Source organism: Polynucleobacter antarcticus (assembly GCF_013307245.1).
Taxonomy (GTDB): domain Bacteria; phylum Pseudomonadota; class Gammaproteobacteria; order Burkholderiales; family Burkholderiaceae; genus Polynucleobacter; species Polynucleobacter antarcticus.
In genome coordinates, this window is the sequence record NZ_CP028941.1 from 1,499,462 (window position 1) to 1,557,132 (window position 57,671).

The following is a 57,671-nucleotide window of genomic DNA, read 5'->3' on the forward strand; positions in this document are numbered from 1 at the left end:
CCAGCATTTTTTTATCTGCTTCTAATATGAGAATAAATAGGAATATATTATCCGTTTAACGCTCTAGACCATGGCATGAGCTTTTGAGAAGTCACCCGAATCAATCGATCTAAACATAATCCAATTAAGCCAATAGATAGCATACCGACCAAAATATAATCCGTACGTAATACGGTTCGAGCGTCATTGATCAAAAATCCAAGACCTGAATTAGCGCCTACGAGTTCAGCAGCCACTAAAGCCATCCAACCTACCCCTAAACCGATCCGAACACCAGTGACAATCTGGGGTAGTGCAGCACGTAGTACCACCCGAGTAATCACACCCCATGATTGAGCACCTAAGCAGCGCGCAGCACGTATTAAGTTAGGCTCCACATTTTTAACGGCATCAATCGTGTTTAAAAGAATAGGGAAAAATATTCCTAAGAAAATAATAAATTGATTTTGAACGTTACCTACACCAAACCACAGAATACTCAAGGGAATCCAAGCGATTGGAGGAATAGGACGAAGAATTTCCACAATCGGATCAACTTGCTCATTGATCCACTTAAAGCAGCCCATCACAATCCCCAGAGGAATTGCAACGGACGCATAGCAAAAAGCAATAAACTCCCTAGATAAGCTGTCAAATACATGCTTCCAGATTTCTCCGGATTGCAGTAATTCAAAACCTCCTTTTGCCACACCCGAAGGTGGCGGCAAAAGAGTGGCTTCAGTTTTATCCAAGATAAACCGACTGGCGTACTCCCAGCTGGCCAGCAATATAATCAGTAAGACAAGGCGACGAGATTGCTTGAGAAAATTGATAATTGGCATAGGACTTATTTCTTATATACCTTACCAGCAAATGACCAATCTCTAGTGAGATCACCCTTCTCTGGGAAAGCTTGTGGCTTAGAGGTATTTAAGGAATTCATGTAGGTCGGATAAGGCGTCTTATCCATTGGTGTTGACCAATTTTCTGGCAAAAAGGAAGGGCGAGTAATCGTAGCCCAACCTAACTTTTCAAATGTCTTATCCATAAACCGAGTGTCTACAGCACGAGCAAAATCAATGCCTGTTAACTTATTTTGAATACGCTTATTTTCATATAACCAAGTGTAAATTGGCTCATTTGCACGGCCCCAGAAAACAGGTATTGGATAAATAAAATTGGGCTTATAAAGCAAGTTGTAGTCTGAAATCTGCTGACGCAAAATTTCTTTAGAATAATTCTTTAGGTTCGGATCTTCTTGCATCACAGCAACCGCTTCATCAGGATTTTTTCTGATCCAAAGAGTGGCCTCGGCTATTGCATCAGTAAACGCTTGAACTACATCAGGGGCGTTATCAATCACCTCTTGACGAGCATAGAAGGTGCCTGCATAAATATTGTAAGGAAAACTATCGCTGATGATTCTGGCATTTTTACGCTCTTTTGTCATAATGGTTGGAGTAGGATCCCATGGCACTACAGCGTCAATACCTTTGGGCATCGCCATTTGCTCGCCTGGGGGCATATTCTTTAGAATAATATCTTTGCCAATCTCAATCCCATTTGCCTTGGCAGCCGCCTGAACATAAAACTCTGCGGACGATCCGGTAACGATACCAATAGTAGCTGGCGGATTTGAGCCCTTGAAATCCTTAAAGGACTTAATCTTTGAATCAATAGGAACTAACATTGCATGCAATAAATTTACATTTACTACCGCAATAGTTTTTACGGGTATGTTTTTATCTACCAATGATGTAAAAGGAAAATTACCACCATTACCAAACTGAAAGCGTCCAGAGATGATGACCTCATTAATCGCAGGGCCTGATGGAAACGCTTGTAGCTTAGATTCGATACCACGTTTGGACAGAAAACCCTTCTTATCCATTACTAAGTTCACTGTATTTTGACCGGACCAAGGTGGTTGAAACGCAATTTGTAAAGGCCACCAACCTTTCTCCTTTAGCCATGCCACAGATTTTGCTGAAATCTTTTCATCAGCGCCCTCGGGCCAGCCATAGTCATTAAATTTGGCAGTATTTTGAGCCATCGATAACATCGGTGCCCCAGATAACATAGCAACTGCCAGTACTGAAAACAAACGACGCGATGCGTTAAATTCTTTCATTACAGTCTCCTAAATAATTGAAATAAGTACACAACACTACACAGCGAAACGTCTAAAACTTAACTCGTAAAGCTTAACTCGTGAAACTTAACTCTATACCACCTAACTTCGTTCTAATATTTTTATACTCTTTTTTCATTAGTAAATACTTTACCAACTCTGTAAATGGCTGCAATTCAGACCCTTGTTTAATTGCTTGTGCGGCACCATCCTTTAATCCCATAGCCAAGTTTTCAGGGTAAAAGGCATGCAAACTCAACTGCTCTTTACTTACAGAGCGACCCCATTTTTTTCTCAGGCCAGGCAATGCCGGCTCAATGAGATCTCCGGGCCTCCGAGAGGCGTCGTAATCAACATTCGCCCTACCCATCACCAGCGCGCTTGGTGTACCCGCCAACCTACCATAGTGTCCCTTGAGATAAAGTCTTACTTCATCTGGAATGGTTTTATAGCGTTCACCCTGGACTACATTAAGAACAGCTTGTGTCACGATATATTGGGCAAAGGGACTAACTAAAATTGGGTAGCCTAAGTCTTCACGTACCCTTGCGGTCTCTTCCAAAATCTCTGCTTCTCGGTGCGCAATGCCCATAGTTGCAAGCTGTGCTCGTAAATTGGAGATCATTCCCCCTGGAATTTGATGCTCGTACAGAGCGGGGTCATAGCTTGCTATTTCCCCACGTGAGAAGTTATCGCGCGAGCAAATCCAATCGAAATATTCGTCAATCTTTTGCAAGGCCGTAGCGTTCATTTGAGGAGCTCTACCAAGACGTTTTGCGCTAGCATAAACGTCGAGAACTGAAGGCAAAGAGGCCCCGTTAGCCAAACAATCCGTAGCGACATAGCCGTAAGCAAACCCAGCTTTAATCGCTTCCTCGTAGACGAGCGGTGCTAAGCCAGATTGGCAATGGGAATGTAATTTAATTGGAATGCCTTGAGCTGCAGTAACGATTGCAGGAAAAAGTGTAGCGGCACGCTCTGGCGTCAACAAACCAGTGGGGTCTTTAACCGAAATAAAATCCACCTTCATCTTAACAAGCTCGAGGGTTCTAGCAATAAAGTACGCATCATCATGCACGGGGCTTAATGCGTAGGTGAGCATTGCATTGACCAACATGCCGTATTTTTTTCCAGTCTTTACGGATGATTCAACATTGCGATTGTCATTTAGTGCGTCATATACGGTAAGTACTTTAACGCCTGAGTTTGCTAATAATTCAATATTGAGATCAACGACATCATCAGCAAACAATTCAAATGTATAGATGCTCTGGCCCCGAGTTAAGGCATCAGTGGGAGTTTGCAGTTGATTGCTCAGGAACTCCATCCGCCTCCAAGGATCCTCCCTCAGAAAGCGGACCATCACATCAAATACAGCTCCCCCTAAAATATTAATATAGGCAAACCCAGCTTGATCAATATCTGCTAAAGCTGGATACATCTGGGGGGTTGTCATGCGAGTAGACCAGAGGCACTGATGCGCGTCACGCAATGTGACGTCGATAAGCTCAAAAGGTTTTTTGATAGCCATCAGGAAACGTCAACCACCATTAATGCCTGCCCAGCACTAATACTGGCGCCATCTTCTACCAATATTTTTGTGATTCGACCATTACATTCTGCGGGGATCGTATTGAGTAATTTCATCACCTCAACAATGCAAACATCGGTTTTTGAAGTAACCACATCACCAAGCTCAACAAATGGTGGCGAACCAGGACTTGGCCTTCGAAAGAAAGTACCAATCATTGGGCTGGTAATTAAGCGCTCTGATGCAGAAATACTGAGTGCAGGCGCTAAAGCAGGATTTACTGGTGCTGCCGTTATGGTGGTTGTGGCAACTTGTGGCGCGACATAAGGAGCTGGTACAGCAGTAGGAGTAGGTGCTCCCACTGATATCTCGATTTCAAATTCATCCGTCTTGTAGCCAAAAGTAGTGAAGGTGCCGGCGTCCTTAATTAAAGAAACAATCTCTTTCACTTGCTTCATAGTGAACTCGGGTGGCATTTGCACTGTATTTTTTGCTTTTTGAACCAATGCCTTTCCAGTCACCCTTTTCTTCAAAGCGGGAGTAGCCTTTTTACTTGTCACAGTTGGCTTCTTTTTTACCTTCGCAGGGGTATTTTTTTTTAATTTGCACAGTCTCGTGTTTTTAGTTAATATTTATTTAATGGAATATAAGGTATCATCTGATGAAATGCTTTAAGGGTAAACACTTAAAAAAACATAAAATAGTAAAAATTTCTACTTAATGTCACAAAAGCTCTCCCGCATAACCCCTCCATTCGAAATATTCGAAGACTCAGCCAAATCGAGCATGGCTGAAAAGGTTCTCCTCATCCTAGAGACCATCGCACAATCTGAATTTCCCCTAACGCTAGAATCTATTTCTACTAGCAATGGATTGGCAAAACCCACTGCCTTTAGGCTTTTAAATACCCTAGTTGCGCAAGGTTTTATAGAGCGTGATCCTAACGGAAGACGTTTTCAGCCCAGTGCTAAGCTTAGGCTGATTGGAATTAATATTCTCTCCGTAGACTCCATTCGATCTCAGCGTGTGGCGGTGATGAGGCGTCTGGTTGAACAAATTGGCGAAACATGCAACTTTAATATCCTGGATGGCAATAAAGTAATGTATCTCGATCGAATTGAGACCAGTGCACCCATCCGTTTACATATCGATGTTGGTACACGCGTTCCCCTGCACTGCACTGCAAGCGGCAAGTTATTTCTCTCTGCAATGACGGAGCTGCAAGTGAGAAACTCCCTTGGGGCTGAGCCATTTGAACGTCATACTAACAACACCTTGACAAGCTATGAAATGCTTTTGCCTGAGTTAGAGAAAATTCGCGTGAATGGCTATGCTCTTGATGAATCTGCTTTTCTTGAGGGCTTTATTGGCATAGCGGTACCAGTCAATAATTCAAAACATAAAACTTTTGCCACCATTACTGCGCACGGTCCAGCACCACGCATGCAAGAAAGCTCTATTGAGTTTTATTTAGAGCCTTTAAAGCAAGCCGCCATTGATATTCAAAGCACTCTCTCTGAATCTAGTATTTAATTTACCGATAGGATCTTCTATGACAAGTCCCGTAATCATTACCGTAGCAATGACTGGCTCTATACCGCGCACAAAAGATTGCCCAGGACTTCCAGTAACGACCTCCCAGCAGATCGAAGAAACACATAAAGCATTTGAAGCAGGTGCCACATTAGCCCACATTCACGTCCGCAATCCAGATGAAACTCCTAGCTCAGATCCCGAGTTATTCGGTATCGTACAAGCAGGTATTCAGAAACACTGCCCTGGCATGATTGTGCAATTTTCAACCGGTGGGCGTGGGCGTGATCAAGCGGCACGAGGCGGAATGCTCTCTCATCGACCAGATATGGCTTCGCTTGCCACTGGTTCTGTGAATTTTCCTAATGGCATCTATGAGAATCCACCTGACTTTGTTGATGGCCTAGCCAGTGAGATGTTGAAATATGACATCAAGCCAGAAATTGAAATATTTGATTTAGCCATGCTGTATAACGCGGCAAACTTAATTGAAAAAGGCCTCTTGAAAGCCCCTGCACATGTCCAATTTGTCATGGGGATACCAAATGCAATGCCTGCAAGACGCAGTATTTTAGAGTTCTTACTTTCAGAACTAAAAGCAGTGATGCCTGATGCAACATGGACAGCTGCTGGTGTAGCGCGCTACCAATTACCTGTAAATGAATGGACACTCGAACTTGGCGGCCATGTGAGGACTGGACTTGAAGACAATGTGCGCTTTGATAAAACCAGGTTAGCAAAAGACAATGCTGAGTTAGTGGCACGATTGGCTGGTATGGCTCCTGCCTATGGTCGTTCTGTAGCAACAGTGGCACAAGCACGCGAAATTCTCGGACTGAAAAAGCATTAAGTGAATATGGAACATCAATCTTTTGATTACATTGTTGTAGGTGCCGGTTCATCTGGCTGCGTATTAGCCAATAGATTATCGAAAGATCCTCAAAACTCAGTATGCCTAGTTGAGGCTGGACCTAAGGATCGCTCGCCCTGGATTCATTTACCAATTGGCTATGCAAAAACCATGTGGGATCCAAAGCTCAATTGGAAATTTCAAACTGAGCCAGATCCTGGAATGAATCAGCGCCAAATTTATTGGCCCAGAGGTAAAACTCTGGGAGGCTCAAGCTCTATTAACGGCTTAATTTTTATTAGAGGCCAAAAAGAAGACTACAACACCTGGCGAGATCTTGGAAATCCCGGTTGGGGTTGGGACGATGTTCTGCCTTACTTCAAAAAGGCTGAGGGCAATGACCGACTAGGCGAGCCACTCCATTCTCAAACGGGCCCCCTCAAAGCCTCATCTATTCCAAAGAAGCATCCCTTAGTAGAGGTGTTTAAAAAAACTGCTAATTTACTAGGCGTTCCAAGTACAGATGACTTTAATAATCTCACTCAGGAAGGAGTGGGCTACTACCAACTCACAACTCATAAAGGTTTTCGCTGTAGTACTGCTGTAGCTTATCTCAAGCCAGCTAAGTCACGTGAAAACTTACATATTTTGACGAATAGTCAAGTCTGTAAAGTACTCTTTGAGAATAAAAAAGCTGTCGGGATTGAGATTATTCAACAGGGCGTTAAGAAAGTTATTCGCGCAAATAAAGAAGTTATTCTAAGTGCCGGCGCAATTCAAAGCCCTCAAATCCTTCAGCTCTCTGGTATCGGTCCCGCTAAACTTTTAAAAGAATTTAATATCCCCGTTATTCATGATCTTCCTGGGGTTGGAGAAAATCTTCAAGATCATCTGCAACATCGGTTGATCTATGAGTTAAATCAACCGATCTCAACCAATGATCAACTCTCATCTTGGTTTGGTCAATTAAAAATGGGCTTAGAGTGGCTGCTATTTCGGGGCGGACCGCTCTCCATCGGCATTAATCAAGGTGGCCTGTTTACCCGTGTCATGAAAGACTCTAAAACACCGGACATCCAATTTCATTTAGCGACACTATCAGCGGAGATGGCGGGTGGACAAGTTCACCCCTTCTCTGGCTTTACGATGTCAGTATGCCAATTAAGACCAGAGTCTCGAGGGCACGTACGTATTCAATCTAGTGATCCTTTGGTCCCTCCAAAAATGTTTGCTAACTACCTCAATACCCAATATGACCGAGAGACCAGCATTGCTGCTGTGAAGTTTGCCCGCAAGTTAGCTCAGACTGAACCACTTCGCTCCCTGATTGTGAGAGAAGTAAAACCCAATCAAGTGGAGTCTGATGAAGAAATTTTAGAATTTTGTCGCAATTATGGCGCCACAATCTTTCATCCAACAGGAACCTGCCAAATGGGTCCTGACAATAATCCATTAGCAGTGTTAGATGCATCGCTTCGAGTGCGTGGAGTTAAAGGTTTAAGGGTGGTTGATTGTTCCGCTATGCCAACCCTGCCCTCTGGTAATACTAACTGGCCTGCAGTCATGCTGGCCGAAAGAGCCGCTGATTTAATTTTAGGTCAAATCCAATCTTGAAAAATTGGCGATTGCCCTTTTTTCGATGGCTTCCTGAATATCGGACTCCAGGCACTATTCGTGCAGATGTCTTAGCAGGATTAACAGGCGCAATAGTCGTTATGCCACAAGGCATTGCATTTGCATTACTTGCTGGTATGCCACCCCAATATGGTCTTTATGCGGCAATGGTCCCATGTTTGATTGCGGCATTATTTGGTTCCAGCCGACTCATGGTGACTGGCCCCGCAAATGCGATCTCCCTAACGACGATGGCATTAATAGGCCCACTGGCGCAAGCTGAATCGAGTCAGTACGTCACCTATGTCTTAACTTTGAGTTTTTTGGTAGGAGCGCTACAGCTGATCTTGGGACTGAGCAAAGCGGGTAAATGGGTAGAAAAAGTACCTCATTCTGTCATTGTTGGTTTTACTGTTGGCGCAGCCATTCTCATTATCAATAGTCAGCTTGGCACCCTACTTGGAGTAGCGATTCCGAGAGGACAAAATGTGTTCGAAACAATGTTTGCTGTTGGCATTGGCCTGCAAAATCATCAATGGCAAATAAGTGCTCCAGCTTTGGTATTGTTCACCCTACTCGCTATTTGGATGTGGGGACCACTCAATCGATTCATACCCGCCATGCTCGCTGCAGTCGTTCTAGGTAGTATTGCGGCCGCCCTCATTGAGATCTACCTTCCGACTCTTGGGGCATTTAAGAGGGTACAGGATATACCTGGGGCATTTCCACCATTTTCTATTCCAGACTTAAGTCCGGAGACGCTGCAGAAACTCTTCAGTGCCGCACTGATCATGACGCTACTCGCCTCTACTGAAGCAATGGCAATAGCCCGTGCGATCTCTTTAAAAACCAAAGACCAATTTAATGCCAACCAAGAATTTATTGGCCAAGGATTAGCCAATGTATTTGGTTCTTTTTTCTCAGCCTATCCTGCCAGCGGCTCATTTAATCGCACAGGTGTCAACTTAGCCTCTGGGGCAAAGACACCGCTCTCTGCAATTTGCGCTGTGTTGTTTTTATTAATTTTATTGATATTTCTTGCGCCACTAGCCAAACACATACCCTATGTGGTGATTGCCACTTTGTTACTAGTAGTTGCTTGGAAGCTCATTGATTTAAAACAGATTCGTCACGAATTTAGTTTGGGGTATCGTGCATGGGTTCCAATGCTAGTAACGGGCATCCTTACTATTACGATCCCCTTAGAATGGGCGATTCTTACTGGAATATTTAGCTCAATTTTGATTGAGCGGACTACTAAGAAAAAGAGTTAGGCTTGATAAAGGTCTAGTAGCTTTAAGCGCTGTACTTTTCCAGAAGGTCCGCGTGGAAGGTCATCCATGAATAATATGATTTTAGGGCTTCTCAACTTACCTAGCTCTTGTAAGCAAAATGCACGCATAGCTTCTTCCGAGCAAACGGCGCCTTCCTTGAGAACAATACAGGCCATAATCTCTTGGCCATAATTACTATCTGGAATACCAACCGCTGCAGCATCTAATACTGCTGGATGCTTTAAGATCGCCTCATCGATTTCTCGAGGGGCTATATTCTCACCACCTTTAATAATTAACTCCTTCAGTCGACCCGTAATGAAGTAAAAGCCATCATCATCACGCATACCAAGATCGCCTGTTTTGAGCCACCCATCAGCATCAAAGGCTTTCGAAGTTTCAGCTTCAGCTTTGTAATACGCATTTAATACATTGCCACCGCGCAAACAAATCTCACCATTCGTATTATTACCAAGTAATCTACCATCGGGATCAATCACTTTAGCCTCTACTCCACAAGGAAGACCTGGGCTGCCATAGCGTCTAGTTTCATCATGGGGGTTGCAAAATACCATGGAGGCGGACTCGGTCATTCCCATACCTTCGATCAGAGTAATACCAAAAAGGGCTTCAAATTCACGATGGTGCTCGGGTGGCAATGGGGATGAAGCAGAACGACCAAAACGAATGAACCTCAAATCGTGCTGTGAAGGTATCCGACCTCCACTCTTCGCTGCATTAATCAAGTAGGCAATGATGGTAGGAACCATATTGATCCAGGTGCATTGATATTCAATTGCTAGGTCCCACCAAGCTGAGACTGAAAATGCGTGCGGCGCTACCACAGAGCCTCCAGAAACAAATGGAGTAATAGTAGAGATTGACTGTCCATTGATGTGATAAATAGGCAGTGAACTTAATACAGTATCTGCTTGAGTCAATGAGTGCCATGCTGCCATTGAACGTGCTGCATGTAATAAATTAGCATGGCTGAGTATCACCCCCTTTGGGGTTCCAGTAGTACCAGAGGTATACATCAACAATGCAGCTTGGGTAGTCTTTACTACAGGAAGCACACCTTCCTGGCAGCTCATAAATGGCCCCTCTACCGCATCAGGATCGAGCTCTATCAACAGAAATTTTCTTTTAGATTTTTCTAAGGCAGCAAATAGGCTTTTCTTTTTATCAGGCGAATAGAACAACACCTCAATATCGCTGTGATCTAAAACCCATGCTAATTGATCAGTTGGCGCTAATAAATTGAGTGGAGTAATTACGCGACCACAAGCCATAGTGGCGATAAAAACAGTGCTAGTTTGTCGGCCATTTTGCATATATAGGCCAACATGCCCAGTAGGACTAATCTTTTTTTGTTCCAGCCATGAGGAAAAATGACGCGCTTCTTTTGCTAACTGTCCGTAACTAAGAATTGCCTTTGTTTCAGGCGCAAATAAAAATGTTTTGCTACCTTGCACTTTTTCCCAGTGCAACAACACCTCACCTAAATGCATGCAGGAAGCACTCATTAATATAGCCTAAAAATCAAGCTTGGGGAAAACGAGTGAAATAGGTTTTCAGTAAATCCTCAACCTTAGGCACCTTTTCAGCAATCGGTCTAACCACTCTAGTGATATTGAGATAATGACGATAGTTCATATTGTCAGAGAAATTATTTTTACCCCACGTACCGCAGCCCATTGAAAGGGAAAATGGTAAGCCATTTTCAAAGCTTCCCCCAGTGGCAATAGCATGCGCTTGATTGACAATAATTCGAGCTACTGGTAGTTGCTGCGCTAAGGTGGCCGCACGAGTCTCCATCACCTCACCGGATTGAGCGGTATGGAGCCCAACGGAATGTCCTGCGCCTTGATAGGCATATACATTACAAATCAAATCCTGAGCCGCTTCAAAATTAGCTACCTTCCAAACTGTTAAAACCGGGCTGAGTTTTTCGCCAGAAAATGGTGCTGATGGGCCAAAGCCCGTTTCTTCAACCATAAAAAATTTGGCAGACTTTGCCTTGGGATTTTGCAACTGTGCGCGCTCAGCAATCATCGCCGCACTTTGGGCAGTTAATGTTGAAGTAAGTTTACCGTTACTAAACATCACATCATGAAGTCGCTTTTTATCTGCGGCATCTAACATCAGTCCGCCGGCAGACTCAAGAGCGCTAATAGCTTGCTCATATATCTGTGCGCAAATCACTACCCCATTTTCACTTGAGCAACTCGTTGCATTATCAAAAGTTTTGGATTGTAAGATCTTACTAGCTGCACTCGATAAATCTGCGTATTCATCAATGATGACCAACACATTACCAGCACCCACACCAAAGGCTGGGGTACCGCAAGTATAGGCTGCACGAATATTCGCTTGAGATCCAGTAGCAACCACTAAATCCGCTAAACGCATTAATTCATTCGTGGCATCTTTAGTGATGGGCGATGGCAATACCTGAACCAAATCACGGGGAGCATTCACTAGATCCAACTGCGCATGCACAAACTCTATTAAACGTGCGCAAGTAGACTGGCCCTTCGGAGAAGGTGCAACGACAACTGCATTGCGACACTTCAATGCATTCAGAATTTTATTAATCGGCGTAGCCCCTGGGTTGGTAGATGGCGTAATGGCAGCAACCACACCAACAGGACGACCGTATTCAGTCAATCCTGTTTTTAAATCCTCAGAAATCACCCCAACAGTTTTAGCATGACTTAAATCTCGGACCAACCCCAAAGTTTTCCGAAAATTTTTCTTAAATTTATCAGCCACATCACCCAACCCAGTGTCATGCACCGCAAGCTCAGCCAATTCCTGATTTCGCTGAGGCTCTAATATTGCCCATGCCACTGCCTCAATCACTAAATCAACTTGTGCTTGGTTGTATTGCTCATAAACTTTTTGAGCAATACGTCCACGTTCGATAATGCTTTCTACTACAGTCATCTTTACTATCCTAATAAATTAAAGCGCATAAACAGGGTGTACCGGATTCAAAAGATTACATTTGGATACCAGAATCTTTAGCAACTGCCTTCCACTTCACGATCTCCTTGCTAACAGCAGCTCCTAACTGCTCTGGCGAACTACCAACAGCAACAGCCCCTTGACCAAGTAATTTTTCTTTCACTGCAGGTTGCTCAAGAGTTTTGATAGTCGCCTTATATAGAGTATCTATGATGACTTTTGGAGTTTTAGCGGGTACGAACATTGCATACCAAGAATCTACTTCGAAGTCTTTGAACCCTAGCTCCGCCATTGTTGGGACATCAGGGAAAAGAGGTGAGCGCTTAACAGTGGATACCGCTAAAGCACGCAACTTTCCTGTTTTGACAAAGTTCGCTGCAGCTGGAATGGAGACCCACAATAAAGGAACCTGCCCACCCATAGTGTCTGTCACTGCTGGGCCGCCGCCTTTATACGGTATGTGAATCATTTGCACACCGCCGCCACTCGCCATCATTGCACCAGCAAAGTGTCCAGGGGAGCCGTTGCCTACTGATGCAAAAGCAATTTCTCCCGGCTTAGACTTAGCCAGGGCAATCACATCTTTTACAGATTGCGCAGGAAAATTAGGATTGGCAACCAAAATCTGCGGTAGAGATGCCACCAAAGATACAGGCAAGAAATCTTTCTCAGTATCAAATGCCAATTTGGGATAAATGGCAGGATTAATTGTGTGCGAAGAAAGTGTAAAAAGTACGGTGTAACCATCTGACGGTGATTGCGCAGCAATTGCAGTGCCAACTGACCCTCCAGCTCCACCGCGGTTATCAATAATAATTTGCTGGCCAAGAGCCTGACTTAAGGGCTCCTGCACAATACGAGCAATCACATCTGTCCCCCCACCAGGTGGATAAGGAACAATAAATTTAATAGGTTTTGTCGGCCAAGCCTGAGCGTTGACCGCCTGAGTAAAACTGAATGAAGACGCCAAAAGAACAATAGCGACTAATAGATTGCTTCTACGCATAATTAAATCTCCTATTTAAGTTTTGTAATAGATTTATATTAGTCCTTATTGATGATCCTCTTCAGGATAATTCATCTTACTAAACGGAACAAGTTGTTTCATATAGGTAAAAATACTTTCGTTTTTACTAGAATTAAGGGTTTTGTTCAATTAGAATGAACAAAACACCGCAATTCATGAGATATTAGAACTATGATTGAATTAGACCTTACTGACCAGCTTGATACCGCTAAAAGAGACAATTCCGGCGAAAACTCTTCAATGCTAAAGGGTGTCGTGATTTTGGAGGCACTGGTGGGCCTGAAGCAACCTGCTACATTGGCTCAACTGATGCAAATTACCGGCATGCCGAAAGCATCCCTGCATAGAACCTTAGCTATTTTTGAAGAGGCTGGCTTGGTAGCGAGAGAGCCGGGGGGGAGAACCTATGCTCCGGGAGAGCGTTTATCTAGCCTAGCTATGTCGACGCTAACTCACGATACAGTCTCTGCAATACGACATACTATTTTGCGCAAACTGGTTTCAGACCTTGGAGAAACCTGCAATCTTGCTGTACTCAGAAGAGGCGAACTCTTTTATCTAGACCGTGTTGAAGCCAATTGGGCCTTACGTCTTCACCTACCACCGGGTACTGTATTGCCACCTCACTGCAGCGCTAGTGGAAAACTGCTGTTGGCCTTTAAGTCATTAGAGGATCGCACTAGAATTCTAGAAAATTTACCTCTCGAACAATTTACTCACAGAACCATCACCGATCTCCATCTACTGGAATCAGAATTAGAGAGAATTGTTTCTACGGGGTATGCAGTTGATAACGAAGAGTATGTCTTGGGCGTTTCTTGTGTAGCGGTGCCAGTGAGAGATCTTTCGGGTGAGGTAGTTGCTGCTATTGCAGTTCATGCAGCAACTGCTAGATTACCTTTAAATCAAGCGATGGAGCACATCCCTAAGCTTAAAGCGGCAGCTGAGCGCATTTCTCAAACTTTGGCCTAATCCTTTAACTCACGATAACCCTCAAGGATAAAGTTCAACGTGGAATACCCGCTTTTAGAGAAGATGATCAATGATGCCAAAAGCGAACTGCCTCTTGGAGTTGTATATCCACTGAGTATCCCAGCGCTTGAGACAGTCTTTGAGCTTATTAAAAGACAACTATGTATTCCCATCTTAATTGGGCCAAAAGATCTCATTCACAAGCTCGCCGAAAGTAAAGATCTATCTTTAATTGGCATTGAAATTGTTGACACCCCCAATGACCCTATAGAGGCAACCAAAAAAGCAGTGCAAATGGTGAAAGAGGGCAAGCTGTTGGCCTTGATGAAGGGCTCCCTACATACTGAAGATCTCATGGGATCTATTGTGAGTCGGGATGGATTGCGCACTGCCAATAGAATCAGTCATCTATTTTTATTTGAACTGGCGCGGTACCATAAACTTATCGGTGTGAGTGACGCAGTGGTCAATATTGCCCCGAATGCCGCACTCAAACGAGAAATACTTTCTAATAGTTTGAATGCTCTCAATAAGCTTGGAATTCAAAATGCTAAGGTAGCTATTATTGCGGCGACAGAGGTGATTAATCCTGCTATGCAATCGACTACTGATGCAAAGGAAATTGTTGATGCCCATCAGATCAACCCTATTTTTCCTGACACAATTATTGAAGGGCCTTTTGGCTTTGACAACGCCATATCTCTAGAGTCAGCCAAAATAAAAGGTATCGATTCACAAGTGGCTGGAGATCCGGATTTGCTCTTAGTGCCAGATTTACAAGTGGGGAATATTCTTTATAAGTCCTTCATTTATATGGCCAGTGCTGAATGTGCTGGAGCTATTTTGGGCGCTCAAGTACCTATTATTCTTACCTCTAGATCTGATTCCGTCTTCTCTAGAGTAGCCTCTACTGCGATGGCTATTTTGCTCGCTAAACCTTCTAATCATTGAGTCAATTTATGTTCAAAATCTTTTCGAACGATCCAGTTCACGATCCCATTAATAAGCAGGCACCTGCAACTGAAATCAAAAAAACTACTTGTTATATGTGTGCATGCCGTTGTGGTATTCGTGCTCATCTACGAGATGGTGAATTGGTTTATATAGATGGCAATCCTGATCACCCCCTCAATAAAGGTGTGATTTGCGCTAAGGGCTCAGCTGGAATCATGAAGCAAAAATCGCCTGCTCGTATCACTCAACCACTTTTAAGAAAGGCTGGGAGTGATAGAGGTGCCGGAGAATTTGAACCCATCAGCTGGGATAAGGCATTCGAAATTTTAGCGGAACGTCTAGCAAAGATTCGTGCCACAGATCCTAAAAAGTTTGCGCTATTTACAGGTCGCGATCAAATGCAAGCGCTAACTGGTTTGTTTGCTAGACAATTTGGGACTCCTAACTATGCAGCTCATGGCGGATTTTGCTCCGTCAATATGGCGGCAGGCATGATTTACACCATCGGCGGCAGCTTCTGGGAATTTGGTGGGCCTGATCTCGATCAAGCTAAATTATTCGTCATGATTGGTACTGCTGAAGATCACCACAGTAATCCAATGAAGATTGCCTTATCAAAATTCAAAAGAGATGGTGGGCGCTTTATATCGATCAATCCGATTAGGACTGGTTACTCTGCGATTGCAGATGAGTGGATTCCGATTAAGCCGGGTACTGACGGCGCTCTCTTCATGGCATTAATGCATGAACTTATCCGCCTTGAAAAATATGATGCGCCCTTCTTAAAGCGTTACAGCAACTCATCCCAACTGGTTTGTATGGATTCAGGTCCAGAAGAAGGTTTGTTTTTGTATGATCCAGATTCAGATCCGATTAATACGGATTTGCCACACAATAAATACATTTGGGACGAACAGTCGCAAAGTGCTAAAGCATGTTTTGCCTCAGGGACTAAGCCCGCATTATTGGGTGAATACATCATGGGCCCCGGTCCACATCAAGGTAAAAAGGTGGTTCCTGCATTTGAGTTGCTCAGAAGACAAGTTCTTGAAACAACGCCTGAATGGGCTGCTGCTATTACGAGTATTTCAGCGGAAAGAATTCGTAAGCTTGCACTAGAGATGGCTGATACCGCCTTTGGCCAAGAGTTTTCTTTGCCTATTTCATGGACGGACTCATGGGGCGAGAAGCACGACTCTGTGATCGGCCGGCCAGTAGCATTTCATGCGATGCGTGGATTATCAGCACACTCTAATGGCTTTCAAACGACCCGCGGATTGGCAGTCTTAATGTCTTTGCTCGGTACCATTGATCGTCCTGGAGGCTTTCGCCACAAGGCGCCTTATCCAAGACAAGTACCGCCCAACGCCAAGCCACCCTCTTGCGAAAATGATATTAAGCCCAATACGCCTTTGGCAAAGCCACCATTAGGTTGGCCTACCCAACCAGAGGATCTCGCTTTAGATTCTCAAGGCACACCATTGCGAATTGATAAAGCTTACTCTTGGGAGCATCCATTAGCAGCCCATGGATTAATGCATAACGTCATCACCAATGCGGTCAAGGGAGACCCCTACTCTATCGATACACTCATGATTTTCATGGCAAATATGTCATGGAACTCCACCATGAATACTATGGAAGTACGAGATCATCTCAACTCCAAAAATGAAGATGGTGAATTTAAGATCCCATTTCTAGTCGTCTGTGATGCATTCCAATCTGAAATGGTGGACTTTGCAGACCTAGTTCTACCTGACACTACGTATCTTGAGCGCCATGATGTCATGAGTATGTTGGATCGGCCAATCTCAGAATTTGATGGCCCTGTCGACTCTGTGCGTATTCCCGTATTAGAGCCTCTAGGAGAATGTAAGCCATTCCAAGAAGTATTGATTGAGCTAGCCTCACGTTTAAAGTTTCCAGCATTTACAACGCCAGATGGAGACAGGAAGTTTAAAGACTATCCAGACTTCATTACTCGCTTTCAGACCGCCCCGGATTCAGGGGTAGGATTTCTAGGTGGATGGCGAGGCGAGAATGGGGATAAACCTCTAAAAGGTGAGCCCAATGCTAACCAGTGGAAAAAATATGAGGAAAATAATTGTGTTCATCAATACCACATGCCAAAAGAGCATCAGTACATGCGCAACTGGAATAAAGGATATCTCGACTTCTCAAAAGAAAATGCTCTGAGACAAAAGAATGATCCCATCATGATTGCGATCTATTCAGATATTCTGCAAAAATTTAGACTGGCATCAACCGGTAAGCGCCCCGGCGCGCAACCACCAGAGCATCTTAAAGCACGTATCTTTAAATATTTCGATCCATTGCCATTTTGGTATCCGCCTCTTGAAGATGAAGTAACAGATTTAAATAAATTTACCCTGAATGCAATCACGCAACGTCCCATGGCGATGTACCACTCTTGGGATTCTCAAAATGCATGGCTAAGACAAATCCACAGCCATAATTACTTGTACGTCAATACGCAAACTGCGCTTAATGCTGGTATTGCCGATGGCGCATGGATGTGGATTGAATCCCAATGGGGTAAGGTGAGATGTATGGCGAGACACTCCGAGGCAGTTGATCCAGGAACAGTGTGGACTTGGAATGCTATTGGTAAAGCTGAATCTGCATGGAGTCTTAGCAGTGATGCTGATGAATCCAAAAAAGGCTTCCTATTGAACCACCTCATCTCAGAGGAGCTATCTTTGGGCGGATTTAAAGTCAGTAATTCTGATCCCATTACAGGTCAAGCAGGCTGGTATGACGTGAGAGTCCGGTTGGCTCCTGCAGATGAAAATGAACCCTTGGAAACCTGGCCTCAAGTTAAGGCCTTTGAAGTTCCTGGAATGTCACTCAAAAAATCAGGGGAAACAAAGTGAGCTCTACTAAACAACTTGCCCTCGTTATTGATCTGAATGTTTGTGTTGGCTGTCATGCTTGCGTGACTTCCTGTAAAGAGTGGAACACTTCAGGATCCGCCGGACCACTGACCGATCTCAATGCCTATGGCGCAAGCCCTAGCGGCACCTTCTTTAATCGCGTTCAGACCTTTGAAGCCGGCACCTTTCCCAATACTCAAACCGTCCACTTTCCTAAATCATGCTTGCACTGTGAGGAGCCCCCTTGCGTGCCCGTCTGCCCTACTGGAGCAAGCTACAAACGCAAAGAAGATGGCATTGTCTTGGTTGACTACGATAAGTGTATTGGCTGCAGCTACTGCTCATGGGCCTGCCCTTATGGCGCTCGAGAGCTTGATCAAGAACGTCAAGTAATGACAAAATGCACTCTGTGTGTTGATCGAATCTATAGCGAAACTCTGCCTGAATCCGAAAGAAAGCCTGCCTGTGTCATGGCTTGCCCAACGAGTGCTCGTATTTTTGGCGATATCCATGATCCAGAATCGGATGCTAGTAAAGCTATTGCCGAGCGCTCAGGATACGCCTTGATGCCAGAATGGGAAACGCAACCTGCCAATCACTATTTACCCCGATCCATTATGGAAACGATTGAAGCGGCAAGGAGCGATAGTTAATGCGCCCACAATTCTCGATCATTTTTTTCACAACCCTCGCTGGCTTAGCTCAAGGCTTACTATTTTTTGCAGCCCTACTTAACTTATTCACCCCAGTTCTACCTACAGCATTTTTAACCCATCTTGCCTTACCGATGAGCCTAGGACTCCTTGCGTTGGGCTTAGTGGCATCGTTTTTTCACTTAGGTCACCCTGAACGTGCATGGCGTGCCGCCACGATGTGGAGAACCTCTTGGCTGTCTAGAGAGGTGATTGCGCTACCCGCACTAATAGCCATCACATGCTTAATTTATTTCTATGCCTTTATAAGTGAAGTACCTCAATGGCTTTGGCTCGCACTACTCATCATGACAATCATTCTTTGGGTATGTACTGCCAAAATTTATCAATGCATCCGTTTTATTCAAGAGTGGTCGCACCCTTCAACCCTCACTAACTTTACCCTTTTGGGCATGACTTCCGGCTTGATTCTTCTAGAACTGCTCCTACTTATTTGGAATAAACCGATTGAGGGCTTAGAGGATAGTGGTTTATCGATCGCTATATTTTGTCTCTTATTTGTATCTCTTAATCTGAAGCTATGGATCTGGCGTCGTAACAAAGGTCTGAAACCAATCTCTAATTTAGCCACAGCGACTGGGATTAAAGGTAACCCTATTCGACAAACCTCGATGGGATTGATGGGTGGCAGTTTTAATACTCGAGAATTTTTTCATCATCAAACAGATCGTGTTATCAGCAACATTCGTAAGATCATTCTTTTGTGTGCTTACGTACTACCTATGATCCTCATTGCAATTAGTATAAATACGATCAATATCGGTGTAATCGCTTTAGTACTATTTATTCATATAGCGGGCTTACTTGCTGAAAGATGGATGTTCTTTGCGGAGGCAAATCATCCCCAAAACTTGTACTACCAAAGGGTTTCTTAAGTAAAACTATTTAGCAATGGATGTGTTCGCGGAAAAACTGATTCATGGCAGAGTCCATGTATCTCCAAAGAGGCTGGTAGAGCCAGGCCCTAATACCAATCAAAAAGAGCAGATCTTATTAGCGGCAAATGCCGCCCCTGATCATGGCAGGATGGTTCCGTGGCGCTTTATTGAGATACAAGAAAGTAGTCGATCCGCTTTAGGTGAAGTCTTTTCCCAATGTTTATTTGATCGCGATACAAACGCTACCAGAGCTCAACTTCAAGAAGCAAGAGAAAAAGCTTTTCGTGGGCCATTATTGCTCTTGGCTATTGCCAATTACCAAGACCTCAATAGTGACATCAGCAAACAGGAGAAATTAATCTCTCTTGGTTGTGCTATCCAGAATATCCTTCTAAGTGCCTATGCTCTTGGATTTGGCTCTGGGTTGTCAAGCGGTAGAGCACTGCAAAGCGACAGAATTCGGATGCTTTTTCAACTCTCTAGCGAAGAAGAGCCCATCTGCTTTATTACGATTGGAACGGTGCTGAAAAATAAACTGGATCGTATTAGGCCAAGTCTTTCTGAGTATCACTCTATCTTCTAATCGATATTTTTACATCAGTAAAAAGCCCAGCTAGAAGCTGGGCTTTTTCATGCAACAAGATTAATTTATACGTAATCTTTATATTTATCCAAGAAGCGTACTGGCTTAGACAAGGCATCTCGACGGAATGGATCACCGAGTTCACGAGTACACATAATCTCGATTACACAAGTCTTGCCTTCTTTCATCTGCATCTCCACAGCCTTCTTTAGCGCGGGACCTACTTGATCTAGTTGATCTACCACTATACCCTCAGCGCCCATCGATTGAGCAATTGCTGCAAAGCTTGGGCTTTCTAACTCGCCAGCAACAAACCGACGGCCATAAAAATCAACCTGGTTCTTTTTCTCAGCACCCCATTGACGATTATGAAACACCACTGCAGTTACTGGAATGTCATGACGCACAGCAGTCAAAATTTCCACCATACTCATAGCCCATGCACCATCACCAGCATAAGCAATTGCTGGACGCTCTGGTGCTGCAGCCTTGGCACCAATCACTGTTGGCAATGCATAGCCACAGTTTCCAAAACTCATGGGGGCTAAAAAGCTTCTAGGCCTCTCAAAACGGAGGTAACTATTAGCAACAGAGTTAATGTTGCCAATGTCAGTGGATACCATGACATCCGCAGGCATTGCTTTTTCAAGCTCACGCAACACTTGGCGTGGATGTAAATAATTACCACCGGTAGGTGTCTTCTCTTTCTTTTGCTCTTCAATCATATCCAAGCTAAAAGAGTCTTTTTCGTGAGTCCACTCATCAAGCTCTTTTTCCCATGATGCTTTTTCTGCAGCAATGGTTTTAGCGCGCTCAGCTTTAGAGGCATCACATACCAAGGTTTTGCCTTGCAGACGCTTTGTAAGGGCAATCGCAGCTGCTTTGGCATCTCCACAAATACCTACTGAGATTTTCTTCACCAAGCCCAGCATTTTATTGTCTGCATCAATTTGAATAATCTTGGCATTTTTAGGCCAGTAGTCCATACCATGTTGAGGTAATGTTCCAAACGGTCCAAGACGAGAGCCCAAGGCGACTACGACATCAGCCTGAGCAATTAACTTCATGGCCGCTTTAGAGCCTTGATAGCCCAGTGGGCCGCACCATAAAGGATGGCTGGCTGGGAAAGAGTCATTATGTAAGTAGCTATTAACTACTGGCGCGCCCAAACGTTCTGCGAGAGCCTTGCACTCCTCAACCGCATCCCCCATCACCACTCCACCACCAGAAATAATCACTGGGAACTTTGCGTTAGCTAACAGTTCAGCTGCCTCATCCAAACTCTTTTCGCCACCATGACCGCGATCCAATCGATTTGGCTGTGGAATTTCTACTTCGATTTCACCATAAAAATAATCACGGGGAATATTTAATTGGGTTGGCCCCATCTCCGACATGGCCCGGTCAAAGCAACGCCCTGTAAATTCGGCCATTCGCTTTGGATTGTTCACGTGCCCCTGGTACTTCGTAAACTCCTCAAACATCGGTAATTGATTAGCTTCTTGAAAGCCTCCCAAACCCATACCCATGGTGCCTGTTTCTGGGGTAATCATCACCACTGGAGTGTGTGCCCAGTAAGCCGCCGCAATAGCTGTGACACAGTTACTAATACCAGGACCATTCTGGGCAATCACCACACCATGACGACCACTAACACGTGCATAGCCATCAGCCATGTGTGCACCACCTTGCTCATGCACTACTGGAATCAAACGAATTCCTGCGGGGGCAAATATGTCCATAGCATCCATAAAAGCCGAGCCCATAATGCCAAAAATATCAGTGACCTGATTTGCAGCCATGGTTTCCACAAAGGCTTCGGAAGGGGTCATTTTTTGTGGGCCAGTAGGTAAATTAGCGCCGGACTTAGACATAAAGCTCTCCTAGATATTCAATTAAACGGAACGTTTTGTTCTACAATAGTCATAATAATGGCTTAATTTTCATAAAGTCAAGCATATAAACCCCAATATGGAATATATTTCACAAGACAGTAAGACTTCTAAAGGGATGTAAAAATGGCTGAAAGCCCCTCATCAAGTGATTTATCCTGTTTTCAACCTGATCAAATGGTTACCCTGCATTCCGCTTTCCCAGAATGCAAGGGATTTGCCGATTTTTCGATTCCATCTTTTAGTAATGCATCAGACCTAGTTCCAGAATCAGACCCTGCCTATCAACTGAATCCTGAGGCTAGTTTATCTATCTTGGCTGGATTTGCCTATAACCGCAGAGTGATGTTGCAAGGGATGCATGGCACTGGAAAATCTACCCATATTGAACAAGTAGCGGCACGTCTCAATTGGCCTTGCTTAAGGATTAACCTCGATGGGCAAATTACCCGCATGGACCTCATCGGTAAAGACATGATTGCCATTGAAGATGGCAAACAAATCACCCGCTTTCAGGAAGGTTTAATTCCCTGGAGTCTGCAGCGCCCAATCGCACTGATCCTAGATGAATATGATGCTGGTCAGCCAGATGTCATGTTTGTAATTCAGCGCATGCTGGAACGTGAGGGACGACTTACTCTCCTCGATCAAAATAGAGTAATCAAACCCCATTCTGCCTTCCGAATATTTGCTACTAGCAATACCGTCGGTCTAGGTAATTGGAATGGTCTATACCAAGGTACCCAATTACTGAATCATGGACAAATGGATCGGTGGGATATCGTTGCTGCACTCGACTACCTAGAGCCAATTGAAGAACAAAAGATTTTGCTGGCAAAAGTTCCCGAGCTCTCTTCTGAACAATCAGGCCAAATGATTGCACTTGCCAATCTCACTAGAAAAGGATTTGAAGCAGGCGATCTATCCACACTCATGTCTACCAGAACCCTCATTACTTGGGGTGAAAATTGGCGCATTTTCAAAGATCTTCAGCTTGCATTTACCTTAGCATTTTTAAATAAATGTGAAACTGAAGAAAAAGCGTTGGTTGCAGAATACTTTCAACGCTGCTTCTCCAGTGAACTCTATTTAAAACAGTCGTCAACTTCATAAGCATTAGACGGGCCCTGTGCAAAGCCAAACTCACAACGATGTCGAGCAACAACAGCAATATGGCGCCATCATTAGATCCCTATCGGGGAATGTGACCGCCCAAATCAGGGACTGGCAGTTGTTTTACCGAGCCGAACCATATGGGAGCATAGCGCCTCACCTGCATTTAGATAGTTTAAAAACAGACTGGACTGAGCCAAGAGGAGTGCTTGATGGTATTGCTATGCGCTTACGATACTCTGACGTCAAGTTACATCAATCACTAAGCCCCGAGGGCATGGTGGAATCACTTGTATTTGAAGTATTAGAGCAAATCCGAGTGGAAAGTATTTGCCCGGATAGCTATAAGGGTAGTAAGCAAAATATGCAGACCCAATTTGTAGCTTGGATGCAGCAATTTATTGCAACTGGGGGAGTAGAAGGCAGTATTGGGCTCTTGTTAATCACCGTATTTTCAACAGTATGGATGAAGCTAAACAGCCATGAAATCCCACAACTCTTACAAGATATTGTGGAGGCTACTCGCGCCGGCATTGCAGATGGCATGGGAGGCTTGCTAGTTGAGCTTAAAAGACATCGAAATAAGCAATTAGCTTACGCAAAAATATCCAACGAGATAGTTAAGCTTGTTGCCCAGCTGATCGATGAAGAATATCGACATAATCCCAGTATTCGAACAAAACGAAAGCAGCACAGTAGCGCTTTTCTAAAAATTGAATGGGTGCCGCCGCAGAAAAGCAACCCTGCAATAAGTACGACATCTCCCGGTCAATCCCTCGTTGAAAAAAATCATTTCCTTAAGCAATCTCTCGGTAAATATCACGTCTTCAGCTCAGCTTACGATACCGAGATTGAAGCAAAGAAAAAGATCAGACCCGCACAGTTAGCTATTTATCAGGAAGAGTTGAACTGCGCAATAGCTGCCCAAACTATTCCCTGGGCAAAACTCACACGCCTATACCAACAAATTTTTTTTAGATCCGTTCCTAAAAAATGGCAAATCACTGAGTCTGAAGGATTGCTTGATCGACGTTATTTAATCCGTTCTGTCACGTCTCCATTACAACCCGCTCTTAATAAGCAACTTTCTAAAGATATTGAGATATGTGCAAAAGTTGCCATTCTCATCGATTGCTCCGGCTCCATGAAAGAGCAGCGCACCCAAATTGCTTGCAGCGTAGATGCCCTAGTAAGGATCCTAGAGCAGGCAGGCATTCAAACTGAAGTGCTTGGCTACAGTACTAATAGTTGGCAAGGTGGCAGACCCTTTAAAGAGTGGCGGAAAGGCGGGCAGGAAGCAAATCCTGGGCGCCTAAATGAACGAGCCCATTGGATCTTTAAAGATTTTAAGACCAACTGGCGAAGATCAAGGGCTGGTATTGCAGCGCTCTTAAGGCCTGAAATTTATGCTGAAAGTGTTGATGGGGAGGCACTGTTATGGGCAGCAGAACGTTTACAAAAGAGCGATGCCAATAAAAGCTCAAATAAAAAGCTTATTCTTTTTTCAGATGGCTGCCCCATGGATCGCGCTACGATTGAGGCTAATGGTGAAGAATTTCTGAAAAATCATTTACTACAAGCAGTGACCTGGTGTCAGCATCAGCCTCATCTAGAATTATGGGGGTGTGGCATCGGCGAAGAGCTACGAGCACATTTTAAAAATAGATTGAGTTGGGATTTAAGTAAAGACAATACAACCGAACGACTTATTCACTGGGCCAAAGAGTTTAAATCGAAAATTGTCTAGGTAAGTAGTTCATTAAAGTATTCATGATTTGTTGTATTTAGCGTAGAAATTCTCCACTCGAGTGGTTCATCTTGAATATTGATCGCCACTCTACGAATCTGCAGCACTGGAGACTCTGGCTTCAGCTTTAGCCATAAAGCATGCTGCTTGCCTGCTAAAGTAGCACGTACTCTTTCATGCGTTTTAACAACGGACTGCCCATAGCGCATTTGATATAGCTGGTAAATACTACCTTCCCGTTTTTCAAATGTACTCTGAGTAAGACCTTTAAATCTCTTCTTATCTAGCGTGATGTGATCAATCATTACGCACTCATCCACCAAGAATAAGCGGTTGACAACTCGCCAAACAGGAGCGCCTTCTTTCAAACCCAGCTTATGAGCCTCTTCATGACTAGCTAATGCGCCATCAAAAGACACTGTTTCAACACGTGGATAGATTTTTTTATCTACATCCCATCGAACCACATGAAAAAAATAATACAGTAAGCGTTTTGCATCATGTTCAGCAATATAGGTGCCTTTTCCCTGTCGCCTAACAACAATACCTTCGGAGACCAGCTCATCAAAAGCTTTACGCAAGGTACCAATAGATACATCCATCTCCTTGGCAAGATCTTTTTCTGATGGGAGAGGTTCTCCCATCAGAAATCGACCTCTGACTAAATCTTCGGTGATCTTACTTTTAACTTCTTGATAAGCTGCCAAAGATTTCATCGACTACCTATGCAGACTCATACAAACGGGTCATGACAAATTCGCGATGGCCCAAAATCTCAGCTGCAGTTAACTCACCATTTGCTGTTCTTAAGAGTGCGTCTATGAGCTTATCACCAGCGCTATCCAGAGTTTCCTCACGGCGCAAGATGCCGGATACATCGACATCAATGTGTTCGGACATAGTGCGGACTGTCTTTGAATTAGCGCATAGTTTAATTACCGGCAATATCGGATTACCAATGACATTACCCTGCCCAGTTGGGAAGAGGTGAGCAGCAAAACCAGAAGCTGCGCACAGGGTAACCATCTCAGCTGCAGCAGAGGATGAATCCATAAAATGTAAACCTGGAATCAATGGAGTTTCTGCCTTATCTAATACTCCGTCGACAATGCACTTTTTACCAATCTTTTGAATATTTCCGAGTGCCTTCTCTTCAATAGTTGTCAGGCCTCCAGCAATGTTTCCTTTGGTTGGCTGTGAGTCAGACAAATCACTGGTCTTATTCTTCTCAATAACATCTTGGTAGCGATCAAACATATGACGAAATTTAGCCTTAACTTCAGGGGTGCGGCAACGTGCCTCAACCAAATGCTCACCGCCAGTAAGCTCCGTAGTTTCACCAAACACTAAGGTAGCGCCAATTTCATATAACTTATCAAATGCATTTCCGACAGATGGATTAGATCCACAGCCAGATGTCGTATCGGATTCACCACACTTGGTAGAAACCCATAGCTCAGATAATGGAGCCGAAACTCGCTGTTGCTTGGAAGCGTGCTTCATCATGGCATAGGCCGCTTTGCTGGCACTGGCAATGGTTGAAGTATCACCATTACCGCTGATCCAGAATCCTTCGACAGGTTTACCAGATTTTTTAATCCCATCAACAACCTTGCCAGTCCATTGCGACTCAATACCAATAACCACGACACCTGCAACGTTAGGGTTGCAACCTGCACCAATTAACGTTCTAAAGTGGAGATCAAGGTCTGCGCCGAACTGCAGACGCCCATAGGGATGTGGGATTGCAATAGTCCCTTTAATATTATTTGCCACCGCTTCACATGCAGCATTGGATAGATCATCTAATGGCAAGATGATGACATGATTGCGAATGCCCATACGCCCATTCTCACGGCGGTAACCCATAAAACTAGCTTCTTTTAAATTAATCATTTTCTAACTTTCTGAATATCGTAATGAACACGTGTGTGGCTTACCAACGCTTAGTTTTGACATTTTGAACATGGGTATGCTCCCCTTTTTTAATTGGGGCAACTACCTTACCAATATCAACGCCATACTTAATGATGGTGTCGCCAGACTTAAGGTCTTGCAACGCGATCTTGTGTCCGATTGGAATATCACTTTCAGATCTGATGTTCACTGTGCTATCACCCTCCATGACCCAGCCCACCAAATCCGTACCAGCTTTAATACCCTCAACCACGATAACGCCAACAACGTCTCCTGGCTCATGCACGACAAAATGAATCATTTGCTTCTCCTTATTAATTTTTCAAAATAAATTACTTCCAAGATCTCGTAATACCATCTTGTATCTCCCCAACTACTTGCTCGGTTACCACAACGCCAGAGGCTAGAGCTTGACTGCGCTGCTTAAAACGTCTTTGACCTGGTAATCGGATGCCTTTATCAGCTGTCAGTACCTTTAAAAAGTCGTTAAATCTATCTTGATATTTCGCCCCACCAGAAAGCCCTGGGTCAATAGTTATTAATAACTGACCAATTCGAGGTCGATTGCCGCGGGCATCAAAAAAGGAATCTGCCTCATATGAAAAGCGGCTGCCCGATAAACCAACTACGAGCAACTCGATCATCAATGCAAGCAAGGCACCTTTATCACCACCCAAAGGAACCATCAACCCTTTCAATCCTTCCTGTGGATTAGTAGTAGGTTGACCATCTGCAGTGAGGGCCCACCCCTCAGGTATGGACTCCCCTTTCTTAGCGGCGACGAGTAGCTTACCGCGTGCTACTGCTGAGAGCGACATATCGATCACAAGAGGATCACCATTGGTATTAGGAAAAGCCGCAGCGATAGGATTAGTTCCAAAAATAGCCTTGCTTCCGCCAATCATTGGCATGGCAGCAGGGGTATTACCAAACAGCAGGGAGATATAGCCCGCACGGGCAGCAGCCTCAACAAAATGTCCAGCCACCCCAAAGTGATGGCTATTAGTCACAGCAACCAATCCTATTCCAGTCTTGGAGGCTAGGTTGACTGATAAATCAGTCGCAAAACGTAGGGCTGGAAAAGCTAGTCCATCACGAGCATCGACCAATGCACCAGAACTCTTGTAAGGGCGGACTTTAATTTTTGGTGCGAGCTCAATGCGGCCATTGATGGCATGACTGGCATATTGAGAAACACGAGCTAATCCATGAGACGCCAAACCATCTAATTCAGCCAGAGCTAAAAATTGAGCAGTCTCCAGGGCAGCTTTTTCACCAATACCTGCCGCCTCTAGACCTTTCGAGGCCAACTTAACCATGTCTTGATAAGAAAGATTCAAATGTAGCTCCCAAATCTATTTTGCAATGCAACAAAGTAGCTATGGTGGCAAACAACCCTATGCTTAGAATGCAGGGTTTCTATGACTTGACTTGGAATCAACACAGCGTTCAGAATAGATGACATTGCAACATCATATAGATGATTTAAATGACCTGCAAGGATAAGCAGTATTGGCTGGATAAAAGGCTCTCACATTGCCTAGAAATGATGAGCAAATAATTTAACGATGGAGAAGCAAAATGTTTAAAAAGGTAATTTTTAATAATTTACGTAATACATTGATTTCCCTTGGGATCTTGGCGAGTATTGCTGCACCACTGACTACTCAAGCTCAATCATGGCCAGATAAACCGGTTAAGCTCATCATTCCATTCGCACCTGGTGGAACGACCGATATTCTTGGGCGAATTCTGGCGCAACAAATGACAACCGTACTGGGTCAAAACGTCATCGTTGAAAATAAAGGTGGTGCCGGCGGCAATATTGGCGCAGAAATAGTAGCGAATGCGCCGCCAAATGGTTACACATTATTGCTAGCCTCCGGCAGTATGATGACTGTTAATCCGCATCTCTATCAGAAGTTACCTCTCAATTACATGACGGATTTGACCTACATAACGACTGTAGCTGGCGGCCCCATGTTGGTCTCTGTTAACCCAAATCTACCAGTCAATAATCTAAAAGAGTTAATTGCCCTAGCAAAAACCAAGCCACTGACTTTTGGTTCAGCTGGTATTGGCAGTCAAGTGCACATGGCTGGTGAAAATTTCAACTATGCAGCAGGTATTAATGCAACGCATGTGCCGTATAAAGGTGAAGCTCCAGCAATGAACGATTTAGTGTCTGGCCAAATTGACTTTATGGTTGGTAACCTTCCCGCAGCAGCTGGATTTGCAAAAGCTGGAAGAATTAAAGCGCTAGCAATAACGAGCAGCAAGCGTGTCACTCAACTACCAGAGGTACCAACAGTTTCTGAAGCAGCCATCCCTGGATTCGTTAATCTTGGCTGGTTTGCATTAGCAGCGCCATCTGGAACGCCTAAAGCAATCGTAGAAAAAATTTCTGCGGCAACCCAAAAAGCTTTGGAGTCAGATGCAATGCGCAAGAGTCTTGAGCTTAACGGTTTGACTGGCATTATTACTAGCCAAAAAGATCTGGAAGTACAGATTAAAAATGAGTCGGCCAATTGGGAAAAAGTGATTAAGGCGCGCAATATTAAGGCGCAATAATTGTTATTCGGTTGCCATTACACAATATCGTAATGGCAACTTTTAGAACTGCCTTAACACCAATAGTAGTCCTGAAAATAGCAAAATCAGCCCATATATGCGTTGGACACCTGCCATACTCATCTTAGAATGCATGCGAGTACCAAGCCACATGCCTAGACCCATAGGAAAAACTAAGGCGATAGCAAGACCAAATATGTTGGAACTCAAAAGCAAACCGGTCACAATCATAAAAATGAGTCTGAGGAAAGTCAGCATCAAAATAGCGAATGCCATAGTGGCTCTCACTACATGAGGATTTGCAATTCGCATTTGCAAATATGAAGCATAAATTGCGCCACCGGTAGCGAAGAGCGCTGTAAAAATTCCACCGGCTATCCCAAAAGGTAAAGCCCACCACTGATTAATTTTTTTATGCACATCAGATTTTCGAATCATGAGCACTCTTACCCCATTGAGGGTAGCAAAACATCCTAAGATCGCTAGTAGTGGTTCGCTTGGAGCGGAGAGTAATAATGTTATGCCGATCAGCATACCAAGCAAAGTGAAGGGTAGTATCCAGATTAGCTCGGCCTTATCCGCCTCCCCCGACAAACGTCGACCCAAATATAGCGATGCAACAATATCGATTAGCACCATCACTGGAACTATCGATTGAAGTGGATAGAATTGCGCCAAAATGGGTACAGCAACTAAGGATGCGCCGAAACCAGAAATTCCAAAAATAAAATAGGCAATGAAGATGGCCAATGAAGCCATCACAAGTGAAGTAGGTTCAATGAACTCAAAAATAATTAAGCCTCAACTAGGATCGTCTCACCTGGTTTGACTAAATTAAATAGTACTGGCCTATTTTCAATACGTAATTGATCTTGGTCTAACTTCACGGCAGTGAAATAGGAAGTTTCTAAATCCCCTGGTTTGGGAAAGTCCTCTCGATAATGAGCGCCTCGCGAGTTTTCACGGGCAATCGCAGCTTCGGTAACAGACTTGCTCACCAAGATAAGATTACGTAGGTTCATCCAATCTTGCCAAGTGAGGTTATAAGCACGCTGCAGGTCTCCAACACCCATCTGGTTAAGAGATTGTTCTAGTGCATCTAGTTTTACTTTAGCCCGAAGTAAACTTTCCTCAGTGCGAGAGATACCAACATCATTCCACATACAGTCTGCAAGTTGATCGCGAATGACCTCGATGTCGCCTGGTGCACGAAGTAAAGGAGCCTCATGTGCCTGAATACTAGCGGCAACCTCTTCCATATTGCATGGCGCTAAGGTTTGATTCGTCACCCACTTTGCCATCACATCACCGGCAATGCCCCCAAAAACTGTAGAGTTAGCAACCCCATTGCCACCTAAGCGGTTTGCGCCGTGAACACCACCTGTATCTTCACCTGCAGCAAAAAGGCCTGGTAGATCGGTGCTGCAATCTTTGCGGAATACCAAACCACCCATCATGTAATGGGCTGTTGGCACTACCTCTACTAGATCTTGAGCTAAATCAAAGCCACTATCTGCACAGCGCTCCACCATACCTTTGAATAATTTGCGGACGTTCTCAGGGCCTAAGTGACTCATCTGAATATAAACACCGCCATTAGGTGTGGAACGTCCTGCTCGAATTTCTGAATTAATAGACCGCGAAACAATATCACGCGTAGCACGCTCATTGCGTGAGTCGTAATTACCCATGAAACGCTCTTTATCGCCATTTAGTAAATATCCACCAGCACCGCGCAAGCCCTCCTCCAATACCGTGCCTGTCATGCGCGTACCTGGTCCAGCTAGTAGACCAGTAGGATGAAACTGCACCATCTCCATATCTCTAAGAACCAAGCCAGCACGCAGGGCCATGGCTAAGCCATCACAACTTTTATCACCCGATGGAGTGTGATACTTGTACATGGTTGGACCACCACCTGTTGCCAGCAGAACGGCTTTGGCTCTTACCAAGGAAAACTCACCCGTTTGCATATCAATCATCAGTACTCCAGCCAATGACTTGCCGTCAGCGCTATGAATTAACTCTATAGCGCGATATTCTTCTAAGCGATGAATGCCGCGAGCCCAGACTTGCTCAGCTAATCGATTGATAATTTCAATACCGGTTAAATCACCTTTATGCACCGTTCGATCAAATGTTTGACCTGCAAATGCTTTTTGATGAATAGTGCCGTCTGGATTACGATCAAAGAAGCAGCCTAACTCATTTTCAAGTTCACGAATACGCTCAACAGAAATGCTGGCTAATGTCCAAGCCAAATCCTGATCACATAACCATTTTCCACCCTCAATCGTATCCATAAAGTGCCGCTCAACCGAATCACCTTCTGCAAGTGCTACGTTGTACCCGCCCTGCACCATACGCGTACAGCCACACTTACCTAAAAGACCTTTGACAGCAATCGTAATATGTAAATTTGGATTTGTTTGATGGGCATGCAACGCAGCAAATAGTCCTGCACCGCCAGAACCTAAAATCAAAATATCAGTTTCTATAGTCTTCATATTAGTTGGTGCATTCATGATTCAATTCCTAGACTTTTTAATACATCCATCTTATTGCGAGCAACATCACTCTTCACTTCCTGATAAATACTCCCGCCATGACTATCCATCGCCACCAGCAATGGGCCAAAGTCCCGAATTTTAAAGCGCCATAAAGACTCTGGATTCAGATCATCCATATCAACGTCTTCAATTTGCTCAATCCAAGTAGTTTCCAAAGCAGCAGTACCCCCAATGATGGCCAAGTAAACGCCGCCCAACTCTGAAAAAGCGGCGGCTGAAGCTTCACGCATACCGCCCTTACCTACGATGATCCGAACACCATTTTGTGTCATGAGCGGTCGTGTAAAACGCTCCATACGATCTGAAGTGGTAGTGCCAATACAAATAGCTTGGTAGCCAGCAGGAAACTCGGTACTCGGTACTACCTTACGAACATTAGGAGCAGTATGAATAACCGCATGACCAGACAAGTCAAACTTCGTCTTGCGATCATGATCAAACATGTGTATCTGGGTCGCATCCCGAATACCAAATAAAGTATTTTGCAATGTCACCGTATCATTAATTTTTAGGCGACGGATATCGGCTTCACTAACCGGCATAGGGAGATCATAATGAGCCATTATTTTTTCCTAAAAACCATACTCAACACCACTAGGCGTCAATGTGGCACGCGCACGGCGCGCTGAATGGCACTGCATGTTGACTGCTACAGGGTTCATCGTAATGTGGGTGGCCGCCAGTTCAACATGTACTGCAAAGGCTGTCCCATCTCCACCTAAGCCTTGAGGTCCAATACCCAGGCGATTCACAGCCGCACTTAATTCTTTCTCCAGTTTGGCGCCCTCTTCATCTGTACATTGACTCCCAATTGGCCTAGTTGCAGCCCGCTTAGCCATAGCAACGCATTGATCTGATGTGCCGCCTACCCCAACCCCAACAATTGTAGGGGGGCAAGTTTTCCCGCCTGAAGCCACGACGCTTTCAATCACGAACGCCTTCACACCTAAGATTCCTTCCGCAGGAATCGCCATCTTTAGATAAGAATTATTTTCAGAGCCACTCCCCTTAGGAATCATTTCAATCTCAACTGATTCATCATCTGCACTAAAGTCCAAATGAATCGCTGGCATATCGATGCCGCAAGATGTGTGGTTGTTTTTACGCGTAATCGGATGGACTACCGAAGAGCGCAGTGGATACTCAGTAGTAGCCCGCTCACACCCTTTACGAATGGCAGCTTTCAGTGCCACTCCATCAAATTCAACATGACGACCAATTTTCACGTTATAGATTGGCAGCCCCGTATCCTGACAAAGCAAATTGTCTTCCCGCTCAGCTACTGCAATATTGGTCACCATGGTTTGCAAGACAACCTGAGCGCGTGCATCCGTTTCTGACTTATTCAAGCGGTCAATCCCTTGCTTTACATCATCGGGTAGTTTTTTAAGTGCACGAATATACAACTCTTTGCATACCTCTTCCACCAAATTCATCTGTAGTTGCATCTTGCCCCCGCTTAATCTGCTAATGCTAAAAATAACAGACCAGAAATGATCGAAATCACAATGGCTGCCTGAATCCAGCCTTTACGCAATCCTCGCCATGCGCCAAATTCAATCATCAACAAGCGCACACCCCCTATCAAATGGATGGTCAACAAGGTAACTAAACCCCACTCTCCAACTTTTACCATCCAAAAATCTGTTAGCTTTAAATGCCTATCCAATTCAGCTGCGCCAAATAATGATTGGGATAGCAGATAAAAGTGAATTGGTAAAAAGCAAGCCAATAGGAGTCCCGACACACGATGCGCCATGTAAATCAAATAAGATGAATGGGACTTAGCGCGGCGATCTAATGTGGGTCTATTACTCATTGCCCTACCCCGCCAGTGAACACCCCAATGACGGCAGTCGTTCCCAATACAAGAATGAGGCAAGCCAAGATCCATGGTAAGACAGTAAGCTTATCGGATTGCGGAAAATTTTCTCGCAGAATATTAGCGACCCCAATAGGGGCATGCACAAAACAAGCCAGTACAAATACTTCGTAAAAAATTGCAAACAGCCAGTTACCTTGGGTGCGACCTAGAATCTCGCCAGCAGTCAAGCCACCTCTAATTGCATAAAACATAATCAGTAAATGGACCGCCACGCACAACCCCAGCACCATCGCACTAATCCGTTGCGCATACCAAAGCTTGGCTTGTAAGACTGCAGTACTGCTCACTACTGAAGGCATTACTGCACTCACAACTTGCCCCACTTAGTACCTCGTACCGCAGCCCTAGCAACCAATTTTTTTAAGCCTGATATCCCTGCTGTAGGTGCTAATTGCTTAGGGCAACGCTCTGTACAGCTGCCATGCGTATGGCAAGTATGGCAACCTGCATCACCAGCAACCGCTCGCAATCGATCTAGCTGCTGCACATCGCGCACATCATTCGTCAAGGTCCAAGCGCGATTTAACGCTGCAGGACCTAAATAATTTGACCGACTCGCCACAACATCACACGAGGCATAGCACACTGCACAACCAATACACTCAATACCTGCATTGGCTAATTGACGCTCCTCAGAGTCAGGTCTTACCTTGGCAAAGTCATCGTAACGGGTTTGCTCACCCTGAAAAAAACCAACCGCTCCCTTCCACTTATTAAAGAACTCACGCATATCTGTAGCAAGATCTTTAATAACAGGTAGATTATTTAGGGGCGCGATCTCTAACGAGTCGCCCTCAACAATTTTCGCTACATGAGTTCGGCAGGTCCAGCGAGCAACGCCATTGACTGTCATAGCGCAGGAACCGCACATTCCAACACGACAGGCAAAACGATAGCTAAGGGTTGGATCGAGCTTTCTTTGTATAAAGGTCACGACATCCAATACTGTTTGATTGGAGTTGCGTGGCACTAGATACTCAACAAATTCACCTTGTTCAGTACCTCGCCAAACTTTGACTTTGAGGGTGGGTTCAGACATGAAAGGATTATATCCCTAGATAGTAAAGAATAAATCGAATATAATTTTCTTTCAGATAAAGTAATTATTTATAATTAAGAAGCCGATTTTGCCTATGTCAAGCATTAAAGTCCTTAAAAACTTCCTCGCAATCACACGCCATAAAAGCGTGGCCGCAGCTGCGAGGGAAATTGGGCTCACTGCTGCTGCTTTAGGCCAACAGATACAACAGCTCGAAAATGATATTGGATTAGAGCTATTTGATAGAACCAAACGTTCCCTGACATTAAATCGATATGGCCAAGACTTAATAGAGTCTATTACTGAAATCGTTGCCCACTATGAATCTTTGGGCTCAAGCTTTAAATCTGAACTCAGTGGCAGTATTGTGCTTGGGGCTCTCGTCTCAACGCTAATGGGGGCTTTTGGCCAAACTGTAAATGAACTCAAGCAACTCTATCCAGAACTCGATATCAAACTCATTGCTGGTCTTTCCAGTAACTTCTTGGATCAGGTCATCGATGGAAGTCTTGATGCCGCAATAGTGACTGAATCACCTTACGCGCTCCCTCAACATGTTCAATGGACAGAGTTATACACCGAACCTATGGTGTTAATTTATCCCAATCTAAAGAATAGAAATAAAAAGGTATCTGACTTGCGGCCTGAAAATCTACCGTTTATTCGATTTGAAAGAAACACATGGACGGGTCACTTGGTTGATCAAACTATTCGAGCTAATAAATTGATCATTAAAGAAGGCATGGAACTCAACTCAGTTGAGGCGATTATTGAACTTGTTAGACAAGGCCTTGGATATTCGATCGTGCCTAAATTAGCTAACATTGCTTGGTCGCAAGATCGCCAACTCATCATTCAAAATCTTCCTGGAAAAGCCATCTTTCGCAAGGTAGGTCTCTTAGAGCGTAAAAAACATAGTCGCCAAAATATTACTCAAGTGATCAAGCAACACTTTCCATCACAAACTGCCAAATAGGCTAAAGAAAAGCCACCCCGAGGGATGGCTTAAAGTAAGACTATGGAGGTAAAAAAATGAACTACATGCTTATGTTAGCCTGAAGTACATTTGATAACGAAGGTAAATGCGCTGATACCGTGCATGATGTTCATTATTGGTGCAAATAGGCTAGCAACAAACTTAGTTCACTTACAGGGATACCTTGCCTCAAAGAAGCGCATAAGAGTTTTGGCAGCACGCTCCTGATTAAATTGAGGATTACGCTGATTCCATACCAAAAACTCTTGCAGGATGGACTCTCTCGTGCCAGTAGCAGATGTAATACAAATTCCGGGCTTCAGTTTTGGATTACGACTAGCTAAATAGGCTTGATACACACCCTCTCCAAATCCAAAACAAAAGTTTTGTGCCGCTTCATCATTAAGGTCTTTACACAGTTCAACCAGTGCTTGAGTAGATGCATCATTTTTTGGCAAACTTGCTTGGGAAAATGCATTTGATTGCATCAACAGCACTGCGCTGATGGTGATTAAAGTAGCTCGGAATAAGTTCATCAATGTTCTCTCTAAATTAGCGCCTAAATCCACCCATGTGGCCGCCACCGAATCCACCGCGACTACCTCCACCACCATAACGACTATCACTGAAACGATCATTACGAGCCTGATCTCTCATAGCATTCTCTTGCGCAGCTTCACGGTAGGTATTCGGGTTACTACGATCCTGCTGCGCATCAGCACGCGCTTCTTGATTTAGACGATCAGCTTGAGTACGCTCTTGCGGTGTAGCATTTTTTTGAAACGCGTTATCCGCCCTTTGACCTGCAGATTTGGCATCTTGTCGATCTTGAGGGGTAGCGTTATTTTTCCAGTCACTCAACAAACGTTGTTGATTTTGGATACTACTTGGGCCAATTAAGCCTCTCGAAGATCGTACTGGTGAAGTGGTGTTATTAACATTAATCGTACCATTTGACCAACTCGGTGTTGCCCAGAAAGACTCCCCCACAGCCAAGCCTAAGCCAAAGGACATTGCGCCCCAGGCTGGATTATAAGCAGGATATGGTGGGTAATCTGAATAAGGCCATGCCCCATACACTACTGTTGGGTTGTAACTTGGGACATAGACGATCTGAGTATTAGCAGGGAAAATTAAGATATTCGAATTAGGATTTGTGCTCACAGTCATTTGCTGACTGGACTTTAAGGTGCCTGCCTGAATAGCGCGTTTGCGTAAAGCCTGTACCGCTTTCATAGTGTCTGCGGACTGTAATTTATAAGCGTTACCAAGATTTTGGGTCCACTGTAATTTACTTCCCATCATGTCAAAAGCTTGTGGAAAGGTCATCACTGATTTAACGCTATCGTTCCAAGACTGGGCCTTTAAAGCATCTTGAAGAGCAGGTCCACTTAAATTCATATTCCCTCTTCGCCAGTTGTATGCCTCAGCAACTTCAAGTGGGTATGTCGATGCCAATAGCATCAAAGACAGTAAAGAATCTGGATAAAGCGCTATTGGTGAAACCAATGACTGTAATTGCGCAGACGATATCAGCTGTGGCGCATCCCCATAAGCACTCTGTGTATAGCTTGGAGGAAATGCAGCACTTTGCGCATAGGGATCACCGTCATTAGCACAAGCGCTTAAGAGTAAGGCGCTTCCAATCACACTCCATACTGAATACCGACTTTTCATATACAAACCTTTTCGTATATTGACTACTGACTTACTTAGTGATTTTCTTTAGCGTGATTAATAGAGTATTTAGGTATTTCAATCACAATATCTTGCCGCGCTACGATTGCCTGACATGACAAGCGAGATTGTGGACTGAGCCCCCATGCACGATCAAGCATATCCTCTTCGTTCTCATCAGGAACATTCAGACTCTGAAAACCTTCTTTTATGATCACATGACAAGTCGTACAAGCACACACCATGTCACAAGCGTGTTCAATTGGAATGCTATTTTCTAATAAGGCTTCGCAGATCGAGGTTCCAGGAGCTACTTCAACAACAGCCCCTTCAGGACAATATTCACTATGAGGTAAAACAACGATTTGGGTCATGATTGGTTTCTATTAAATTTCTGCAACATTTTTACCTGCCAAAGCTTTTTGAATACTGGCATTCATCCGAATTTGTGCAAAGTCATCAGTCGCCTTCGCAGCATGATCTATCGCTTTTCGAAGAACTGCACTATCGGTTTCGTCATTTAGGACGGTTTGTAACAGTGCCATTTCTTGATCGATTACCTGTTGCTCATTTGTATCGAGCAGCCCACGATCATTAGCTAAGGCGGTTTGCACCGCATCTAGTAAACGCTGGGCATTGACCTGCTCTTCTCGTAAAGATCTACTGAGGAGATCCACCTTGGCGGATGCAAATCCATCTTGTAACATGCGAGCAATCTCAGCATCCGTCAACCCATAGGATGGTTTGATATCGATAGAGGCCTGAACGCCAGAGCCTTGCTCTGTTGCGCTCACTGAAAGCAATCCATCGGCATCTACCTGAAAGGTCACCCGAATTCGTGCAGCACCTGCTGCCATCGGTGGAATACCTCGCAACTCAAACCGACCTAAAGCGCGACAGTCTTGCACTAATTCGCGCTCGCCCTGCACCACCTGAAGAGCCAGTGCCGTTTGACCATCTTTAAAGGTTGTGAAATCCTGTGCCCGCGCAACGGGGATTGGCGTATTGCGTGGAATAATCTTTTCTACTAAACCGCCCATTGTTTCAATGCCAAGTGAGAGTGGAATAACATCCAATAAGAGCCACTCATCATCCTTACTTTGATTGCCAGCCAAAAGATCTGCTTGCATAGCAGCGCCCAAAGCAACTACCTGATCAGGGTTGAGATTATTCAAAGGCTTTGTACCAAATAACTCACCCACTGCACGTTGAACATGCGGCATACGGGTTGCGCCACCAACCATCACTACACCCTTGACCTCATCTGCTTTGAGACCAGCATCTCGCAAGGCTTTTTTGACAGCGACAATTGTCTTTTGAATGAGGTTCTGTGTGATCTCAAAAAATTGGGCTTGGCTAATTCCGACATTCACGATCGTGCCATCTGCCAATGTTTCATGGACACGGGCTAAGGGATTTTGGCTTAACTGCTCTTTTGCATGTTTACAAGACAGGAGCAATCTACGGTGATCCTGAGTAGATAGCGGCGGCAATTTAGACTGCTCAATCACCCAACAATAAAGACGATGATCAAAATCATCACCACCTAGCGCAGAGTCACCACCCGTAGACAGCACTTCAAATACGCCTCGACTCATCCGTAAAATAGAGATGTCGAAGGTACCACCACCGAGATCGTAAACTGCATAGATCCCTTCAGAGGCGTTATCGAGGCCATAAGCAATTGCTGCAGCCGTTGGCTCATTGAGTAAGCGCAATACCTCAATGCCAGCTAGCTGTGCCGCATCTTTAGTGGCCTGGCGTTGGGCATCATCAAAATAGGCGGGGACGGTAATGACCGCACCCACAATCTCATCATTGACTGAATCTTCAGCCAACTGTCTTAAGCGTGCAAGTATTTCTGCAGAGACTTCAATAGGACTCTTGTCACCAGCAACAGTTCGTATTTTCAACATGCCGGGCTGATCTACAAAATCATAGGGTGCACTTTCGATATTCTCCACATCTACGATACCGCGGCCCATAAATCGTTTTACAGAGGCAATCGTATTTTTAGGATCAGAGACAATACTTTCTAGAGCTTCAAATCCAGCCTGCGTTCTGCCGTTAGGCAAATAGCGCACTACCGAAGGCAATAGTTCGCGCCCCTCTACATCGGGGAGTACTTGAGGCAAAGCATCTCGTACTAGTGCTACTAATGAGTTTGTAGTGCCGAGATCAATACCTACTGCAATACGGCGCTGATGCGGCGCTAGCGATTTACCAGGTTCGGAGATTTGTAATAAAGCCATGAGGATGTGAGTGTAAAGTTATACCAATGCCGAGATAGCATCATCTAACTCAAGCGCAAATTTATCAATAAATAGTAAGCCGCGCAGTAATTCAGCGGCACGCTCATAGTTCTTCGCAACATCAATGGCTTGAGTCACCTCCAGAAGGATCTCTTTTTTGGATGCCTCCACTTCAAGCATCAAGGCCTCAAGTGCAGACAAATCTTCAGCCTGATCATCCAACTGTTCGCGCCAATCCATCTGCCGCATCAGAAATGCAGCCGGCATGGCGGTATTGGTCTCTAATTTGGCATCTACACCATGCAATCGGCAGAGATAGAGTCCACGCTGGATGGGGTTCTTGAGTGTTTGAAGAGCGGTGTTTGCGAAGGTTGCCATTTGCATGGCAAGCCGTTGATCGGTATCAGTACCGCGAGCATGTCGATCGGGATGCACTTCCTTTTGGATAGCTAGGTAAGCCCGATCCAAACCAGCTAAGTCAATATTGAAATGCTGTTCCAGTCCAAAGAAACGAAAGTAATCGTCAGACGCGGAAGGATTCGCCACAACCACACTCATCTTTTACGTTCGGGTTTGTGAACTTGAAGCCTTCGTTCAAACCTTCACGCACAAAATCTAATTCAGTACCATCTAAATAAGCTAAGCTCTTAGGATCAATAAATACCTGAATCCCATTGGACTCAAACATCGTATCTTCTGGAGCGGCGGCATCCACGTACTCCAGCTGATACGCCAAACCAGAACAGCCTGTAGTCCGAACGCCTAAACGTAAACCACAGCCCTTTCCACGCTTATCTAAATTGCGCTGAACGTGTTTTGCCGCTTTGTCAGTTAAGGTAATTGCCATGATGAGAACCTATTCTTTACTATTTTCTTACTGAGCAGGATGCTTCTCTTTGTAATCGGCAACCGCTGCCTTAATGGCATCTTCAGCCAATATAGAGCAATGAATTTTTACAGGCGGCAAAGCCAATTCTTCAGCAATCAAAGAGTTCTTAATCTCTAAAGCTTGATCTAAAGTTTTGCCTTTGACCCACTCGGTTACCAAAGAAGAGGAAGCAATTGCAGAGCCGCAACCATAGGTCTTGAACTTCGCATCTTCAATAATGCCTTGGTCATTCACACGAATCTGCAGCTTCATCACATCGCCGCACGCTGGTGCACCCACCATGCCGGTGCCAATGTTGTCATCAGCCTTGGAGAATGAACCCACGTTGCGGGGATTCTCATAATGATCGATTACTTTGTCGCTATATGCCATGATATTTCCTTATTCTCTGTTCGTTATTTCAATAAAGGCTTACTTAATGCGCTGCCCACTTAATAGTGCTGAGATCAATTCCGTCTTTAAACATTTCCCACAGTGGTGAGAGCTCGCGTAACTTTGCAATCTTCTCTTTCACCAGCTTGATCGTAAAATCTACTTCCTCTTCAGTTGTAAAGCGTCCCAAAGTAAAGCGAATGGAGCTATGGGCTAACTCATCATTACGGCCCAAGGCACGCAATACATAAGAAGGCTCTAAAGAGGCAGAGGTGCAGGCAGAGCCAGAGGAGATCGCCAAATCTTTGAGCGCCATCAACATCGATTCACCTTCAACGTAGTTAAAACTAATATTGAGGTTATGGGGAACCCGTTGATCCATATCGCCATTGACATACACTTCTTCAATATCTTTGAGGCCTGCCAATAAACGATCACGTAAAGCACGAATCCGTTTATTTTCTTCAGCCATTTCGATACGGGCAATTCGGAAAGCTTCGCCCATACCAACAATTTGATGTACTGCTAAGGTGCCGGAACGCATGCCGCGCTCATGACCGCCACCATGAATCTGAGATTCAAGTCGAATGCGTGGCTTACGACGCACAAACAATGCGCCCATCCCTTTAGGGCCATAAGTCTTGTGTGCAGAAAAGCTCATGAGGTCAACTTTGGTTTTTTCCAAGTCAATCTCCACCTTGCCAGTAGCCTGCGCTGCATCGACATGCAAAATCGCTCCGCGAGCACGGCATAATTCACCAATCGCAGGGATGTCTTGGACCACACCAATTTCATTATTGACGTACATGATCGAAACCAAAATAGTGCCGGGCTTCATCGCTGTCTCTAGTTGTGCAAAGTCAATCAAGCCATTAGGCAGCACATCTAAGTACGTCACCTCAAATCCTTCACGCTCTAGATCACGGCAAGTATCTAAGGTAGCCTTATGTTCAGTCTTCACGGTGATGATGTGATTGCCACGCTCTTTATAGAAATGGGCAGCGCCTTTCAAAGCCAAATTAATACTCTCTGTCGCGCCGCTCGTCCAAACAATTTCTCTGGGATCGGCATGCACTAATTGGGCTACTTCTGAACGCGCCCACTCAACAGCCTCTTCAGCAGCCCAGCCATAGGCATGACTCCGAGAAGCTGCATTACCAAACTGCTCACGCAGGTAAGGCATCATTTTGTCCACGGCACGTGGGTCAATTGGAGTCGTAGAGGAGTAATCCATATACACCGGAAAGTGTTTTGGACTAAACATAGGGATTGCTTGCTGAGGAATGTCTTGTGGTGCGTTCATAGTTTTCTTCTTTAACTGTGCTGAGCTAGATTAAACACGGAATTAACAAGGGGCTGTTTTGGAACAGCATCTTGCTTAGTAATTACTGCAGACTGAGTCTTGTCAGCTTTGACCGCCTCAATCTTGATCTTCTTGGTACGCAAATCTTGCAAGACAATACCGCGCCCTGCTTGCTGCTGAACCAAATCTCTCAAAGAAACAGAGTTTAAATACTCCACCATCTTAGAGTTGAGATTCGTCCAAAGATCATGGGTCATGCAATGGCCTTGATTTTCTTCATCAGTATGGCAATTGCCTTTACCACCACATTGGGTTGCATCTAAGGGCTCATCTACCGCCACAATAATGTCCGCCACACTAATTTCATTGGGCTTACGTGCGAGTGTATAACCGCCGCCAGGGCCACGAGTGCTCTCGACAATATTGAAACGGCGCAATTTGCCGAACAACTGTTCTAAATAAGAAAGGGAAATCTTCTGCCTTTGGCTAATTCCGGCCAAAGTTACAGGCCCGTGCGTCTCACGCAGGGCTAAATCAATCATTGCGGTTACTGCAAAACGACCTTTGGTTGTAAGTCTCATATGTCACCTTGGTAATGGATTGTTATGGACAGCTAACAGTCGGGCGGGTAATACCCGACCATTCCACTCAACTTTACCATATTCCCGACCAATTTGCTCGGGAATTACTCCATACACCCAAATACCCCTTGCAATAGGCTTAAGGAGCGATTATCGAGGGGGAAAGGCCTCAAACCCCATCGCGAGAACGGGCTCCAAATGCCATTTCCTTGACCTTGGTGAGGCGATCTCGGGTGCTGGCAGCCTTCTCAAACTCCAAATTCTTAGCTTCAGAATTCATTTGCTTCTCTAGGCGCTTGATTTCACCAGACAAGTCCTTTTCACTCATATCTTCGTAGCGGGCACGCTCCTGTTCTACCTGCATCTCAGAGCGCTTCTCTTTGACGTCATACACACCATCAATAATGTCTTTGATGCGCTTTTGAACGCCACGGGGCTCAATACCATTCTCTTTATTAAAGATGATCTGCTTTGTCCTACGACGCTCCGTTTCATCCATTGCCCGTTTCATAGAATTGGTTATCCGATCGGCATACAGAATCGCTTTGCCGCGTACATTTCGGGCGGCTCTGCCAATCGTTTGAATCAAACTGCGCTCCGATCGTAAGAAACCTTCTTTATCTGCATCGAGAATGGCCACTAAAGAAACCTCTGGAATATCGAGACCTTCTCGTAGCAAATTAATACCGACCAAAACATCGAAAACACCAAGGCGCAAATCACGCAAGATTTCTACACGCTCTACCGTATCGATATCAGAGTGCACATAACGCACCTTTACGCCGTTATCCGACAAGTAATCAGTAAGTTGCTCTGCCATACGCTTAGTTAACACAGTCACTAATACACGTTCCTGCACTTTGACGCGCTCATGAATTTGACCGAGCAAATCATCGACCTGTGTACTTGCTGGTAATACTTCAATTTCAGGGTCTACCAAGCCAGTAGGTCTTGCCACTTGCTCAACCACTTGTCCTGTATGGGTGTTTTCATAATCAGCGGGAGTTGCTGAAACAAAAATTGTTTGACGCATTTTGGTTTCAAATTCACTGAACTTGAGTGGCCGGTTATCCATTGCAGAAGGCAAACGAAAGCCAAATTCAACCAAAGTATGTTTGCGTGATTTATCACCGTTGTACATGGCATTGAGCTGCCCCATCAAGACATGACTCTCATCTAAAAACATTAGGGCATCATTGGGCAAGTAGTCGACTAAGGTAGGTGGCGCCTCACCAGGCATGGCGCCAGAGAGATGGCGTGAGTAATTCTCAATGCCTTTGCAAAAGCCTAATTCATTCAACATTTCCAAATCGAAACGGGTGCGTTGCTCTAGGCGCTGGGTCTCTACCAGCTTGCCATCCTTCACGAACTCATCTAAACGAATCCGCAACTCTGCCTTAATGGTTTCAATTGCTTTAAGAACGGTCTCCCGTGGAGTAACGTAGTGTGAACTGGGGTACACCGTAAAGCGCGGAATCTTTTGACGGATTTTTCCAGTCAACGGATCAAAAAATTGCAAGCTCTCGATTTCATCATCAAACAACTCTACGCGGACAGCTAGCTCATTATGTTCTGCTGGAAAAATATCAATCGTGTCACCGCGCACTCGAAATACACCACGCTTAAAATCCGTTTCGTTGCGGTCATATTGCATGGCAATTAAGCGCATCAAAATATCGCGCTGACTCATCTTGTCACCCGGACGTAAAGTCATCACCATACTGTGATAGTCGCCAGGGTTACCGATACCGTAAATAGCGGATACCGTGGCCACAATAATGACATCACGTCGCTCTAATAAACTTTTTGTTGCCGAGAGACGCATCTGCTCAATATGCTCATTAATCGAGGAATCTTTTTCAATGAACAAGTCGCGCTGCGGAACGTAAGCCTCAGGTTGATAGTAGTCGTAGTAACTCACAAAATACTCCACTGCATTTTTCGGAAAAAATTCTCGAAATTCGCTATAAAGCTGAGCAGCCAAAGTCTTATTGGGAGCAAAAATAATGGCGGGTCTGCCAGTTCTGGCAATCACATTCGCCATTGTGAAAGTCTTACCGGAGCCCGTCACCCCTAAAAGGGTCTGAAAGGTTAAACCATCCTCAATTCCAGCCACTAATGCATCAATAGCTGCCGGCTGATCCCCAGCGGGTGCGAATGGCTGATACAGGTGAAATGGGGAATCTGGGAAAGAAACAAACTTTGCCGGGTCCAAATCATGACCCACCTCACCCAAAGGATCAGCCTGTGGGCCTTTTTGGGCCATTGGAATAGCTGGATCAACAGGTTTATTGGCAGAAGTTTTAGGTGACTTTGGGGGCATCTCAGCTATCATTTCATCTGTGGCTTTAGTCACAGCGAATTTTGTACAAACAATGATTTTGCCGTTTTTATGCAGAAATAGCCAAACTCAGTGGTAAATATTGGTGATTGTGACAAATGGAGCTTGATTTAAGCCTGATGAATACAAAAATAATTCCTGACCTACTACCAATAAACCTCCCATGACCTTGTTTGCCTCCGTCCAGCTAGCCCCTAAAGACCCTATATTTGGCCTCACTGAATCTTATGTTGCCGATCAACGCCCCGATAAGGTGAATTTAGGTGTGGGGGTTTACTATACGGACGAAGGCAAGGTGCCGCTCTTAAAAGCTGTGATTAAAGCAGAGGAGGCTATTGTTGCTAAACAATCCCCTCGCAGCTATATTCCGATTGAAGGTCCCAACCCATTTAATAGTGCAGTACAAACTTTATTGTTTGGCGCTCAGTCCACACTGATTCAAGAGGGTCGGGTAGTCACTGCTGAATGTCTTGGTGGTACAGGCGCATTGCGTGTTGGTGCTGACTTTATTAAACGTCTTAACCTCAACGCTCCCTGCGCGATCACCAACCCTACTTGGGAAAATCATCGCGGTATTTTTGAATCTGCCGGCTTTGAAGTCATTGACTACACCTACTTTGATGGCCAAACCCGAGGCGTTGACTTTGCGGGCATGGTGAAGTCCTTAGAGTCCCTCAAACAAAACACTACCGTACTGCTGCATGCTTGTTGCCACAATCCTACTGGTGCTGATATTACCGAGGCGCAATGGGCTCAGGTAATTGAAATTTGCAAAGCAAAGCAACTGATTCCATTTTTAGATATTGCCTATCAAGGCTTTGCAGACGGCATTGAACAAGACGGTATCGCTGTGCGCCTATTTGCGCAATCTGGCCTGTCCTTTTTTGTATCTAGCTCGTTCTCCAAGTCTCTCTCACTCTACGGTGAGCGTGTTGGTGCACTGTCTATCGTCACCCAAAGTAAAGATGAGTCTATACGTGTGTTGTCTCAATTAAAGCGTGTGATTCGGACTAATTATTCCAATCCTCCAACGCATGGTGCGGCCATTACTGCCGCTATTTTGAATACCCCTGAGCTGAGAAAAATGTGGGAAGAAGAATTGGCGGAGATGCGCGATCGCATTAAAGCAATGCGCCAAGGCCTAGTAGAAAAACTTGCTGCTGCTGGAGTCAAACAAGACTTCTCATTTATTAATACGCAGCGTGGGATGTTCTCTTATTCTGGCCTCACGGCAGCGCAAGTAGAGACTTTACAGAAAGAAGATGGGATTTATGCCCTCTCAACAGGCCGTATTTGTGTAGCTGCACTCAATACCAAAAATATTGATAGAGTAGCCAAAGCAATTGCTCGCGTTTTAGCTTAACAAACAGTTACACTGCATCATCAGGAGGCAACATGCTATATCAGTTACATGAGTTTCAAAAAGCCTTGTTAGAACCGGTGAGCTCTTGGGCTCGTGCTGCTTCTGCCGCTTTTACTGACACGTCTAATCCAGCATCCAAAATTCCTGGCTCTGAGCGCCTAGCCGCAAGTTACGAGCTCCTGTATCGCCTCGGAAAAGAATATAAAAAGCCAGAGTTCGGTATTCGCTCAGTACAAGCTCATGGACGCGAAGTTGCCATTCATGAAATAACAACACTTGCCAAGCCGTTTTGTAAGCTCGTTCGCTTTAAACGCTTCTCCGATGATATTGAAGTCATTCAGAAATTAAAAGAAGATCCAGTGGTATTAGTTGTTGCTCCGCTCTCAGGTCATCACTCCACCTTACTGCGCGATACCGTCAGCACGCTTTTGCAAGACCACAAGGTCTATATTACCGATTGGATTGATGCGCGCATTGTTCCTGCCGAGGCGGGTGAGTTTAGTTTGGATGACTATGTGCATTATGTGCAAGACTTCATTCGTACTATTGGTGCGGAAAATCTTCATGTCATTTCCGTTTGCCAACCGACCGTGCCTGTGCTTGGTGCTATCTCACTTATGGCTTCCGCTGGTGAAAAAACACCCACCTCCATGATCATGATGGGCGGACCGATTGATGCGCGTAAGTCTCCTACCGCAGTCAATAATTTAGCAGACCAAAAATCCTATGGCTGGTTTGAAAGCCATGTCGTTTATAAGGTGCCGCCTAACTATCCGGGCGCAGGTCGTCTGGTTTATCCCGGGTTCTTACAGCACACGGGCTTTATTGCCATGAACCCAAAAAATCATATGCAATCGCATTGGGATTTCTTCCAAAACCTCGTGCGTGGTGATGAGCAAGATACTGCATCGCATATTCGTTTCTATGATGAATACAACGCAGTATTGGATATGGATGCCAAGTACTACTTAGATACTATTAAGACGGTTTTTCAAGAACATGCCCTACCCAATGGCACATGGCAAGTGGCAGGCAAATTAGTTAAGCCGCAAGATATTAATAAGACCGCCTTGTTAACTATTGAAGGTGAGTTAGACGATATTTCAGGTAGCGGACAAACGCGGGCAGCCCACGCACTTTGTAGCGGCATTGATAAATCAAGCAAGGCGCATTACGAAGTTGCTGGTGCTGGTCACTACGGTATCTTTGCGGGTCGCCGTTGGCGTGAAAAGGTGTATCCAAAAATTAATTCTTTCATTCGTGAACATCAAGTCGTACAAAAAAAGACTAAGGCACGCCCACCAAAACTGGGAAGTAAGAAGTCTGTATAAATCCATAGCGCGACTTTCGGGTCGTGCTGATGGTTTTAGGCTCTCCATTTTTGATGAATATCCAGCAAACGAGAGCACTTGCTGATCTTCTTGAGGATGCTCTTCCCCAAACCCAATGTACTAAATGTGGTTATCCCGATTGCCGAGGGTATGCAGAGGCTTTAGCTACTGGAGAAGCTCTACCAAATCGTTGCCCTCCAGGCGGAGTAGAGGGTATTACTAGGCTGAGTAATATCTTGGTCTCTATTTATCCCCAAGATGCCTTTGAACTGCATCCTCAGATTGATCCTGGGTGCGGTATAGAACGGCCTCGGCCTGTTGCATTGATAGACTCCCAAACCTGTATTGGCTGCACGCTCTGTATTCAGGCATGTCCCGTAGATGCGATCGTAGGGGCTTCGAAACAAATGCATATTGTTTTGAGTGATTGGTGTACTGGTTGTGATCTATGCATTCCGCCCTGCCCCGTAGACTGCATCACCATGATTAATGTGACTGAATCGCAGACGGGATGGAATGCCTGGTCAAGTGATTTAGCCGATACAGCACGTAACCGTTATCACAGCCGAGACCAAAGATTGGATCGTGAAGAGCGCGATAACGATGAGCGCCTCGCAAAAAAAGCTGCTGCTAAATTAGTTGTAGTAAATGCTGAGCATCCGGACTCGGACGAGGCGAAGAAAGAACAAGAAAGAAAGCGGGCTATTATTGCAGCCGCCATTGCTAGAGCACAGCAAAAAGCATGATGAATCTAGCAAATCGTCATGCCTTCTTCGAACAACTCAAGGCGAACAATCCCCATCCTGAAACTGAACTTGAATACAGCTCACCATTTGAGTTACTAATTGCAGTATTACTTTCTGCTCAAGCCACCGATATCTCTGTCAATAAAGGCACTCGTCAGCTCTTTAAGATAGCCAATACCCCGCAAGCACTTTTAGACTTGGGAGAGGAAGGCGTTAAACCCTACATTCAACATATTGGCTTATTTAACTCCAAAGGAAGACATATTCAGGAGACCTGTCGTCTACTTCTAGATCACCATGATGGTGAAGTACTTCAAGATCGTAAAGCCTTAGAGGCTCTTCCTGGCGTTGGTCGAAAAACAGCGAACGTGATTCTCAATACTGCGTTTGGACACCCCACGATGGCAGTAGATACTCACATCTTTAGAGTCTCAAATCGTACTGGGCTAGCCCCTGGTAAAGATGTGGTGAAGGTGGAGGAGCAACTACTCAAACGAATACCAAAAGAATTTTTACAAGATGCACATCACTGGTTAATTTTGCATGGACGATATACCTGCAAAGCGCGCAATCCAGAATGCGAACAATGTATTGTTGAACCTCTTTGTGGTTTCAAACAAAAAACAGGTAAAGGAAAAGTACGTGGCGATATTTAACCCAAGCCGTGAAGAAGTGCGTCGCTTTTTTTGCGACACCTGGAGCAAGAAACTGGAAAATCATATTCTGACCCCCATGGAAACGATTGCTAGCGATTGGATGGTTCAGCATCCTGAATATCATTCCCTTCTGGCGGACCCAGAGGGTGCGGTGGCACAAGACTACACACCAGAACGTGGTGAGACCAACCCTTTCTTGCACCTCTCAATGCATCTGTCGATTAGCGAGCAAATCTCTATTGATCAACCACCGGGCATTAAAGAGATCGCTGAAAATTTAACTAAGAAGTTAGGATCAATACACGAAGCCCAGCACGCTATGATGGAATGTTTGGGACAAGTCATGTGGGAGGCACAACGCGAGGGTCAGGCATTGAGCCCCGAAAAATACTTAGAGGCTCTTAAAAAGCTAAGTTAAAACTAATTTAGAGTTGAGTTGGAGTCCATTAGTGCAGAGCTGCAATCGCAGACTTAATGGCACTAGGCAGACCTTTGGCTAAGCGTTTTCTTTCAGCCAATGTTGATGCTAAAGTTTCTTGTGTTCTTTGCGACCAAACCGATCCTGGAAAAAAGGCATCGTCTTTATACCTAGGAATAATGTGCCAATGAATATGGGGCACCATATTACCTAAGCTCGCTAGATTTACTTTATCAGGATGCATCACCAGACGCACAGCCTCTTCCACTGCAAACACCAAAGTCATAAGGTGCTCGCGCTCCCCATAACTCAGATCCGTCATTTCAGCGATATGGTGATTCCAGATCACACGGCAAAAGCCTGGAAGGTCGGGATCATTAATCAAAACAATCCTGCAGTCATCACCACGCCATATCAGCTCAGTGGATGCATCTTCAGCTACAAGCTGGAGTTCTACTTGGCAAAGCGGGCAATCAGTCATTCTAAGAATGTAAACGAAAACGGCATCTAAGTCACCCTTATGAGGTCATTTAGATGCCGCAGCAATACAAACTACTTGGATTAATTAGTGGAACTGTTCTTCTTCTGTAGATCCGGTTAATGCAGTTACCGAGGATTTGCCCCCCTGAATCACCGTCGTGACATCATCGAAGTACCCAGTACCCACTTCCTGCTGATGGGATACAAAGGTATAACCCCGATCACGTGCAGCAAATTCTGGCTCTTGTACTTTTTCGATATAGGCAGTCATACCGCGTTGCATATAGTCTTGCGCTAAATCAAACATGTTGTACCACATAGAGTGAATACCAGCGAGGGTGATAAATTGATACTTGTATCCCATAGCTCCAAGCTCACGCTGGAACTTTGCAATCGTTGCATCATCTAAATTCTTTTTCCAGTTGAATGAAGGTGAGCAGTTGTAAGCCAACATCTTGCCAGGAAACTTCGAACGAATCGCTTCAGCAAACTTACGAGCAAAGTCTAGATCAGGCGTACCTGTCTCACACCACACCATGTCAGCATAGGCAGCGTATGCCAAGCCACGAGAAATCGCTTGGTCTAATCCCTTACGTGTTTTATAAAAGCCTTCGGGTGTGCGCTCACCAGTTAAAAACGGCTTATCGTTTTCATCATAGTCAGAGGTTAATAAGTCCGCTGCTTCTGCATCCGTGCGAGCCAAAATAATAGTAGGTACGCCCATGACATCGGCTGCTAAACGTGCAGAAATCAACTTCTGAACCGACTCTGCTGTTGGTAGCAAGACTTTGCCACCTAAGTGTCCGCATTTTTTTACAGAAGACAATTGGTCTTCGAAGTGCACACCTGCTGCACCCTGCTTAATCAGAGCCTTACTCAATTCAAAAGCATTCAATACACCACCGAAGCCTGCTTCAGCATCAGCCACGATAGGAGCGTAATACTCGATGTAACCAGCATCCCCTTTATTAACCCCTTTAGCAGTTTGAATTTCATCAGCACGCTGAAAAGAATTGTTAATCCGTTCTACCATTTTGGGTACTGAGTCCACTGGATATAACGATTGATCTGGGTACATTGCCGCAGAAGAATTACCATCCGCAGCCACTTGCCAGCCTGATAAGTAAATCGCTTGAACGCCTGCTTTTACTTGTTGCATAGCTTGGCCACCAGTCAATGCACCTAAGCAGTTCACATAGGCTTCGTTGTTGACCAATTCCCACAGTCTTTCAGCGCCATGCTTTGCTAATGTGTGCTCAATTTTTAATGAGCCACGCAAACGTACAACATCTTCTGCTGTATAGCCACGAGTAATACCCTTCCAACGTGGATTGGTATCCCAATCTTTTTGAATTGCTGCGATTTCTGCTTTGCGGTCTGCCATGCTTTTCTCCCTAGATGAATGAAGTACTTCATTACGTTAAATATGAAAACACAAGTCTTATGTCTTATATAAGAGTTTATAGAGAAAAGTAGCGCGCGCAAGGATTAATTATTCTACTAATGAATATATATTCATCAATAAAATCATATACTTAAATAGTATTTATTACAATGTGGAATTGGGCGTCATCTTGCGAGAAGGACTATTTCCCCTATTGAGACCCTGCGTTTTACCAGTGGAAATATCTTTTCATATTATGAAATATGGTGGGGGATAAGTTCCCGGCTAGGCAAAGCTTGCCTAAGCTAGATTGGACTGGGCTTCGATGCAATCATGTTTGCCACCCTAAAGCCCGTCAAAATAATCATGAGTTGTAGGAAGGCTACGCCAATAAATAAAAACTGGGGGAGGTTGGCATCCAAAAAGAGTCCAAATACCAGTGGGCTCAGAGCAGCGCCCAGATCAATTCCAGAATAGACAATGCCGTATACCCTACCCGATGCTCCAGAAGGTGTTGCACTACGCACCATGAGATCCCGTGAAGGTGCAGCAATACCTAAGCCCGCACCAATCACTACAAACGGAATCACAATCGCTTCAAAGGGCACTAATCCTGTCGCTAACAATAAACCCATTACGATATTCATCGCAAAACACCAAGTGATGATGCGCTCAGGATTACTAAATCTTTTCGCTAAGTAGCCACCAAGTAACATGCCGCCAGCACCACCGAGCGACATTAAAGTCAGAAAATAATTACCAGCGCTGACAGGCAATTCATAAATCTTTAGAAGTGCGCTGGGCGCAAAAGATTGCAGACCGGTCGTAGCGGCCATACTAAAGAAAAAGAAAATCCAACACAGCCACACTGCCGGTAGCTTAAGGAAAGCAAACGTGCTAGAGGAGCCCTCACCAGGATGAGCGGCGGCATGACTCTCATGGGATTTTGCTTTACGTTCTTGGACGTTATCGATTAGCCGCTCGCGACCTAGCCAAAGGATTAATAAGATTAGTGCTTCTACTACGGCGGCAGATAAAAAAGCGATACGCCAATCTGCAACACTGGCTACTGCCACCATAAAGGCTGGGGCTGCAGCCCATCCGATGTAACCCGTCACCCCATGAATAGAGTAAGCGTAAGGTAAATTCGGTGGAGAAATTTTGTGATTAATTAGGGTGTAATCCACTGGATGGAAGATGCCATTTCCACAGCCAGCAATGACAGCACCCATGACTAACATCCAGTACCCATTACTTTGTGAATATGTCAGCGCAGCCAAAACCAGTAGGCCTACCCCCACAAATAAAACAGGGCGAGCACCAATTCGATCTACTAAAAATCCAGAGGCTGCTTGAACGATACAAGAGACCACAAAGAAGATGGTCATGAGTAGACCAAGCTCAGCATAGTTAAAGCCAAACTCCGCCTTTAACCAGGGAAACATTGGCGGCAGAATTAAGTGAAAGAAATGCGAGCTACCGTGAGCCAGGCTAATAAGACCAACAACCCGGACATCACTGGCTCGTCTGTTCAGCGTGAGAGCTTCAGTCATGATCCGAGTTTACCGCTTTTTACTTTTTGAAAATAAACTCACCATGTTTATCAACGCCCACAGGAACTGTGTCGTTAGGGCCAAACGTACCCTCTAAAATCATCTTAGAAACTGGGTTCTCAATATATTGCTGAATTGCCCGTTTGAGTGGTCTAGCCCCAAATATAGGATCAAAACCGACCTCAGCAATCTTCGCTAGCGCAGCATCACTAACTTCAAGCTGCATATCTAACTTAGCTAGACGATCTGAGAGATTTTTGAGCAATATCTTTGCGATATTTGCAATGTTGCCCTTATCTAAGCCATGAAACACCACAATCTCATCAATCCGATTCAAGAACTCGGGACGGAAATGGCTCTTGAGCTCTTCAAATACTGCATCTTTAATCTCTGACTGCTTTTGATCATGCATCGACTGAATTAGATGCGAACCGATATTGCTGGTCATCACAATCACCGTATTTTTAAAGTCTACTGTGCGGCCTTGGCCATCTGTTAAGCGCCCATCATCCAGCACTTGCAAGAGCACATTAAAAACATCGGGATGCGCTTTTTCAATCTCATCAAATAAGATCACGCTATAAGGATGACGGCGCACTTTCTCAGTGAGATAGCCACCCTCTTCATAACCTACATAACCAGGAGGCGCACCAATCAGGCGAGCCACACTGTGCTTCTCCATGAACTCACTCATATCAATCCGAATGAGATGCTCTTCACTATCAAATAAGAAGCCAGCTAGAGCCTTACACAGTTCAGTTTTACCAACCCCGGTTGGACCTAGGAATAAGAATGAACCATAAGGACGATGCTCTTCCGCAAGACCCGCACGTGAGCGACGAATCGCATCCGATACCGCACGAATAGCCTCTTCTTGACCCACTACACGTTTATGCAGCAATTCTTCCATCTTCAGTAACTTATCGCGCTCGCCCTGCATCATCTTCGACACTGGGATACCAGTCGCCCGAGATACTACTTCAGCGATTTCTTCTGCGCCTACTTGAGTGCGTAAGAGCTTATTTTTTACCACGCCATCTTTACCACTCTTAGCTTCTGCCGCTGCAGCAGACTTGAGCTTCGCCTCCAGCTCTGGTAATTTGCCATACTGTAACTCTGCAACTTGCTCTAACTTTCCGTCACGCTGCAGTTTCACAATATCTGCACGGACTTTTTCAATCTCTTCTTTGAGATGAGCTGCACCTAACACGGCGCCCTTCTCTGCTTTCCAGATCTCTTCTAAATCAGCGTACTCAGCCCCTAGGCGCTTGATCTCATCCTCAATCAAGCCCAGACGTTTTTTCGAAGCATCATCTTTTTCTTTTTTAACAGCCTCACGCTCAATCTTGAGCTGAATCAGACGACGCTCTAGCTTGTCCATCACTTCTGGCTTAGAGTCGATCTCCATCCGAATGCGTGAACCGGCCTCATCAATGAGATCAATCGCCTTATCGGGCAAAAAACGATCAGTGATGTAACGATGCGATAGCTCTGCTGCTGCCACAATGGCCGGGTCAGTAATTTCAATGCCATGGTGAAGCTCATAACGCTCTTGCAGTCCACGCAAAATGGCAATGGTAGCCTCAACAGTAGGCTCCTCAACCATGACCTTCTGAAAGCGTCGCTCTAAGGCGGCATCTTTTTCAATGTACTTACGGTACTCATCTAGTGTGGTGGCGCCGATACAATGCAATTCACCACGGGCCAAAGCAGGCTTAAGCATATTCCCGGCATCCATAGCACCTTCGCCTTTGCCTGCACCGACCATCGTATGAATCTCATCAATAAAAATGATCGTGCGTCCTTCATCCTTAGCAACATCACTCAAGACGGCTTTTAAACGCTCTTCGAACTCACCACGATATTTTGCACCGGCTAATAACAGCGCCATATCCAAAACAAGTACACGCTTATCTTTGAGAGTCTCAGGAACTTCGCCATTAACAATACGTTGCGCTAAGCCTTCCACAATCGCTGTTTTACCAACGCCTGGCTCACCAATTAATACCGGGTTATTTTTACCGCGACGCTGCAGAATCTGGATGGTGCGTCGAATCTCATCATCGCGACCAATCACAGGATCTAACTTGCCCATACGAGCACGCTCAGTGAGATCGAGCGTATATTTTTTCAAGGCTTCTCTTTGACCTTCAGCATCAGCACTATTCACGGACTCTCCTCCACGCACAACATCAATCGCCGCTTCAAGCGACTTCCGGTTTAAGCCGTTCTCACGAGCAATTTTGCCGAGCTCGCCTTTGTCATCAGCTACGACCAATAAGAATAATTCGCCAGCGATGAATTGATCGCCACGCTTGTTCGCTTCTTTTTCACATAAGTTCAACCAGTTGGTCAACTCTCGTCCTACTTGGACTTCGCCACCAGTCCCTTGCACTTCTGGCAAGTGACTAATCAGCTTCTCCGCCGCCTTCTCTAGGCCAGCAACATTGACACCCGCACGCGTCAAAAGACTTTTTGCAGCACCATCAGAGTCGCGCAACATCGCCAGCAATAAATGGGCTGGCTCGATATATTGATTGTCTTTAGCTAAAGCAAGGCTTTGCGCCTCGCTCAAGGCCTCTTGAAACTTGGTAGTTAATTTATCTATTCTCATGGGCTTACCTTGTTTATCTATATAGAATATAAGGGCTTTATCAGCAATTTCAAGTGCTCTACCCCCCTTTAAAGTGAATTTATCTCTATTTTGACTTGGCTTGTTTATCTTCTTGAGTGTTCCGATGGCAGCTATTACGCTGGCATCACTAACCGCCTCGAACATCGCCTAGCGGCACATAATTCGGGGGAAGGCGCTCGCTACACAAGGGCCCGCAGGCCAGTCACATTATTAGCAACCCAAGAGCACCCGGATCGATCTGAGGCCTCTAAAGCAGAAGCGCAACTCAAACGTTTACCAAGGGCATTAAAACGGGCTTTTTTTGAAAAGGGGTGAATCCCACTCGACTTCTGAAATGACTACTTCTGATTCCAGCGTGCCATGGCAACATCGTCAGTCACACGGGCATCCACCCATTTACTGCCCTCTGGAGTGTCTTCCTTTTTCCAGAACGGGGCTGCAGTCTTCAGATAGTCCATGATGAACTCGCATGCGGCAAACGCTTCGCCACGGTGGGCACTCGTCACCACTACCAAAACAATTTGATCTTCTGGCAGTAAGGGGCCAATCCGATGAATCACCAGAGTCCCACGAATTTCCCAACATGCTTTCGCTTGAGAAATAATATCTTCCAGCGCTTTTTCAGTCATGCCGGGATAGTGCTCAAGTGTCATCTCTGTCACCTGATTACCCTCGTTCATATCACGCACGGTTCCTACGAATGTCACCACGGCACCGACTTGCAAATCTCCTTTGCGGAGTGCAGCCACTTCCGTCGTTAAATCGAAGTCTGCCTCTTGAATGCGAATTAGGCTTTTTGTCATCTTAACCACCCGTCACTGGAGGAAAGAATGCCACTTCAGCACCTTCTTCTAATGCTATTGATTCCTTGACCATCCTTTGATTCAAGGCACAACGAATGACCTTATCACTGGCCAAAACTTCTGCCCATGCACCGCCACGCTGCGTAAGGTGATGCCTTAATTGAGCAATGGTTTTTACATCAGCGGGAAGATTAACCCACTCTTCAGAAAGTCCGAGGCCTTCACGTAATGAGGCAAAGAATCGTAATTGCAATTTCATGAGGGAATCGTAAACCGATTAAGTCAAGAGTGCATTAAACGGAATGTACTTCACCATATCACCGGCTTTAAAAGCTTGTCCTGGTGGGCAATCTAGCAAGCCATCTCCCCAAGCAGCACTGGTAAGTACCCCAGAACTCTGATTAGGAAAGAGATCTAAGCCGCCTTGGAAATTCATTTTGACACGCAAAAACTCATTACGACGGTCTGCTTTAAGCCAATCAAAATCAGCACGCATCCAATATGATGGTGGAGGGCTTGGATCCCTACCTTGCAACTTCAATATAAAAGGACGTACAAATAATAAGAATGTGACAAAACTAGAAACTGGATTGCCGGGCAGACCCATAAACCAGGCTTCGCTCAAGTTAGATGGATCCGTCTGATCTGATTTACGGACTGCACCAAAAGCCAAAGGCTTACCTGGCTTGATAGCAATTTGCCAAAGATCTAAACGTCCTTCAGCCATCACGGCTGGCTTGATGTGATCTTCCTCACCCACCGATACCCCACCAGAAGTGATGATCAAATCATGATCTTTACTTGCCTTGCGTAAGGCTTCACGTGTGGCATCTAGGCGATCAGGAACAATACCGAGATCTGTAGGCTCACAGCCCAAGGATCTCAGGCAAGCCAATAAAGTATCGCGGTTCGAGTTATAGATCCCTCCAGGCTTTAAGGGCTGACCTGGAAGTGACAACTCATCACCAGTAAAAAAGGCGGCGACTTTTACACGACGTCTTACCTGCAGATGTGTCAAACCCGCAGAGGCAGCAACACCTAATTCTTGTGGCCGCAAAAAAATTCCGGCTGCTAAAGCCGTTTTACCAGCAGTTAAATCTTCGCCACGGCGTCGAATCCACTGACCTGCAACAGGAGTGGTATTGACTTGGACTTGATCGGCAGATCCTTCTAGGATGGCGCAGTCCTCTTGCATGACTACTGCATCTGCGCCCAAAGGAACTGGCGCACCGGTAAATATTCTGGCCACAGTACCTGGATCAAGCGCTACTCCC

The 57,671-nt window shown here is 45.0% G+C and carries 57 protein-coding genes (2 of these 57 running past the window's edge); 20 read left to right on the top strand and 37 right to left on the bottom strand.

All coding sequences use genetic code 11. The annotated features are described in order from the left end of the window. From DCO16_RS07765 to accB, 5 genes are all read right to left on the bottom strand, one after another. A protein-coding gene (locus DCO16_RS07765) for an ABC transporter ATP-binding protein (protein WP_173943117.1) crosses the window boundary here: on the bottom strand, positions 1-7 show its start. 770 nt of this gene lie to the left of the window's left edge; only the first 7 of its 777 coding nucleotides appear in the window; it begins with the start codon at positions 5-7; its stop codon lies off the left edge, out of view. Positions 8-47: 40 nt separating this feature from the next. Then, positions 48-821, bottom strand: a complete 774-nt coding sequence (locus tag DCO16_RS07770) for an ABC transporter permease (protein ID WP_173943118.1) — start codon at positions 819-821, stop codon at positions 48-50. Between the two features lie 5 nt (positions 822-826). Further along, on the bottom strand, positions 827-2,110 hold the full coding sequence (locus DCO16_RS07775; RefSeq protein ID WP_173943119.1) for an ABC transporter substrate-binding protein: 1,284 nt from the start codon (positions 2,108-2,110) through the stop codon (positions 827-829). 73 nt (positions 2,111-2,183) lie between these two features. Continuing rightward, entirely contained in the window at positions 2,184-3,641 is a 1,458-nt protein-coding gene (locus tag DCO16_RS07780; protein ID WP_173943120.1) for a pyruvate carboxylase subunit B, read from the bottom strand. Beyond that, positions 3,641-4,201: an acetyl-CoA carboxylase biotin carboxyl carrier protein gene (gene accB / locus DCO16_RS07785; protein ID WP_173943121.1), complete on the bottom strand. Its 561-nt coding sequence runs from the start codon at positions 4,199-4,201 to the stop codon at positions 3,641-3,643. Before accB ends, DCO16_RS07780 begins: the two co-directional genes overlap by 1 nt. 226 nt (positions 4,202-4,427) lie before the next feature. Between accB and DCO16_RS07790 the strand changes: the two genes are divergently transcribed. The 4 genes from DCO16_RS07790 to DCO16_RS07805 are packed head-to-tail and all read left to right on the top strand — an operon-like array spanning position 4,428 to position 8,912. Continuing rightward, positions 4,428-5,174, top strand: a complete 747-nt coding sequence (locus DCO16_RS07790; protein WP_173943122.1) for an IclR family transcriptional regulator — start codon at positions 4,428-4,430, stop codon at positions 5,172-5,174. Positions 5,175-5,193: 19 nt separating this feature from the next. Next, complete coding sequence (locus DCO16_RS07795) at positions 5,194-6,024, top strand: 3-oxoadipate:acetyl-CoA acetyltransferase (RefSeq protein ID WP_173943123.1); 831 nt, start codon at positions 5,194-5,196, stop codon at positions 6,022-6,024. A 6-nt stretch (positions 6,025-6,030) separates the two neighbouring features. Beyond that, entirely contained in the window at positions 6,031-7,638 is a 1,608-nt protein-coding gene (locus DCO16_RS07800) for a GMC family oxidoreductase (RefSeq protein WP_173943124.1), read from the top strand. 11 nt (positions 7,639-7,649) lie between these two features. Continuing rightward, complete coding sequence (locus DCO16_RS07805) at positions 7,650-8,912, top strand: SulP family inorganic anion transporter (RefSeq protein WP_173943125.1); 1,263 nt, start codon at positions 7,650-7,652, stop codon at positions 8,910-8,912. Here DCO16_RS07805 and DCO16_RS07810 read toward each other — a convergent pair. From DCO16_RS07810 to DCO16_RS07820, 3 genes are read right to left on the bottom strand one after another with little or no spacing between them, the layout of a single operon-like run. After that, the gene (locus DCO16_RS07810; RefSeq protein ID WP_254598019.1) at positions 8,909-10,438 is read right to left on the bottom strand and encodes a class I adenylate-forming enzyme family protein; all 1,530 of its coding nucleotides are present in this window, start codon (positions 10,436-10,438) and stop codon (positions 8,909-8,911) included. The two genes, DCO16_RS07805 and DCO16_RS07810, sit on opposite strands and share 4 nt — an antisense overlap. Positions 10,439-10,454: 16 nt before the next feature. Beyond that, on the bottom strand, positions 10,455-11,861 hold the full coding sequence (gene sauS / locus DCO16_RS07815; protein WP_173943126.1) for an acylating sulfoacetaldehyde dehydrogenase: 1,407 nt from the start codon (positions 11,859-11,861) through the stop codon (positions 10,455-10,457). A 55-nt stretch (positions 11,862-11,916) separates the two neighbouring features. Further along, positions 11,917-12,888 carry a Bug family tripartite tricarboxylate transporter substrate binding protein gene (locus DCO16_RS07820; protein ID WP_173943127.1) on the bottom strand — a complete coding sequence of 324 codons (972 nt, stop codon included), beginning with the start codon at positions 12,886-12,888 and terminating at the stop codon, positions 11,917-11,919. 192 nt (positions 12,889-13,080) lie between these two features. Here DCO16_RS07820 and DCO16_RS07825 point away from each other — a divergent pair, with 192 nt between their 5' ends. From DCO16_RS07825 to DCO16_RS07850, 6 genes are read left to right on the top strand one after another with little or no spacing between them, the layout of a single operon-like run. Continuing rightward, positions 13,081-13,881 (top strand): IclR family transcriptional regulator, encoded by an 801-nt coding sequence (locus DCO16_RS07825; RefSeq protein ID WP_254598020.1) that lies wholly within the window; start codon positions 13,081-13,083, stop codon positions 13,879-13,881. Between the two features lie 39 nt (positions 13,882-13,920). Beyond that, positions 13,921-14,832, top strand: a complete 912-nt coding sequence (locus DCO16_RS07830) for a bifunctional enoyl-CoA hydratase/phosphate acetyltransferase (RefSeq protein WP_254598021.1) — start codon at positions 13,921-13,923, stop codon at positions 14,830-14,832. 8 nt (positions 14,833-14,840) lie between these two features. Next, positions 14,841-17,729, top strand: a complete 2,889-nt coding sequence (locus tag DCO16_RS07835) for a molybdopterin oxidoreductase family protein (RefSeq protein WP_173943128.1) — start codon at positions 14,841-14,843, stop codon at positions 17,727-17,729. Next, positions 17,726-18,382 (top strand): 4Fe-4S dicluster domain-containing protein, encoded by a 657-nt coding sequence (locus DCO16_RS07840; RefSeq protein ID WP_173943129.1) that lies wholly within the window; start codon positions 17,726-17,728, stop codon positions 18,380-18,382. Before DCO16_RS07835 ends, DCO16_RS07840 begins: the two co-directional genes overlap by 4 nt. Beyond that, positions 18,382-19,317 (top strand): dimethyl sulfoxide reductase anchor subunit family protein, encoded by a 936-nt coding sequence (locus tag DCO16_RS07845; RefSeq protein WP_173943130.1) that lies wholly within the window; start codon positions 18,382-18,384, stop codon positions 19,315-19,317. Before DCO16_RS07840 ends, DCO16_RS07845 begins: the two co-directional genes overlap by 1 nt. A gap of 16 nt (positions 19,318-19,333) precedes the next feature. Next, entirely contained in the window at positions 19,334-19,903 is a 570-nt protein-coding gene (locus DCO16_RS07850; RefSeq protein WP_173943131.1) for a nitroreductase family protein, read from the top strand. 65 nt (positions 19,904-19,968) lie between these two features. On the opposite strand, the gene xsc is transcribed toward DCO16_RS07850, so the two are convergent. Further along, a complete protein-coding gene (xsc, locus tag DCO16_RS07855) occupies positions 19,969-21,777 on the bottom strand; it encodes a sulfoacetaldehyde acetyltransferase (protein ID WP_173943132.1) in 1,809 nt (602 codons plus the stop codon). A 195-nt stretch (positions 21,778-21,972) separates the two neighbouring features. On the opposite strand from xsc, the gene DCO16_RS07860 reads away from it, so the two are divergent. Beyond that, positions 21,973-22,908: an AAA family ATPase gene (locus DCO16_RS07860; protein ID WP_254598129.1), complete on the top strand. Its 936-nt coding sequence runs from the start codon at positions 21,973-21,975 to the stop codon at positions 22,906-22,908. A 16-nt stretch (positions 22,909-22,924) separates the two neighbouring features. Beyond that, entirely contained in the window at positions 22,925-24,655 is a 1,731-nt protein-coding gene (locus DCO16_RS07865; protein ID WP_173943134.1) for a cobaltochelatase CobT-related protein, read from the top strand. Here the strand turns inward: DCO16_RS07865 and DCO16_RS07870 are convergent. From DCO16_RS07870 to DCO16_RS07885, 4 genes are read right to left on the bottom strand one after another with little or no spacing between them, the layout of a single operon-like run. Beyond that, positions 24,652-25,371 (bottom strand): GntR family transcriptional regulator, encoded by a 720-nt coding sequence (locus tag DCO16_RS07870; protein ID WP_173943135.1) that lies wholly within the window; start codon positions 25,369-25,371, stop codon positions 24,652-24,654. The genes DCO16_RS07865 and DCO16_RS07870 overlap by 4 nt on opposite strands. A gap of 7 nt (positions 25,372-25,378) precedes the next feature. After that, positions 25,379-26,551: a UxaA family hydrolase gene (locus tag DCO16_RS07875; protein WP_173943136.1), complete on the bottom strand. Its 1,173-nt coding sequence runs from the start codon at positions 26,549-26,551 to the stop codon at positions 25,379-25,381. Positions 26,552-26,591: 40 nt separating this feature from the next. Continuing rightward, on the bottom strand, positions 26,592-26,873 hold the full coding sequence (locus tag DCO16_RS07880; protein ID WP_173943137.1) for a UxaA family hydrolase: 282 nt from the start codon (positions 26,871-26,873) through the stop codon (positions 26,592-26,594). Positions 26,874-26,904: 31 nt separating this feature from the next. Beyond that, entirely contained in the window at positions 26,905-27,912 is a 1,008-nt protein-coding gene (locus DCO16_RS07885; RefSeq protein WP_173943138.1) for an Ldh family oxidoreductase, read from the bottom strand. Positions 27,913-28,153: 241 nt separating this feature from the next. Here DCO16_RS07885 and DCO16_RS07890 point away from each other — a divergent pair, with 241 nt between their 5' ends. Further along, positions 28,154-29,143 (top strand): Bug family tripartite tricarboxylate transporter substrate binding protein, encoded by a 990-nt coding sequence (locus DCO16_RS07890; protein WP_173943139.1) that lies wholly within the window; start codon positions 28,154-28,156, stop codon positions 29,141-29,143. Positions 29,144-29,185: 42 nt separating this feature from the next. On the opposite strand, the gene DCO16_RS07895 is transcribed toward DCO16_RS07890, so the two are convergent. The 7 genes from DCO16_RS07895 to DCO16_RS07925 are packed head-to-tail and all read right to left on the bottom strand — an operon-like array spanning position 29,186 to position 34,637. Next, positions 29,186-29,902, bottom strand: a complete 717-nt coding sequence (locus DCO16_RS07895; protein ID WP_173943140.1) for a sulfite exporter TauE/SafE family protein — start codon at positions 29,900-29,902, stop codon at positions 29,186-29,188. 35 nt (positions 29,903-29,937) lie between these two features. Further along, positions 29,938-31,668: an L-aspartate oxidase gene (locus tag DCO16_RS07900; protein ID WP_254598022.1), complete on the bottom strand. Its 1,731-nt coding sequence runs from the start codon at positions 31,666-31,668 to the stop codon at positions 29,938-29,940. Beyond that, the gene (locus DCO16_RS07905) at positions 31,665-32,276 is read right to left on the bottom strand and encodes a fumarate hydratase C-terminal domain-containing protein (protein ID WP_173943141.1); all 612 of its coding nucleotides are present in this window, start codon (positions 32,274-32,276) and stop codon (positions 31,665-31,667) included. Before DCO16_RS07905 ends, DCO16_RS07900 begins: the two co-directional genes overlap by 4 nt. 9 nt (positions 32,277-32,285) lie before the next feature. Further along, a complete protein-coding gene (locus DCO16_RS07910; RefSeq protein WP_173943142.1) occupies positions 32,286-33,161 on the bottom strand; it encodes a fumarate hydratase in 876 nt (291 codons plus the stop codon). An 11-nt stretch (positions 33,162-33,172) separates the two neighbouring features. Continuing rightward, positions 33,173-33,532 carry a succinate dehydrogenase, cytochrome b556 subunit gene (sdhC, locus tag DCO16_RS07915; protein ID WP_173943143.1) on the bottom strand — a complete coding sequence of 120 codons (360 nt, stop codon included), beginning with the start codon at positions 33,530-33,532 and terminating at the stop codon, positions 33,173-33,175. Further along, the gene (locus DCO16_RS07920) at positions 33,529-33,921 is read right to left on the bottom strand and encodes a succinate dehydrogenase (protein WP_254598023.1); all 393 of its coding nucleotides are present in this window, start codon (positions 33,919-33,921) and stop codon (positions 33,529-33,531) included. Before DCO16_RS07920 ends, sdhC begins: the two co-directional genes overlap by 4 nt. Next, positions 33,906-34,637, bottom strand: a complete 732-nt coding sequence (locus tag DCO16_RS07925; RefSeq protein WP_173943144.1) for a succinate dehydrogenase/fumarate reductase iron-sulfur subunit — start codon at positions 34,635-34,637, stop codon at positions 33,906-33,908. Before DCO16_RS07925 ends, DCO16_RS07920 begins: the two co-directional genes overlap by 16 nt. Before the next feature lie 94 nt (positions 34,638-34,731). Here DCO16_RS07925 and DCO16_RS07930 point away from each other — a divergent pair, with 94 nt between their 5' ends. Continuing rightward, a complete protein-coding gene (locus DCO16_RS07930) occupies positions 34,732-35,613 on the top strand; it encodes a LysR family transcriptional regulator (RefSeq protein ID WP_173943145.1) in 882 nt (293 codons plus the stop codon). A gap of 167 nt (positions 35,614-35,780) precedes the next feature. Here DCO16_RS07930 and DCO16_RS07935 read toward each other — a convergent pair whose 3' ends face one another. The 10 genes from DCO16_RS07935 to uvrB form a co-directional block, all read right to left on the bottom strand. After that, positions 35,781-36,149: a Rap1a/Tai family immunity protein gene (locus DCO16_RS07935; RefSeq protein WP_173943146.1), complete on the bottom strand. Its 369-nt coding sequence runs from the start codon at positions 36,147-36,149 to the stop codon at positions 35,781-35,783. 16 nt (positions 36,150-36,165) lie between these two features. Then, positions 36,166-37,290 (bottom strand): DUF3300 domain-containing protein, encoded by a 1,125-nt coding sequence (locus DCO16_RS07940; protein WP_173943147.1) that lies wholly within the window; start codon positions 37,288-37,290, stop codon positions 36,166-36,168. Between the two features lie 35 nt (positions 37,291-37,325). After that, positions 37,326-37,664 (bottom strand): ISC system 2Fe-2S type ferredoxin, encoded by a 339-nt coding sequence (fdx, locus tag DCO16_RS07945; protein ID WP_173943148.1) that lies wholly within the window; start codon positions 37,662-37,664, stop codon positions 37,326-37,328. A gap of 12 nt (positions 37,665-37,676) precedes the next feature. Continuing rightward, positions 37,677-39,542, bottom strand: coding sequence for a Fe-S protein assembly chaperone HscA (gene hscA, locus DCO16_RS07950; protein ID WP_173943149.1), 1,866 nt, complete (start codon positions 39,540-39,542; stop codon positions 37,677-37,679). Positions 39,543-39,560: 18 nt separating this feature from the next. Further along, on the bottom strand, positions 39,561-40,100 hold the full coding sequence (hscB, locus tag DCO16_RS07955; protein WP_173943150.1) for a Fe-S protein assembly co-chaperone HscB: 540 nt from the start codon (positions 40,098-40,100) through the stop codon (positions 39,561-39,563). After that, positions 40,066-40,389, bottom strand: a complete 324-nt coding sequence (gene iscA, locus DCO16_RS07960) for an iron-sulfur cluster assembly protein IscA (RefSeq protein WP_173943151.1) — start codon at positions 40,387-40,389, stop codon at positions 40,066-40,068. Before iscA ends, hscB begins: the two co-directional genes overlap by 35 nt. 27 nt (positions 40,390-40,416) lie before the next feature. Continuing rightward, positions 40,417-40,803, bottom strand: coding sequence for a Fe-S cluster assembly scaffold IscU (iscU, locus tag DCO16_RS07965; protein ID WP_173943152.1), 387 nt, complete (start codon positions 40,801-40,803; stop codon positions 40,417-40,419). Between the two features lie 43 nt (positions 40,804-40,846). Then, on the bottom strand, positions 40,847-42,106 hold the full coding sequence (locus DCO16_RS07970) for an IscS subfamily cysteine desulfurase (RefSeq protein ID WP_415836185.1): 1,260 nt from the start codon (positions 42,104-42,106) through the stop codon (positions 40,847-40,849). Positions 42,107-42,117: 11 nt separating this feature from the next. After that, the gene (locus DCO16_RS07975) at positions 42,118-42,687 is read right to left on the bottom strand and encodes a Fe-S cluster assembly transcription factor (protein ID WP_173943153.1); all 570 of its coding nucleotides are present in this window, start codon (positions 42,685-42,687) and stop codon (positions 42,118-42,120) included. A 169-nt stretch (positions 42,688-42,856) separates the two neighbouring features. Continuing rightward, positions 42,857-44,953: an excinuclease ABC subunit UvrB gene (gene uvrB / locus DCO16_RS07980; protein ID WP_254598130.1), complete on the bottom strand. Its 2,097-nt coding sequence runs from the start codon at positions 44,951-44,953 to the stop codon at positions 42,857-42,859. Between the two features lie 238 nt (positions 44,954-45,191). On the opposite strand from uvrB, the gene DCO16_RS07985 reads away from it, so the two are divergent. The 5 genes from DCO16_RS07985 to DCO16_RS08005 are packed head-to-tail and all read left to right on the top strand — an operon-like array spanning position 45,192 to position 49,542. Beyond that, entirely contained in the window at positions 45,192-46,391 is a 1,200-nt protein-coding gene (locus tag DCO16_RS07985; protein WP_173943154.1) for an amino acid aminotransferase, read from the top strand. Positions 46,392-46,423: 32 nt separating this feature from the next. Next, positions 46,424-47,722, top strand: coding sequence for a polyhydroxyalkanoate depolymerase (locus DCO16_RS07990; protein ID WP_173943155.1), 1,299 nt, complete (start codon positions 46,424-46,426; stop codon positions 47,720-47,722). 53 nt (positions 47,723-47,775) lie between these two features. Continuing rightward, a complete protein-coding gene (gene rsxB, locus DCO16_RS07995) occupies positions 47,776-48,468 on the top strand; it encodes an electron transport complex subunit RsxB (RefSeq protein WP_173943156.1) in 693 nt (230 codons plus the stop codon). After that, positions 48,468-49,124, top strand: coding sequence for an endonuclease III (nth, locus tag DCO16_RS08000; RefSeq protein WP_173943833.1), 657 nt, complete (start codon positions 48,468-48,470; stop codon positions 49,122-49,124). The genes rsxB and nth overlap by 1 nt, the downstream gene beginning before the upstream one ends. Continuing rightward, a complete protein-coding gene (locus DCO16_RS08005; RefSeq protein WP_173943834.1) occupies positions 49,117-49,542 on the top strand; it encodes a DUF1841 family protein in 426 nt (141 codons plus the stop codon). Before nth ends, DCO16_RS08005 begins: the two co-directional genes overlap by 8 nt. Positions 49,543-49,570: 28 nt before the next feature. Here DCO16_RS08005 and DCO16_RS08010 read toward each other — a convergent pair whose 3' ends face one another. From DCO16_RS08010 to clpB, 4 genes are all read right to left on the bottom strand, one after another. Beyond that, positions 49,571-50,023: an HIT family protein gene (locus DCO16_RS08010; RefSeq protein ID WP_173943157.1), complete on the bottom strand. Its 453-nt coding sequence runs from the start codon at positions 50,021-50,023 to the stop codon at positions 49,571-49,573. 84 nt (positions 50,024-50,107) lie between these two features. After that, the gene (aceA, locus tag DCO16_RS08015) at positions 50,108-51,406 is read right to left on the bottom strand and encodes an isocitrate lyase (RefSeq protein WP_173943158.1); all 1,299 of its coding nucleotides are present in this window, start codon (positions 51,404-51,406) and stop codon (positions 50,108-50,110) included. Positions 51,407-51,711: 305 nt separating this feature from the next. Further along, positions 51,712-52,959, bottom strand: coding sequence for an MFS transporter (locus tag DCO16_RS08020; RefSeq protein ID WP_173943159.1), 1,248 nt, complete (start codon positions 52,957-52,959; stop codon positions 51,712-51,714). A 19-nt stretch (positions 52,960-52,978) separates the two neighbouring features. Beyond that, on the bottom strand, positions 52,979-55,573 hold the full coding sequence (gene clpB / locus DCO16_RS08025; protein ID WP_173943160.1) for an ATP-dependent chaperone ClpB: 2,595 nt from the start codon (positions 55,571-55,573) through the stop codon (positions 52,979-52,981). Positions 55,574-55,663: 90 nt separating this feature from the next. Here clpB and DCO16_RS08030 point away from each other — a divergent pair, with 90 nt between their 5' ends. Continuing rightward, entirely contained in the window at positions 55,664-55,909 is a 246-nt protein-coding gene (locus DCO16_RS08030; protein ID WP_173943161.1) for a GIY-YIG nuclease family protein, read from the top strand. Between the two features lie 23 nt (positions 55,910-55,932). Here the strand turns inward: DCO16_RS08030 and moaE are convergent, their stop codons facing one another. The 3 genes in view from moaE to DCO16_RS08045 are tightly spaced (at most 18 nt apart) and all read right to left on the bottom strand, a layout consistent with a single transcriptional unit that may run on beyond the window. Beyond that, on the bottom strand, positions 55,933-56,397 hold the full coding sequence (gene moaE, locus DCO16_RS08035; RefSeq protein WP_173943162.1) for a molybdopterin synthase catalytic subunit MoaE: 465 nt from the start codon (positions 56,395-56,397) through the stop codon (positions 55,933-55,935). Position 56,398: 1 nt separating this feature from the next. Further along, the gene (gene moaD / locus DCO16_RS08040; protein WP_173943163.1) at positions 56,399-56,656 is read right to left on the bottom strand and encodes a molybdopterin converting factor subunit 1; all 258 of its coding nucleotides are present in this window, start codon (positions 56,654-56,656) and stop codon (positions 56,399-56,401) included. Between the two features lie 18 nt (positions 56,657-56,674). Further along, positions 56,675-57,671 carry the 3' portion of a molybdopterin molybdotransferase MoeA gene (locus tag DCO16_RS08045; RefSeq protein ID WP_217426736.1) on the bottom strand. 239 nt of this gene lie beyond the right edge of the window, so the window shows 997 of its 1,236 coding nt (coding positions 240-1,236); its start codon lies beyond the right edge, outside the window; the stop codon is at positions 56,675-56,677.

What these genes read in the sequence shown, in the direction of transcription:
- iscA (WP_173943151.1), bottom strand. Translation starts at nt 40,389, where the DNA reads ATGGCAATTACCTTAACTGACAAAGCGGCAAAACACGTTCAGCGCAAT.
- iscU (WP_173943152.1), bottom strand. Translation starts at nt 40,803, where the DNA reads ATGGCATATAGCGACAAAGTAATCGATCATTATGAGAATCCCCGCAAC.
- DCO16_RS07900 (WP_254598022.1), bottom strand. Translation starts at nt 31,668, where the DNA reads ATGAATGCACCAACTAATATGAAGACTATAGAAACTGATATTTTGATT.
- DCO16_RS07780 (WP_173943120.1), bottom strand. Translation starts at nt 3,641, where the DNA reads ATGGCTATCAAAAAACCTTTTGAGCTTATCGACGTCACATTGCGTGAC.
- DCO16_RS07870 (WP_173943135.1), bottom strand. Translation starts at nt 25,371, where the DNA reads ATGAAATCTTTGGCAGCTTATCAAGAAGTTAAAAGTAAGATCACCGAA.
- DCO16_RS07905 (WP_173943141.1), bottom strand. Translation starts at nt 32,276, where the DNA reads ATGGCTCATTATGATCTCCCTATGCCGGTTAGTGAAGCCGATATCCGT.
- DCO16_RS07880 (WP_173943137.1), bottom strand. Translation starts at nt 26,873, where the DNA reads ATGATTCATTTTGTCGTGCATGAGCCAGGAGACGTTGTTGGCGTTATC.
- sauS (WP_173943126.1), bottom strand. Translation starts at nt 11,861, where the DNA reads ATGACTGTAGTAGAAAGCATTATCGAACGTGGACGTATTGCTCAAAAA.
- DCO16_RS08020 (WP_173943159.1), bottom strand. Translation starts at nt 52,959, where the DNA reads ATGACTGAAGCTCTCACGCTGAACAGACGAGCCAGTGATGTCCGGGTT.
- DCO16_RS07935 (WP_173943146.1), bottom strand. Translation starts at nt 36,149, where the DNA reads ATGAACTTATTCCGAGCTACTTTAATCACCATCAGCGCAGTGCTGTTG.
- DCO16_RS08010 (WP_173943157.1), bottom strand. Translation starts at nt 50,023, where the DNA reads ATGACTGATTGCCCGCTTTGCCAAGTAGAACTCCAGCTTGTAGCTGAA.
- uvrB (WP_254598130.1), bottom strand. Translation starts at nt 44,953, where the DNA reads ATGGCCCAAAAAGGCCCACAGGCTGATCCTTTGGGTGAGGTGGGTCAT.
- DCO16_RS07985 (WP_173943154.1), top strand. Translation starts at nt 45,192, where the DNA reads ATGACCTTGTTTGCCTCCGTCCAGCTAGCCCCTAAAGACCCTATATTT.
- moaD (WP_173943163.1), bottom strand. Translation starts at nt 56,656, where the DNA reads ATGAAATTGCAATTACGATTCTTTGCCTCATTACGTGAAGGCCTCGGA.
- aceA (WP_173943158.1), bottom strand. Translation starts at nt 51,406, where the DNA reads ATGGCAGACCGCAAAGCAGAAATCGCAGCAATTCAAAAAGATTGGGAT.
- DCO16_RS07795 (WP_173943123.1), top strand. Translation starts at nt 5,194, where the DNA reads ATGACAAGTCCCGTAATCATTACCGTAGCAATGACTGGCTCTATACCG.
- DCO16_RS07790 (WP_173943122.1), top strand. Translation starts at nt 4,428, where the DNA reads ATGGCTGAAAAGGTTCTCCTCATCCTAGAGACCATCGCACAATCTGAA.
- DCO16_RS07895 (WP_173943140.1), bottom strand. Translation starts at nt 29,902, where the DNA reads ATGGCTTCATTGGCCATCTTCATTGCCTATTTTATTTTTGGAATTTCT.
- DCO16_RS07845 (WP_173943130.1), top strand. Translation starts at nt 18,382, where the DNA reads ATGCGCCCACAATTCTCGATCATTTTTTTCACAACCCTCGCTGGCTTA.
- moaE (WP_173943162.1), bottom strand. Translation starts at nt 56,397, where the DNA reads ATGACAAAAAGCCTAATTCGCATTCAAGAGGCAGACTTCGATTTAACG.
- DCO16_RS07860 (WP_254598129.1), top strand. Translation starts at nt 21,973, where the DNA reads ATGGTTACCCTGCATTCCGCTTTCCCAGAATGCAAGGGATTTGCCGAT.
- fdx (WP_173943148.1), bottom strand. Translation starts at nt 37,664, where the DNA reads ATGACCCAAATCGTTGTTTTACCTCATAGTGAATATTGTCCTGAAGGG.
- DCO16_RS07825 (WP_254598020.1), top strand. Translation starts at nt 13,081, where the DNA reads ATGATTGAATTAGACCTTACTGACCAGCTTGATACCGCTAAAAGAGAC.
- hscB (WP_173943150.1), bottom strand. Translation starts at nt 40,100, where the DNA reads ATGAGTGTGGTTGTGGCGAATCCTTCCGCGTCTGACGATTACTTTCGT.
- DCO16_RS07775 (WP_173943119.1), bottom strand. Translation starts at nt 2,110, where the DNA reads ATGAAAGAATTTAACGCATCGCGTCGTTTGTTTTCAGTACTGGCAGTT.
- DCO16_RS07940 (WP_173943147.1), bottom strand. Translation starts at nt 37,290, where the DNA reads ATGAAAAGTCGGTATTCAGTATGGAGTGTGATTGGAAGCGCCTTACTC.
- hscA (WP_173943149.1), bottom strand. Translation starts at nt 39,542, where the DNA reads ATGGCTTTATTACAAATCTCCGAACCTGGTAAATCGCTAGCGCCGCAT.
- DCO16_RS07890 (WP_173943139.1), top strand. Translation starts at nt 28,154, where the DNA reads ATGTTTAAAAAGGTAATTTTTAATAATTTACGTAATACATTGATTTCC.
- xsc (WP_173943132.1), bottom strand. Translation starts at nt 21,777, where the DNA reads ATGTCTAAGTCCGGCGCTAATTTACCTACTGGCCCACAAAAAATGACC.
- DCO16_RS07990 (WP_173943155.1), top strand. Translation starts at nt 46,424, where the DNA reads ATGCTATATCAGTTACATGAGTTTCAAAAAGCCTTGTTAGAACCGGTG.
- DCO16_RS07930 (WP_173943145.1), top strand. Translation starts at nt 34,732, where the DNA reads ATGTCAAGCATTAAAGTCCTTAAAAACTTCCTCGCAATCACACGCCAT.
- DCO16_RS07970 (WP_415836185.1), bottom strand. Translation starts at nt 42,106, where the DNA reads ATGAACGCACCACAAGACATTCCTCAGCAAGCAATCCCTATGTTTAGT.
- nth (WP_173943833.1), top strand. Translation starts at nt 48,468, where the DNA reads ATGAATCTAGCAAATCGTCATGCCTTCTTCGAACAACTCAAGGCGAAC.
- DCO16_RS07910 (WP_173943142.1), bottom strand. Translation starts at nt 33,161, where the DNA reads ATGCAACTACAGATGAATTTGGTGGAAGAGGTATGCAAAGAGTTGTAT.
- DCO16_RS07770 (WP_173943118.1), bottom strand. Translation starts at nt 821, where the DNA reads ATGCCAATTATCAATTTTCTCAAGCAATCTCGTCGCCTTGTCTTACTG.
- DCO16_RS07875 (WP_173943136.1), bottom strand. Translation starts at nt 26,551, where the DNA reads ATGATTAATTTAAAAGAAGCTAGTTTTATGGGTTACCGCCGTGAGAAT.
- DCO16_RS07925 (WP_173943144.1), bottom strand. Translation starts at nt 34,637, where the DNA reads ATGTCTGAACCCACCCTCAAAGTCAAAGTTTGGCGAGGTACTGAACAA.
- DCO16_RS07850 (WP_173943131.1), top strand. Translation starts at nt 19,334, where the DNA reads ATGGATGTGTTCGCGGAAAAACTGATTCATGGCAGAGTCCATGTATCT.
- sdhC (WP_173943143.1), bottom strand. Translation starts at nt 33,532, where the DNA reads ATGAGTAATAGACCCACATTAGATCGCCGCGCTAAGTCCCATTCATCT.
- DCO16_RS07835 (WP_173943128.1), top strand. Translation starts at nt 14,841, where the DNA reads ATGTTCAAAATCTTTTCGAACGATCCAGTTCACGATCCCATTAATAAG.
- DCO16_RS07800 (WP_173943124.1), top strand. Translation starts at nt 6,031, where the DNA reads ATGGAACATCAATCTTTTGATTACATTGTTGTAGGTGCCGGTTCATCT.
- DCO16_RS07820 (WP_173943127.1), bottom strand. Translation starts at nt 12,888, where the DNA reads ATGCGTAGAAGCAATCTATTAGTCGCTATTGTTCTTTTGGCGTCTTCA.
- DCO16_RS07810 (WP_254598019.1), bottom strand. Translation starts at nt 10,438, where the DNA reads ATGAGTGCTTCCTGCATGCATTTAGGTGAGGTGTTGTTGCACTGGGAA.
- rsxB (WP_173943156.1), top strand. Translation starts at nt 47,776, where the DNA reads ATGAATATCCAGCAAACGAGAGCACTTGCTGATCTTCTTGAGGATGCT.
- clpB (WP_173943160.1), bottom strand. Translation starts at nt 55,573, where the DNA reads ATGAGAATAGATAAATTAACTACCAAGTTTCAAGAGGCCTTGAGCGAG.
- DCO16_RS07975 (WP_173943153.1), bottom strand. Translation starts at nt 42,687, where the DNA reads ATGAGACTTACAACCAAAGGTCGTTTTGCAGTAACCGCAATGATTGAT.